This is a genomic window from Cohnella sp. GCM10027633, assembly GCF_042675445.1.
Lineage (GTDB): Bacteria > Bacillota > Bacilli > Paenibacillales > Paenibacillaceae > Cohnella.
In genome coordinates, this window is the sequence record NZ_JBHTGV010000013.1 from 1 (window position 1) to 57,671 (window position 57,671).

General features: G+C 57.4%; 48 protein-coding genes, 2 tRNA genes and 1 pseudogene (1 of these 51 running past the window's edge). 8 read left to right on the top strand and 43 right to left on the bottom strand.

From position 1 onward, the window contains the following. Nucleotides 1–165 precede the first annotated feature (165 nt). The 9 genes from ACFQZG_RS22180 to ACFQZG_RS22220 all read right to left on the bottom strand — a co-directional run bounded on the left by ACFQZG_RS22180 (nucleotide 166) and on the right by ACFQZG_RS22220 (nucleotide 10,874). Entirely contained in the window at nucleotides 166–1,776 is a 1,611-nt protein-coding gene (locus tag ACFQZG_RS22180) for a response regulator transcription factor (protein ID WP_378156533.1), read from the bottom strand. Next, nucleotides 1,776–3,533: a sensor histidine kinase gene (locus ACFQZG_RS22185; RefSeq protein WP_378156535.1), complete on the bottom strand. Its 1,758-nt coding sequence runs from the start codon at nucleotides 3,531–3,533 to the stop codon at nucleotides 1,776–1,778. Before ACFQZG_RS22185 ends, ACFQZG_RS22180 begins: the two co-directional genes overlap by 1 nt. Before the next feature lie 15 nt (nucleotides 3,534–3,548). Beyond that, complete coding sequence (locus ACFQZG_RS22190) at nucleotides 3,549–5,420, bottom strand: heparinase II/III domain-containing protein (protein WP_378156537.1); 1,872 nt, start codon at nucleotides 5,418–5,420, stop codon at nucleotides 3,549–3,551. A gap of 203 nt (nucleotides 5,421–5,623) precedes the next feature. After that, the gene (locus ACFQZG_RS22195; RefSeq protein WP_378156539.1) at nucleotides 5,624–6,493 is read right to left on the bottom strand and encodes a metallophosphoesterase family protein; all 870 of its coding nucleotides are present in this window, start codon (nucleotides 6,491–6,493) and stop codon (nucleotides 5,624–5,626) included. A 30-nt stretch (nucleotides 6,494–6,523) separates the two neighbouring features. Further along, a complete protein-coding gene (locus ACFQZG_RS22200) occupies nucleotides 6,524–6,847 on the bottom strand; it encodes a DMT family transporter (RefSeq protein ID WP_378156540.1) in 324 nt (107 codons plus the stop codon). A gap of 14 nt (nucleotides 6,848–6,861) precedes the next feature. Then, the gene (locus ACFQZG_RS22205; RefSeq protein ID WP_378156542.1) at nucleotides 6,862–7,662 is read right to left on the bottom strand and encodes an HAD family hydrolase; all 801 of its coding nucleotides are present in this window, start codon (nucleotides 7,660–7,662) and stop codon (nucleotides 6,862–6,864) included. Between the two features lie 10 nt (nucleotides 7,663–7,672). After that, nucleotides 7,673–9,052: an ABC transporter substrate-binding protein gene (locus tag ACFQZG_RS22210; protein WP_378156543.1), complete on the bottom strand. Its 1,380-nt coding sequence runs from the start codon at nucleotides 9,050–9,052 to the stop codon at nucleotides 7,673–7,675. 69 nt (nucleotides 9,053–9,121) lie between these two features. Then, the gene (locus ACFQZG_RS22215; RefSeq protein WP_378156545.1) at nucleotides 9,122–9,964 is read right to left on the bottom strand and encodes a carbohydrate ABC transporter permease; all 843 of its coding nucleotides are present in this window, start codon (nucleotides 9,962–9,964) and stop codon (nucleotides 9,122–9,124) included. A gap of 28 nt (nucleotides 9,965–9,992) precedes the next feature. Continuing rightward, on the bottom strand, nucleotides 9,993–10,874 hold the full coding sequence (locus ACFQZG_RS22220; RefSeq protein ID WP_378156547.1) for a carbohydrate ABC transporter permease: 882 nt from the start codon (nucleotides 10,872–10,874) through the stop codon (nucleotides 9,993–9,995). A gap of 186 nt (nucleotides 10,875–11,060) precedes the next feature. Between ACFQZG_RS22220 and ACFQZG_RS22225 the strand changes: the two genes are divergently transcribed. Beyond that, the gene (locus ACFQZG_RS22225; RefSeq protein WP_378156549.1) at nucleotides 11,061–11,642 is read left to right on the top strand and encodes a GbsR/MarR family transcriptional regulator; all 582 of its coding nucleotides are present in this window, start codon (nucleotides 11,061–11,063) and stop codon (nucleotides 11,640–11,642) included. 104 nt (nucleotides 11,643–11,746) lie between these two features. Here ACFQZG_RS22225 and ACFQZG_RS22230 read toward each other — a convergent pair whose 3' ends face one another. The 18 genes from ACFQZG_RS22230 to ACFQZG_RS22315 form a co-directional block, all read right to left on the bottom strand. Continuing rightward, nucleotides 11,747–12,490 (bottom strand): hypothetical protein, encoded by a 744-nt coding sequence (locus tag ACFQZG_RS22230; protein ID WP_378156551.1) that lies wholly within the window; start codon nucleotides 12,488–12,490, stop codon nucleotides 11,747–11,749. A 20-nt stretch (nucleotides 12,491–12,510) separates the two neighbouring features. Next, nucleotides 12,511–13,224, bottom strand: coding sequence for a GDSL-type esterase/lipase family protein (locus ACFQZG_RS22235; protein WP_378156553.1), 714 nt, complete (start codon nucleotides 13,222–13,224; stop codon nucleotides 12,511–12,513). A gap of 33 nt (nucleotides 13,225–13,257) precedes the next feature. Beyond that, complete coding sequence (locus tag ACFQZG_RS22240) at nucleotides 13,258–14,367, bottom strand: glycoside hydrolase family 88 protein (protein WP_378156555.1); 1,110 nt, start codon at nucleotides 14,365–14,367, stop codon at nucleotides 13,258–13,260. Between the two features lie 30 nt (nucleotides 14,368–14,397). Continuing rightward, complete coding sequence (locus ACFQZG_RS22245; RefSeq protein WP_378156557.1) at nucleotides 14,398–16,029, bottom strand: response regulator; 1,632 nt, start codon at nucleotides 16,027–16,029, stop codon at nucleotides 14,398–14,400. Nucleotides 16,030–16,036: 7 nt separating this feature from the next. Continuing rightward, nucleotides 16,037–17,764, bottom strand: coding sequence for a sensor histidine kinase (locus ACFQZG_RS22250; protein ID WP_378156558.1), 1,728 nt, complete (start codon nucleotides 17,762–17,764; stop codon nucleotides 16,037–16,039). A 49-nt stretch (nucleotides 17,765–17,813) separates the two neighbouring features. Continuing rightward, nucleotides 17,814–18,692 (bottom strand): carbohydrate ABC transporter permease, encoded by an 879-nt coding sequence (locus ACFQZG_RS22255; protein ID WP_378156560.1) that lies wholly within the window; start codon nucleotides 18,690–18,692, stop codon nucleotides 17,814–17,816. 14 nt (nucleotides 18,693–18,706) lie between these two features. Further along, nucleotides 18,707–19,606: an ABC transporter permease gene (locus ACFQZG_RS22260; protein ID WP_378156562.1), complete on the bottom strand. Its 900-nt coding sequence runs from the start codon at nucleotides 19,604–19,606 to the stop codon at nucleotides 18,707–18,709. A gap of 96 nt (nucleotides 19,607–19,702) precedes the next feature. Continuing rightward, nucleotides 19,703–21,439 carry an extracellular solute-binding protein gene (locus tag ACFQZG_RS22265; RefSeq protein ID WP_378156564.1) on the bottom strand — a complete coding sequence of 579 codons (1,737 nt, stop codon included), beginning with the start codon at nucleotides 21,437–21,439 and terminating at the stop codon, nucleotides 19,703–19,705. Between the two features lie 473 nt (nucleotides 21,440–21,912). After that, nucleotides 21,913–22,104: a hypothetical protein gene (locus ACFQZG_RS22270; protein ID WP_378156566.1), complete on the bottom strand. Its 192-nt coding sequence runs from the start codon at nucleotides 22,102–22,104 to the stop codon at nucleotides 21,913–21,915. 250 nt (nucleotides 22,105–22,354) lie between these two features. Next, a complete protein-coding gene (locus tag ACFQZG_RS22275; protein ID WP_378156568.1) occupies nucleotides 22,355–24,298 on the bottom strand; it encodes an ATP-dependent DNA helicase in 1,944 nt (647 codons plus the stop codon). A 76-nt stretch (nucleotides 24,299–24,374) separates the two neighbouring features. Then, nucleotides 24,375–24,461: transfer RNA gene (locus ACFQZG_RS22280), tRNA-Leu, on the bottom strand. 149 nt (nucleotides 24,462–24,610) lie between these two features. Continuing rightward, the gene (gene dgoD / locus ACFQZG_RS22285) at nucleotides 24,611–25,759 is read right to left on the bottom strand and encodes a galactonate dehydratase (protein ID WP_378156570.1); all 1,149 of its coding nucleotides are present in this window, start codon (nucleotides 25,757–25,759) and stop codon (nucleotides 24,611–24,613) included. Continuing rightward, nucleotides 25,756–26,436, bottom strand: coding sequence for a FadR/GntR family transcriptional regulator (locus ACFQZG_RS22290; protein ID WP_378156572.1), 681 nt, complete (start codon nucleotides 26,434–26,436; stop codon nucleotides 25,756–25,758). Before ACFQZG_RS22290 ends, dgoD begins: the two co-directional genes overlap by 4 nt. A gap of 142 nt (nucleotides 26,437–26,578) precedes the next feature. Beyond that, a tRNA-Leu gene (locus ACFQZG_RS22295) sits at nucleotides 26,579–26,665 on the bottom strand. Nucleotides 26,666–26,812: 147 nt separating this feature from the next. Then, entirely contained in the window at nucleotides 26,813–27,304 is a 492-nt protein-coding gene (locus ACFQZG_RS22300; protein WP_378156574.1) for a carboxymuconolactone decarboxylase family protein, read from the bottom strand. Nucleotides 27,305–27,374: 70 nt separating this feature from the next. Continuing rightward, nucleotides 27,375–27,584 carry a hypothetical protein gene (locus tag ACFQZG_RS22305; RefSeq protein WP_378156576.1) on the bottom strand — a complete coding sequence of 70 codons (210 nt, stop codon included), beginning with the start codon at nucleotides 27,582–27,584 and terminating at the stop codon, nucleotides 27,375–27,377. A gap of 87 nt (nucleotides 27,585–27,671) precedes the next feature. Then, complete coding sequence (locus ACFQZG_RS22310; RefSeq protein WP_378156578.1) at nucleotides 27,672–27,998, bottom strand: hypothetical protein; 327 nt, start codon at nucleotides 27,996–27,998, stop codon at nucleotides 27,672–27,674. Between the two features lie 90 nt (nucleotides 27,999–28,088). Then, on the bottom strand, nucleotides 28,089–28,661 hold the full coding sequence (locus tag ACFQZG_RS22315) for a xanthine phosphoribosyltransferase (protein ID WP_378156579.1): 573 nt from the start codon (nucleotides 28,659–28,661) through the stop codon (nucleotides 28,089–28,091). A 267-nt stretch (nucleotides 28,662–28,928) separates the two neighbouring features. Here ACFQZG_RS22315 and ACFQZG_RS22320 point away from each other — a divergent pair, with 267 nt between their 5' ends. Then, on the top strand, nucleotides 28,929–29,627 hold the full coding sequence (locus tag ACFQZG_RS22320; protein WP_378156581.1) for a hypothetical protein: 699 nt from the start codon (nucleotides 28,929–28,931) through the stop codon (nucleotides 29,625–29,627). 396 nt (nucleotides 29,628–30,023) lie between these two features. Here ACFQZG_RS22320 and ACFQZG_RS22325 read toward each other — a convergent pair whose 3' ends face one another. Together ACFQZG_RS22325 and ACFQZG_RS22330 are read right to left on the bottom strand one after the other, a co-directional pair. Beyond that, complete coding sequence (locus ACFQZG_RS22325) at nucleotides 30,024–32,003, bottom strand: glycoside hydrolase family 15 protein (protein ID WP_378156583.1); 1,980 nt, start codon at nucleotides 32,001–32,003, stop codon at nucleotides 30,024–30,026. Between the two features lie 211 nt (nucleotides 32,004–32,214). Then, nucleotides 32,215–33,513 (bottom strand): ArsB/NhaD family transporter, encoded by a 1,299-nt coding sequence (locus tag ACFQZG_RS22330; protein WP_378156585.1) that lies wholly within the window; start codon nucleotides 33,511–33,513, stop codon nucleotides 32,215–32,217. A gap of 90 nt (nucleotides 33,514–33,603) precedes the next feature. On the opposite strand from ACFQZG_RS22330, the gene ACFQZG_RS22335 reads away from it, so the two are divergent. After that, the gene (locus ACFQZG_RS22335; protein WP_378156587.1) at nucleotides 33,604–34,686 is read left to right on the top strand and encodes a YkvI family membrane protein; all 1,083 of its coding nucleotides are present in this window, start codon (nucleotides 33,604–33,606) and stop codon (nucleotides 34,684–34,686) included. Here the strand turns inward: ACFQZG_RS22335 and ACFQZG_RS22340 are convergent. Genes ACFQZG_RS22340 through ACFQZG_RS22350 form a run of 3 tightly spaced genes read right to left on the bottom strand, consistent with a single transcriptional unit; the run spans nucleotide 34,655 to nucleotide 40,391 of the window. Next, nucleotides 34,655–37,945, bottom strand: coding sequence for an AAA family ATPase (locus ACFQZG_RS22340; protein ID WP_378156589.1), 3,291 nt, complete (start codon nucleotides 37,943–37,945; stop codon nucleotides 34,655–34,657). The two genes, ACFQZG_RS22335 and ACFQZG_RS22340, sit on opposite strands and share 32 nt — an antisense overlap. 4 nt (nucleotides 37,946–37,949) lie before the next feature. Continuing rightward, nucleotides 37,950–39,233 (bottom strand): metallophosphoesterase family protein, encoded by a 1,284-nt coding sequence (locus ACFQZG_RS22345; protein ID WP_378156591.1) that lies wholly within the window; start codon nucleotides 39,231–39,233, stop codon nucleotides 37,950–37,952. Between the two features lie 21 nt (nucleotides 39,234–39,254). After that, entirely contained in the window at nucleotides 39,255–40,391 is a 1,137-nt protein-coding gene (locus ACFQZG_RS22350; protein WP_378156593.1) for a glycosyltransferase family 4 protein, read from the bottom strand. A 134-nt stretch (nucleotides 40,392–40,525) separates the two neighbouring features. Here ACFQZG_RS22350 and ACFQZG_RS22355 point away from each other — a divergent pair, with 134 nt between their 5' ends. Together ACFQZG_RS22355 and ACFQZG_RS22360 are read left to right on the top strand one after the other, a co-directional pair. Beyond that, nucleotides 40,526–41,692: a GGDEF domain-containing protein gene (locus ACFQZG_RS22355; RefSeq protein WP_378156595.1), complete on the top strand. Its 1,167-nt coding sequence runs from the start codon at nucleotides 40,526–40,528 to the stop codon at nucleotides 41,690–41,692. Between the two features lie 162 nt (nucleotides 41,693–41,854). Further along, nucleotides 41,855–41,947, top strand: a complete 93-nt coding sequence (locus tag ACFQZG_RS22360; RefSeq protein WP_136368515.1) for a sporulation protein YjcZ — start codon at nucleotides 41,855–41,857, stop codon at nucleotides 41,945–41,947. 103 nt (nucleotides 41,948–42,050) lie between these two features. Here the strand turns inward: ACFQZG_RS22360 and ACFQZG_RS22365 are convergent, their stop codons facing one another. Together ACFQZG_RS22365 and ACFQZG_RS22370 are read right to left on the bottom strand one after the other, a co-directional pair. After that, nucleotides 42,051–42,845, bottom strand: a complete 795-nt coding sequence (locus ACFQZG_RS22365; RefSeq protein ID WP_378156598.1) for a Cof-type HAD-IIB family hydrolase — start codon at nucleotides 42,843–42,845, stop codon at nucleotides 42,051–42,053. Nucleotides 42,846–42,847: 2 nt separating this feature from the next. Next, on the bottom strand, nucleotides 42,848–43,705 hold the full coding sequence (locus ACFQZG_RS22370; protein WP_378156600.1) for a pseudouridine synthase: 858 nt from the start codon (nucleotides 43,703–43,705) through the stop codon (nucleotides 42,848–42,850). Nucleotides 43,706–43,897: 192 nt separating this feature from the next. Here ACFQZG_RS22370 and ACFQZG_RS22375 point away from each other — a divergent pair, with 192 nt between their 5' ends. Next, on the top strand, nucleotides 43,898–44,401 hold the full coding sequence (locus ACFQZG_RS22375; protein ID WP_378156602.1) for a thioredoxin family protein: 504 nt from the start codon (nucleotides 43,898–43,900) through the stop codon (nucleotides 44,399–44,401). A 23-nt stretch (nucleotides 44,402–44,424) separates the two neighbouring features. After that, entirely contained in the window at nucleotides 44,425–44,895 is a 471-nt protein-coding gene (locus tag ACFQZG_RS22380; RefSeq protein ID WP_378156603.1) for a PCYCGC motif-containing (lipo)protein, read from the top strand. A gap of 60 nt (nucleotides 44,896–44,955) precedes the next feature. Here ACFQZG_RS22380 and ACFQZG_RS22385 read toward each other — a convergent pair whose 3' ends face one another. From ACFQZG_RS22385 to ACFQZG_RS22395, 3 genes are read right to left on the bottom strand one after another with little or no spacing between them, the layout of a single operon-like run. After that, nucleotides 44,956–45,393: a DUF309 domain-containing protein gene (locus ACFQZG_RS22385; RefSeq protein WP_378156605.1), complete on the bottom strand. Its 438-nt coding sequence runs from the start codon at nucleotides 45,391–45,393 to the stop codon at nucleotides 44,956–44,958. Between the two features lie 29 nt (nucleotides 45,394–45,422). After that, nucleotides 45,423–46,226 carry a GTP diphosphokinase gene (yjbM, locus tag ACFQZG_RS22390; protein WP_378156806.1) on the bottom strand — a complete coding sequence of 268 codons (804 nt, stop codon included), beginning with the start codon at nucleotides 46,224–46,226 and terminating at the stop codon, nucleotides 45,423–45,425. Between the two features lie 41 nt (nucleotides 46,227–46,267). Further along, entirely contained in the window at nucleotides 46,268–47,362 is a 1,095-nt protein-coding gene (locus ACFQZG_RS22395; RefSeq protein WP_378156607.1) for a quinone-dependent dihydroorotate dehydrogenase, read from the bottom strand. Nucleotides 47,363–47,612: 250 nt separating this feature from the next. On the opposite strand from ACFQZG_RS22395, the gene ACFQZG_RS22400 reads away from it, so the two are divergent. Then, a complete protein-coding gene (locus ACFQZG_RS22400; protein WP_378156609.1) occupies nucleotides 47,613–47,756 on the top strand; it encodes a hypothetical protein in 144 nt (47 codons plus the stop codon). A gap of 23 nt (nucleotides 47,757–47,779) precedes the next feature. On the opposite strand, the gene ACFQZG_RS22405 is transcribed toward ACFQZG_RS22400, so the two are convergent. The 6 genes and pseudogenes from ACFQZG_RS22405 to ACFQZG_RS22430 all read right to left on the bottom strand — a co-directional run. Beyond that, the gene (locus tag ACFQZG_RS22405; protein ID WP_378156611.1) at nucleotides 47,780–49,258 is read right to left on the bottom strand and encodes a L,D-transpeptidase; all 1,479 of its coding nucleotides are present in this window, start codon (nucleotides 49,256–49,258) and stop codon (nucleotides 47,780–47,782) included. Nucleotides 49,259–49,371: 113 nt separating this feature from the next. After that, nucleotides 49,372–52,512, bottom strand: a complete 3,141-nt coding sequence (locus ACFQZG_RS22410; protein WP_378156613.1) for a cadherin-like beta sandwich domain-containing protein — start codon at nucleotides 52,510–52,512, stop codon at nucleotides 49,372–49,374. An 85-nt stretch (nucleotides 52,513–52,597) separates the two neighbouring features. Next, nucleotides 52,598–54,181 carry a stalk domain-containing protein gene (locus ACFQZG_RS22415; RefSeq protein ID WP_378156615.1) on the bottom strand — a complete coding sequence of 528 codons (1,584 nt, stop codon included), beginning with the start codon at nucleotides 54,179–54,181 and terminating at the stop codon, nucleotides 52,598–52,600. A gap of 41 nt (nucleotides 54,182–54,222) precedes the next feature. Further along, nucleotides 54,223–56,655: a hypothetical protein gene (locus ACFQZG_RS22420; RefSeq protein ID WP_378156816.1), complete on the bottom strand. Its 2,433-nt coding sequence runs from the start codon at nucleotides 56,653–56,655 to the stop codon at nucleotides 54,223–54,225. A gap of 45 nt (nucleotides 56,656–56,700) precedes the next feature. Further along, a pseudogene (locus tag ACFQZG_RS22425) lies at nucleotides 56,701–57,150 on the bottom strand (FecR family protein); the annotation flags it as partial. 18 nt (nucleotides 57,151–57,168) lie between these two features. Further along, nucleotides 57,169–57,671: the 3' portion of a CHASE2 domain-containing protein gene (locus ACFQZG_RS22430; protein ID WP_378156617.1), read on the bottom strand. The gene runs 1,324 nt beyond the window's last position; 503 of the gene's 1,827 nt are visible here — the last part of the coding sequence; the start codon falls outside the window, past its right edge; its stop codon occupies nucleotides 57,169–57,171.

Sequence of the window (57,671 nt, forward strand, 5' to 3'; positions counted from 1 at the left end):
ACAAATTCTCCTCCAGTTATCCGTATTTTATCCAGAACGAATTGGCCAATATCTGCCGTAAGAGCTTCGTTCTCCCCCTCGGGGGAGGTTCCCATAAGAGAGTTTACACAAAATTATTGACAGACCCTTGGCTTCTGATCTTTTATCGAATCGCGCTTCCAGCGCTTAACCAATATCCACTTGCTGATACCGCTTCCTGTACTCCTGCGGCGACACCCCTACCTTCGCCTTGAACGCCTGCCCGAAATGCGAGTAATTCTCGTACCCGATCTCCTCGCAGATGTCGAGCAGCTTCGTGTTCGTCGCCGTCAATCGGCTCTTCGCGCGCTCCATCTTCGCGTTAATGATATAGTCGATGATCGATTGCCCGGTCTCGCGCTTGAACAGGCGGGACAGATAGGCGGAATTCAGATGGATATGTCCGGCGACGCTCTCCCGGGTCACTTCCCTCAGGCTGGTCATAATGTATTGCTTCGCCCGCTCGATGATGACGGAGCTCTCGTTCCGCTGCGCGTCCAAGTAACGCGAAGACGTATCGATCAGCCACTCCGCCCAGCTCTTGAACTGCGCGATCGTCCGGATCGACGCCGCCTCGACGTGACGCTCCTTCAGCCCTTGCCAACCCATGACGGATATGCCGTTCCGGTGCGCGACGTAATAGATCATATGCGAGAGCGCATGATAGAGCGCGCTGGCGGTCTCCCGGTCGACCCGTTCTTCTGGAAAAGCTTCCAGCAGCCCGTCGAGACGCTTCAAGAGCTCCTTCTTGTTGCCGGTCTCGAACAGCACGACCCAATCCGGCCACGGGATCGCGATCGGCGGCTTCTTCCGCGCTTGCGCCGGCGCCGTAGACTCCCCTAACAGCTGTACGGACAGGGACGCGTACACGTTCGCCTGCTCCAGCTCCAATAGCCGGTGGCACGTCTCGGTTAACTCGTAGATCGTCGTCTCGTTGCCGATATAGCACGACACCTTGCAATAGAAGTATCGCTCGCAGGCTTCAGCGAACGTTCGGCAGGCGGCGACGAGCTCTTCGGGACGAAGCGCGACGCCGGGCTTCCCGTAGATGAGCACGAGCAGAATGCCGCTCGTATCCTTGATGATATTGCCCTCGTGCGCTCCGATGATCAGCTCGGTCGCCGCGTTGCGAAGCGCGTATTCCATGATCTCCTCGTCGCGGGAGCCGAAGTCTTGCTGCCATTGCTCGATGCTGATCTGGATCGGCAGCAGCGCCGAAGACGTCTGCAGCGGCAGGTTGATCGCCTTCAAGCCGTCGCCCGTCACCGCCACGCGGCCGGCCAGCACGTTCTGCCAATAACGCTCGATGACGACTGTCTTCTGGCTCTCCCACATGCTCTGGTACTTCTTGTTCTCCTCCACGATCCGGGCGCTGTCGCGCTCTCCTTGCACTTTGGCTGCCGCCCTCTTCAAGGTGGCGACGAGCTGATCCGGCTTGACCGGCTTCAGCAAGTATTCGAAGCTCGCGAGCTCCACCGCCTTCTGGGCGTAGGAGAATTCCGCGTGCGCGGTCAGGAAGATCGTCTCCGTATCCGGATAATGCTCGTTCACCCATTCCGTCAACGCGAGTCCGCTGACGTCCGGCATCTCGATGTCGCACACGATCAGATCGATCGGATGCTTGCCGAGAATATCCTTGGCGACGGTCGCCCCGGAAGCCTGGTACACTTCCTCGATGCCGAGCGCCGCGAAGTCGATGGCTTTCATCAATGCCTTCACCGCGAACAGCTCGTCGTCGACGATCATCAATCGAAGCATTAGGCAACGCCTCCCTGGTTGTCTGTCTCGCTCGCTTGCTCGGGTATACGAAGAACGACGATCGCGCCCTTGGGCGAATGGCTGCCGAACGCGAGCTCGAACCGATCGCCGAACACGACTTGAAGCCGCCGGTGCACGTTCCATACGCCGAGGTTGGACCCTCCCGTGCCGTCGCCGAATTGCAGTTGGTTGAACGCCGACAGCGTATGCTGCGCGAACCCTCTGCCGTTATCCCGTATCGCGACCTCGATGCGTCCCGAGCCGTCCACCGCGTAATCGATCGCGATCTCGATATGGAACGGATCCAACTCCTCCATACCGTGAATGATCGCGTTCTCGATGAAAGGCTGAATCATGAGCGGGAAGATGACGCGCTCGCGGAGCGGCTCCGGCACCCGGATCGAATAGGTCAGCTTATCGGGAAAACGCAGCTTCTGGATCTCCAAGTAATTGCGAATGTGCGCGAGCTCCTCGTCGATCGTCACCGTATCCCGGTGCGAACGGGTGATGAAGCGGAAGTAGTCCACGAGCAGCTCCGTCATTTTCCGAATGAGCGCGTTCTCTTCCAGAATAGACAGGCTGTAGATGATATTGAGAGAGTTCAAGTAGAAGTGCGGGTTGATCTGCGCCTGCAGATGCTTGAATTCCGCCTGCTGCGCCTTCAGCATCTCTTCGTACACGTTGATTTTGAGGTGCTTCATCTGCGACACCATGCGGTTAAACGTCTGAATCAGGAAGTAGATCTCTTCCGTCTTCGCTTCCTTCACCTGGATTTCCATCTCCCCGTCCATCACCTTGCGCATCGCCTTGATCAAGCCGTGCAACGGACTGAGCAGCACCCGTTTCATGAAGAGCGAGTAGAAGTAGAAGATGAACACCAGCACGATCGGAATGAGGAAAATCACGAATTGGAAGAACGGCAGCTGCTGCAGCAACTCCTTCTCCGGCGTAATCGCGGCCAAGCTGAGCGGCGCTTGCCGGAACGGCATGCTGACGAGCAAATACTTCTTGTCGTCGGTCGGATTCTTGAACACCTGATAGGCGAGCGGGTTCGTCAGCAGCTTCCGGTTGATCGCGAGCATCGTCTCCTGCGGCATCGCCGAATTCGTCAGCGTCTGCCCCTCGCGATCGAGCAATATGGCGTCCCATTGCTCGCCGTTGTCGAGCTTATGCAACGAGGTCAGCAGGTCGTTCAACCGGATGATCGCCCCGATGTATACCGCCGCTCCGCTCGGCGCGCGATCGGCGCGGACAAGGTAATTCTCTCGATCGTCGCGGATCACTTGCCACGTATTGGCCGCGAACGTATCGCTGCCGATCCATTCGCCTAATAACGCGCGGAGATTCTCGGTTTGCTCGTAGGAGGTTTGGGAGAAGACGAAATCGTTCTTGCTCGCGGCGTACGCGAAGATCGAGTGGATATTGTCGAAGCCGCTGTTGCCTTCCACGATCGCCGACTGGATGCGGACCTTCGCGTAGATATACTCGCCGTGCTCCTTCGGGTAAGCGTCCAGCGCGATCAGATCGTTGTTCGACCCGTTGCTCAGCAGCTGCCGCAGCAAGTACTTGGACACGTCCTCGAGCGTCTGATCGATTTGCGCGCTTTGAATCGACAGCACCCGGCTCGTCGACTGGGACACTTCCTCGCGCACGACCTTCATCGCGTAATAGTTCTCATAGAACAAGAACGCGGCCATACTGACCATGATGACCAGGAAACCGCGTATGAGCTGAATTCGCAACGTCGATCTTTTCATCCGGTATCTCCTTGCTTATACGAGATCGAACGCTACCGTAACCGTCATATTGGGCTTCAAGCTTCGCGGCCTCAGGTCGACGCTATAGGCGTCTTGGGCCTTCGCTTGATGATTCATGAATGTATGGCTCTCTACCTTGCAATCAAGTTGCTCCGGGTCGAAGCGAATCAGCAATGCGCCGCGTTCGCCCTGAAGTAGCACTTGCCCCGGTTCGACGATTCGCGGCCGGCAGAACGTGACGAACCGTTCCACGACTTCGGACGGCTTCCGCGAGAACGCGTACGCATCCGTCAAAGCGAGACCGAGCTTCCCCTGCTTGCGGAAGACGAGCTTGCGAGCCAAGCGGATCAAGCCGTCGTGCGCGTAAGCGCCGGCCAGATCCAGCTCGAACGTATCTTCCTCATCCGTCGAGGAAGCGATCGTATCGTTGTCGCTGTACGACTTGCCCGCTCCTTGATGCGTCCCGTCGATGATCGGCACCGAATGGCCTTGGGAGCCGTTGACGAAGAAGTCGTACCGCTCCGGACCGAAATATTGCTTCGTATATTCCCCCAATCCGGGGTCGGTCAAGAACGTCTCGCCGTTCGCGTGGAAGAGGAACGAGCCGACGTCGTTATGGTTATGGGGCTCGCCGTTGTGGCCGCCTTTGGCGGAGAAGCACGCTTGGTTGCCGCCGTCGCTCGCCCTGGAGATGATCCACCGGGCGTCCTTCAAGTAATACGTCGACGGCTTGAATTCGCTCGTCTCCAGCCGCGGATCGCTCCAAGCGAAGTTGCGGACAGCGTGCGCCCAGCGATGGGCGTGATCGTCGTCGATCCGGGTGCGGTAACGGAAGTCCGGCGCCTCCACTTCCTCGAACCGGGATTTCAGGTAGTGCGTCAATCCCGGCTGGAAGTTCGCCGCGAGCGACGCGTCGGAATAGCTGACGATGGCGTTCCCGGTCAAGTAGCACTTCTGCTGGAACAGCGCGATCTGCTTCAGCTTCTCGCCTTGGAGCAGGTCGATGCTCCCGTTCGTCCGCTCTCTTAACAGTTCCGCGAAGTAGACGAAGAAGCCGAACCCGTAATTCCAATAGCCGAGTCCCTCCGTGCAGGCGCCGTCTTCGGCATACCCGCTCAGGAAGCACTCCATCGTGTCGATGACCCGGCGCACGATCGGCGCGAGCACGTCGGCGTCCTCGATCAGATAGAGCGCGGCCGAACCGGTCGTGCCCGCGCATACCGCGGCCCAGTTAATGCTTGTCGTCTCCCACCAGAACATGCGGTTCAGCTCGCCGTAGGAGGCGAGCACCCTATCCTTAATGAGCTTCCTCGCCCGATGAACGACGAGCGGCGCGAGCCGCTCCTCGAGCAGCTCGCATATTTCCGCTAGAGCGAATGCCGTCTCTCCCGCGAACAGATCGACCGTCGTCTCCTGCTCCCGCATCATATAGGCGTTGGCGTTCTCGTGTCTCCCGAAGACGTCCTGCTTGGCGATGATCGACAAGCTCTCGCCTTCCATATGCGAAGGCAGGCTCCACGTATATTCGTCGCAGATTGCCCATATCGTGTCTTCCAATTGCGCTAGATATATCGGATCTTCATCTACCAATGATAGCAACGCGAACGTCTTGAGCCTTCCCCGGTGATCGAGATATTCCCGTTCGTACGGCTTGCGCTCGCCCGTCGTATCGAACCCCTTATAGTCGGAGAAGCGCAACGAGCGAATCGGCGTCTCCATGTACTGCTCGCCGGATTGCCGAAGCTCCTCCAGCATGCCGCGGTAGAATGGCTGCTCTCGGATTTCCTTCCACTTATCCGGGTTGCGAGCCTCGGCGAACAGCTTCTTCCTGCCGCCGCCCGACCGCTCCCCGTCTCTTAATGCCTCTAGCACGCGCAGCACGTTCATGATCGATCCTCCATGCGATGTTAGCGATCGCCATCGGACAATTTACGTTTCAACCCTAGTATAGCTTCGGGGGTACATTTAATCTATTGGGCAGCGTGACTTGAATATTGTTTTTGTGAGGTTAGGATGGCACGCGTGCCGCTCCGGGTTCATTGAAAAAAAGTCAGCCTGCGCAGCGCAGACTGACTTTCGACTCGACCCGTTCAAGCTTCGCTGACGGAAGCGCGCGACGATAGAGACACTTCGTACCGCGCCGATTCCAACCACGCTCCCGCGGCGAAATCCCTACCCTTCACCAGCACTCGATCTTCGTAAACTTCGACGTAGTAGCCTTGGCTGCCTTCCCTGCGGATGTCCTCGTCCGTCCACAGGTAGGCAACGGATGCCGCGTTGAACATGGCCGGAAGCTTCCCTTCGCCGTCGTAAGCATTGCGCGCGGCTTCCATCTCCCAATGCCCATGGCCGGTGAAGAGAATGGCGCGGGGATGCTTCGCCAAGACCGCTTTCAACTCGACGTCCTGCGTCACCCCGTACCACTTCTGTCCTTCCATCGATCCGGCCGTCGTGTTCTTCAGTGGTTGATGGAGAAAGACGAACGCCGGCTTGCCGGCCGATGCCGCCTCTTCCAATCGAGCATCCAGCCAGCCGAGCTGCTCCTCGGACAGATGACAGAAGAGCTCCAATCCTTGCTCGGTCCCAAGGAAGAGAAAAGAATACCCTTCGATCCGATGCTCGTGGTAGGCAGCCGACATTCCCGTCGCCATTAGGAAACTCCCGATGCGCGATTCCCAGATGCCCAGCCCTACGTCGTGATTGCCGGTCGCCGCGTAGATCGGGGGCAGCTTCTCCGCATGGAGCGCCCCGATTCGCCGAAACTCTTCGTATTCTCCGGGAAAGCCATGATCGGTTACGTCTCCGGCGTGCATGATGCCGACGCTGTCCGGCGCGTTAGCCGCGATGTCTCTTAACGCTTGCTCGAAATTCCGGTTATAGAGATGGTCCGGATCGGCCGTCACGTGCGTATCGGTAATGACTTGGAACGAGAGACGAGGTTTGGCTCCTTCTTGCCTCATGAAGTCCCCTCCCTTATGCCGAATGAATGTTCAATGCCCGTTCTTGCTTATATTCAAGCCGATGACGCCGACGATGATGATTCCGATCCATAGCATCGAGCCGAGCGGCAATCGTTCTTGGAAGATCAAGTAACCCGCGATCGTAATCAATACGATGCCGACGCCCGACCAAATCGCGTAGACGGCGGCAACCTCCATATACCCCAACGCGAAGTTCAAGCACGTAAAGCTGATCCCGTAGAACAGGAACATCAGGAGCGAAGGAACAAGCCGGGTAAAGCTCTCCGACAGCTTCATCGAGATCGTCCCGGAGAGCTCGAAGACGATAGCCAAACTCAGCAAGAGCCATCCCATGGATGTCGCCCCCTTCATGTCGGACTCTCTTCCTTCGCGATATTCAGCTCCCGTAAGGTTGCGACGACCGCATCCGCATGGCTAGAACCGGAGATAGCGTACGATGCGGCGGTTGCGTTGGATGCGGAGATCAGAATAGACGCGGCGGCTCCGGCTTCCTTGCCCATGCTCATATCGCCCTCTGTATCTCCGATGACCGCGAATCGTCCGTCGCGCAAGCCCAGTCGTTCGCAAGCGAGCACGGCCATATCGGGATAAGGCTTCCCTCGTTCCACTTGGTCCGTTCCGATAATCGCGGCGAACCGCTCGCGGATGCCGAGCCATTCCAGGTGCTTGACGGCCGCTTCGGTCTCGTCGGCGGTCACGACGGCGAGCCGCAGCCCGACGAGGCGGCACGCCTCGAGGAAATCCAGCACGCCCGGAAGCAAGCGAACCGAACGGGTCGCATCCAGTTGCTCGTCCGCCCATCGCTTGGCATCCGCCGCGAGCGTCTTCGCCTCCGCCCAGGACAAGCCGGCCCGATAGCCTTGCCAAGCGAGAATGATCAGCATGTCGTTCACGGTTCCCATGGCTAACGGTCCCCTCCGATCGTAATCGGCGACGAAGCCGTCTTCCGCGCGGAGAGCGCCCCACAACGCGTCCAGATCGACGCCGACGGGCGGAAGTCCTCTCTCCAGAAGCAAAGCGGAGAACTTGGCGAGCAAGCGCTCGCTCCAGTTCCCCCACGTATGAATGAAATCCAGCAGCGTCCCGTCCTTATCGAATAGCACGCCGTCTATCCGATAGGACGCGCCCGCCGCATGCAGAATCGGCATGCTCTTCCTCCTACTTGTTCAGGCGATCCAGCTCTCGCTGCGCGGTTTCCTTCGCCGCCTTCAAAGCTTGCGCGGCCGGCATATTCTTGATTTGGACGTTGTCCGCGGCCACCTTCAGCGCGTCGGCGATCTTGCCTCCGGTCGGATCCATGAACGGCGAAGAGCCATGCGCCGCTTGCTTCAGCGGGATCGTGATTTGCGGATTCGTCTTGCTGTATTCCACGAACGCCGGATCCTGCTGCGCGGACTGGCGCACCGCGATATAGCCGGTGTTCATCGACCAGGACGCCGTATTCTCCGAGCTCATGAAGTACTGGAACCACTTGAATGCCGCTTCTTGCTGCTCCTTGCCAGCCTTCGCCGGAATACCCGCCATGATCGCCTGCGCTACCGGCTTACCCGCGCCGACGCCTTCCCAACCCGGCTGCTCCATCGCGCCGACGATCGAGAAGTCCAGATCGCCCTGGTCGCCGCTCGAGCCGATGTAACCGGCCGCTTGGCCTTTCATGACGTCGTCGATCGTCTTGTACCAATACTCCCAGCCTTGTCCGCCGGAATGAATGCGCATGATTCGGTCGTCATGAATCCACTTGCGGAACAGCTCCCACGTGTCCACCCATTCCGGTGAGTCGACGAGCACCGTCTTGCCGTCGTCGCTCAGCACTTTGCCGCCTTTGCCGAGCACCGCGTCCATCATGTTCTCGTAGCCCCACATCGGCTCCCAGCCATAGAACGTCGTCTTGCCGCCTTCCTTGGCGGCCATCTTCTCGGCTGCCTTCGCCAACGCTTCCCAGGTCGTCAGGTCCTCCGGCTTCAGGCCCGCTTTCTCCAGCGCGTCCTTGCGGTAATACATCACTTGCGTCGTGCCGTACATCGGCAGGAAGTACTGCTTGCCGTCCACCTTGCCCTGTTCGAGGAAAGTCGGAATCAAGTCGTCCGATTTGAAATCGGCGGATGCCGCAATCAGCTCGTCCAAGGAAGCGTAGTAACCTTTGCGAGCCCAATCCACGTTCGACGACAGGACGGCTGCCGGCACGGTGCCGGATGCGATCGCCGCTTGAAGCTTCTTCTCCGTCTCCGAATAGTCCCCTTGCACGACCGGTTTCACGACGACTTCCTTTTGCGATGCGTTGAACTTGTCGATGAGCGTCTGCATGTTCTCGCCTAGCTTGCCGCCGAGTCCGTACCAGAACTCGATCGTAACCGGCTCTTTCGGCGCTTCCGGCGTTGCGGATGCCGTCTCGGATGCCGAAGCGGGCGCTTCCGAGGAAGCCGTGTCGGAAGGCGATGCCGCCGAGCCCTCGCCCTCGTTATTCGAACCGCAAGCCGTTAAAGCCATGATGGCGGCAAGCGCAAGGCCCGCCGTCGTTTTCTTCATGTTCATCGTCATTCGTTGTCTCCACCTTTTCATGGGTATGGGTTCCTATCCGTTTCGGTATCCATCTCTCTATCGATTGCGTTACCCTTTGCTAGCGCCGGCCGACAGGTTCACGCTCTGCATAATCGTTTTCTGCGTCAGCAGGAACAGAACCAGCAGCGGCAGGATCGTGAATGCGCTGGCGGCCATGATCAGCGGCCATTTGAGCCCGTATGCACCCCCTTGCACGAAGAAGCTTCTCAGCCCGGCCGATACGAGCTGCAAGTCCGGATTCTTGGTGATGAGCATCGGCCAGAAGTAGTTGTTGTACTGCTCGATGAAAGTGATGAGCGCCAGCACCGCGAAGGAGGAACGGGCCAACGGGAATACGAGCGTCCAGAGAATGCGCAGATGAGAAGCGCCGTCGATCTGCCCTGCCTCCACCAGCTCGTGCGAGACTTGAAGGAACGCTTGGCGGATCAGGAAGATCGAGAAAATGCTGACGCTGTTCGAGAGAATGATGCCGGCATACGAATCCAGAAGACCCAAGTTGCTGAGCACGACGTAACCGGGCAAGTAGACCGCGGTGACCGGCACCATGTAGCCGACGAGAATCAGCGCGGTGAACGCGTTCTTCAACCGGAAAGGCATATGCGTCATGGCATAGGCCATCATCCCGGAGTTGATGATCTGGATGACGACGATGACCGAGGCGACCAGAATGCTGTTCCCGATATAGCGGGCGAACGGCGCGGCTTCCCAGGCGTCCGCTATATTGCTCCATAGCGGAGAATGTGGCCATAGCGTCGGAGGGAACTGCCAGATCTCGTCGTTCGTCTTGAGCGCGCTCGTCGCCATCCAATAGAAAGGAAATGCCATCGACAATGCGGTTGCGGCGAGCAGCACGTGCGCGAGCATGCGGCGAACGCCGCTGCGTTGGGGCATGCGTTATCCCTGCCTTTCGATTCGCGAATTAGGAGTAATGGACGGTGCGGCGGCCGATCCAGAACGACAGCACCGACAGCGCGACGCATCCGACAATCAGCAGAATGGCGACGGCGGAAGCTTCCCCGATCCGGAAGGCGTCGAAAGCCGACAAGTAATAGAAGTAAAGCATCGTGCGGGTCGAACCGGCCGGTCCGCCCTGCGTCAATACGTTAATCTGGTCGTACGCCTGCAGCGACGAGATCGTCAGGACGACGAACAGGAAGAACGTCGTCGGCGAGATGAGCGGCAGCGTGACGTGGCGGAATTTGTTCCAGCCGTTGGCTCCGTCGAGCTCGGCCGCTTCCGTATAATCCGGAGGGACGTTGCCGATCGCCACCAGATAGAAGATCATGCTCCAGCCCGCGGATTTCCAGACGGTGACGACGAGGACGCTGACGAGCGCCCAATTCGGATCCTCCAGCCAGCGAATGCCGGACGATCCGAAGACGTGCAGCACGTTGTTCGCCAATCCGACGTCCGGCTCGTAAATCCAGGACCAGACGATCGACACGGCAACGGTCGGCGTCACCCACGGCGAGAAGATCAGCGTTCGATAGATCGCGCCCCCCCTTCTCTTGCGGCCTAACAGCAGCGCGAGGCCTAACCCGGCGGCCATGACCGGTATGACGCTTCCGACGCAGAATAGCAACGTGACCCGAAGCGTTTGATAGAATTCCGGATTGTCGAACAGGTACCGATAATTGTCGAACCCGACGAACGTTTTGTCCGGACTCATGAAATCCCATTCCGTGAAGCTGAGGTAAATGACATAGACGAGCGGATAGAACCAGAATAGACTGAGTGGAATCATCGCCGGCAACGTGAACAGCAGCGCTTTCCCCTCCGAGGCGAGCCTTGTCCGTCTCATGAACCGATGGAAAACCTCCTTCAGAATGATTCAAAAATTCCTTAATCTTCGGTATAATAGTCGTAGTTAAAGGCTGAATTACTCGTCTGTTCAAAAAATATTGTACGATAGAACGAATCTTGGATGGTTAAAGCTCGTCTAGGAGACCATTAACTTTCTGTTAAATCGTGCGAAGGAGATTCATTCGTGAAAAAAGCGAGCAGCAGCCTGACGGCACCGTCGGTACCTCGGGAGTCGATTCGCCATCGGGTCATCGACGCGATCGCGGAGACGATGGACTTGTACGGCGCCAATTATACGTTCGGGCAACTCTACGGCATTATGTATTTCGAGGATAAACCGATGACGTTAGAAGACATGCAAAGCTGCATGAACATGAGCAAGAGCAACATGAGCTACGCCGTTCGGTCGCTCTTGGACGCCAAGATGGTAACCAAGCTGAAGGAGAAGGAGGAACGGAAGGACTTGTATGCGGCCGAGAAGGACTTCTTCCAGGCGTTCCGCAACTTCTTCGCCGTCAAGCTTCAGCGAGAAGTCGACGTGATGCGCGGTGCCATCGAAGCCGCCATACCCGAGTTGACCGAGGTGATCCTGGACTCCGGCACGCCGGAAGAGGAACGCAAGCTCTGCCTTCAAGACCTGCACAAGCTGAAGCACGCGGTCGGCTACTACGAATGGCTCCAACGGTTCGTGAACGATCTTCAGGCGGGAGTGTTTTTCGAGCAACAAAAAGGACCGTCTCTCGGATCATCTTCCGATGATCTTTGAGACGGCCCATGCGATTCAACGATCGGCTTCAGGTTCATGCACATGCCTATTTCCACCCAAAAAGAAAACCGCCTCTCATCAAGGCGGTTAATTAATCGATCGATTCATGACCTCCCCGAATAAACTCTCAACGACTGCAGCACGATTTCTTCACTCATGCCGCTATTTCTGCTTATTCGACTGGCCCATTCCTCGATACTAGAGAGTTGAACTTCTTCTACCCTGCCGGTATTATCGCTCGTATAACTTTGGTATTGATCAAACTCCCAATGGGCAACTTGATCTTCCGCGAACAATCGCATTTCAACGAGCGGGGTTCTTAACTTCCGCTGCGTCTTCTCTCCGGCAGCTAACAACGCATCATCGGAAACTGGAGTCAACTTAAACGTCTGCCGACTCCGCTTACCGTTCGGTCTCTTATACGTAACTACGAGATGATCCGATTGGTTGTTCAGTTGAATTGAGCTGCCTGGGAAGAATCCGTCCAGGAACTCTTCCGTGTAGTGTTCATGTTGCCGGTCGATCAAGATCGGTTCGATCCATTGATCGCCCAGATCGCATAAGTACTTGCTTCCTTCTTCATTGATAACGACGACAGCCACATGGAGGTGAGGAGTCAAGATCGCATAGCAATGCAGATGACTCCTCCTGAACTCGTCGATCAGCCATATGGCGAGGTCATAGCAATTTCCCGACAGGCCATATTGGTCTCGATGCATTCTCATTAATTCAACGGTTCTTTGCTTGCGGTCTGAAGCAATCTGATAATACCAAGCCTTCGTTATCGTTTCCATCGGGAAGTCATCGAACTTCCTCCACACTTGAAGAACATCTTGAGTCGCCCTCAATGTCGTCCCTCCTTGTAACTTCAGCCCCCGATAACAATGCCCTTCCCGCTCAACGTCTCTCTTAACGTCTCCGCCATAATATCATATCCGACCACGTGAGGGTGAAGCCCGTCGTCGGCCAGCCCGTCGCGAAGCTTGCTGCCGTCCTCCGTCGTCATCCGCGAATGATAGTCCACGTAGATCGCGCCTTCTTCTTCGGCGATCGTCCGCAACTTCCCATTCAGATCGATAATCCCCAAGTTGCGAGCAGCATCATGGCCCGATTGCGGCATATTCGTCGGAAGCACGGAGCAGACGATCGGCGTAATCCCGTTCTCGTTCGCCTTCTTCGCCATCTCGCGAATATCGTCCGCAATGCCGGGAATGATCTGCGCCGCGGTCTTCCGATCTTGCGCGGTCCAGCCATCCATTGCCCAGAAGTTGTTCACGCCGATCTTGATGACGACGTGCTTCGGCTTCAGTTGAATGACGTCGGCATCGAATCTTCTGAGGACGTGGCTGCTGATGTCGCCGCCGATGCCGCGATTCACGATGAACTGGCCGCCGCGGCCGAAGTAGGCGTTCAGCTCCCACATATGCGTAATCGAATCGCCGATGAACACGAAGTCGACGGGCACGCCGTGCGCGAGCAGAATCTCGTTGCCGATATCGAACTCTCCTCTGCGGCTATCCGCCGCGGCTCCCGTGGCGAAGAACCCGGGTCTTACGATCTCGATTCGTTGCGTCGTCGTCATTGATAAGTTCCCATCCATTCGAGTAATTTTCTATTACCAAGATTTCTTCAATTTTAACAAAGCTTCAACGAAATAATAATCCCCATAGATCAGAGGCGCATCCACATACACGCCAGCGGCGTAATACCCCGTGGCGTGCAGCAGCAACGCTTCCTCCTCCGAATCCCATGCGCCGTAATCGCGGTACAGCGAATAGAGAATCGCTTCGGCCTGCTGCTTATACGCCTCCCCTTCCTCTTCGGGCAACGCGGCTGCCAGATCCAGCAGCCCCGACGCCGCGATCGCCGCCGCGGAGGAATCCCGAGGCGTATGCTCGTCTATGCTCGGCAGCTTGAAGTCCCAATAAGGCACCTTGTCTTCAGGCAAATGGCCCAGGAAGAAACCGGCGACTTTCTTGGAAGCCTGCAAGTACTCGTCCTTCCCCGTATGGGCATAGCTCAACGCGAAGCCGTACAAAGCCCACGCAGCCCCTCTTGCCCAAGCCGAGTCCGCGGCATAGCCTTGCCCCCCGATTGCCTTGATCCGCTCCCCGGTTGCCGGGTCGAAGCTGACGATATGGTGAACGGAACCGTCGTCCTGCACGAACTCCCGAAGCACCGTATTCGCATGACGCTCGGCGATGAGCCGATATCTCGGATCTTCGATCTCCCGGGACGCCCAGTAGAGCAGCGGCAGATTCATCAGGCAATCGATAATCGCCCATCCGCTATGATCTTCCCCGCCCCAGTTCGGCCACGCTCGTATGAATTCGCCCGCCGGATTGAACCTTCCGGCCAGCAAGCTTGCGGCCATGAGCGCGTGCCGCTTCGCTTCCGCGTCTTGCGTCGTCTCGTATTGATTGATGCTGCTTAATTCGAACATGAAGCCGACATCGTGATGCAGTTGCTCGAACTCCCACAGCGTTCGGCTGATCTGCCGTTCGCAGTCGACGGCCAATTCCTTCAGCTGCTCGTTATTCGTCTCCCGGTAGGCCAACCACAGCAACCCGGGCCAGAATCCGACGACCCAATCGTGCGGCGGCGTCTTCTCGTAACGGCCGTGCGCGGAGCCGTTCGGGAACGTCGCCCCGACGGAGAGGCTCGTCCTCTCTATTTTACCGATCGCTTGCCGACATGCTTCTTCTACCCAATGCGCCTGTGCCATCGTCCGATTCCCCCGACATGATCGATTGCGTTACCTCTTCCGATAGTATTCGGGCGTCACGCCGTAATACTTCTTGAAGGTTCTGATGAAATGCTGCGGACTCTGATACCCGACCTTCTCCGTAATCTCGTAGATCTTGGACGACGACTCCACGAGCAGCGTCTTCGCCCGCTCCATCCGCGTCCGCAGGATGTATTCGCTCAGGTTCTCTCCCGTGATCTCCTTGTAGATCTGCGAGACGTAAATTCCGTTCAAATAGACGGAATCTCCGATCGACTGTAGCGTGACGTCCTTCCCGAGATTAAGGTCGATATAGGCATGGATCTTGCCCACGAGTTGCCGATGATTCTCGTCCGCCTGCAGCGGCTCGAAACGGTCCTTGTTGAACAAGGCGTCCAGAATAATATGGCTCCAAGTTCGCAGAAGCTTCGCCGAGTGAATCGCCTTGTTCTCCGCCCGGCCGGTGGACGTTCCGACGATATCCTCCAGGACGATTCCTTTCTTATGCGCCAAGTACGTGAAGCAGCTTAACAAGTGCAAGTAAGCCTCGCGCAAGTGCGCCTGCGAATCCGCGTGCGCGTCTTCCAGCTCGCCGAAGATGTCCGCCAATCGCTCGTGCAGCTTGTCTTCGTTCCCGTTATCCATCAACTGGATGATCATCGGAGATTGATAGAGGGACTTCAGCGGCTTGATCGGCCGCGGCGCGCTCGCCTCGGGCGTCGTCACGACGGCTCCTTGCGGATTCGACTTCATCCAGCTCGCGACGATGGAAGAATAGGCCGCATAGATTCCCGTCGGAAAAATCGCCGGATTCGAGAGGTAGACCGAGATGTTGCCCCGCAAATACTGATCGACGTTCTCGGCGAGCTTGTGCGCGAGCGCAACGAGCAATTTCTCCTGCGCGGACGTCCACTCGGCTACGCGCGTACCGTCCTCGGATGCCGGCAGGAGCAGCATCGCCAGATTGCCTTGTTGGGTCTTGCACGTCCACGTATGGAAGTGCGCCGACAAGAGCTCCTCCGCCATGTTCAAGACGGCGAACTCGAACAGCTTCATGTCTTCCGCGCTATAGGAATCGTAGAACGACGGATCGAGCTTGATCGCCGCGATTCTGACGATATCGCCATCCGCGAACGGGATGCGATACATGCCGAGCTTATCCGCCAGTTCGCTCTTGGACAAGCCGCGCTCTTGCAACAGATCGAGCAACAGATTCTCCTTCAGGAGCGGCAAGTTCCGATGCACGACGGACGTCGTATATTCGAGATGCCGTTCCTGCTGACGTTCGTTGTTGCGCTTCTCCACGATTCGGCCGACCGTCGCCAGAATGACTTCGTCCCGCACCGGCTTAATGAAGTAATCGATGGCGTTCAGCTCGATCGCCTTCTTGGCATACTCGAATTCCGCGTAACCCGTCAGCAGAATGCAGTTGATCCCCAGCCGGTGATCGTTGACGTATTGAATGAGCTCCAGGCCCGACATTCCCGGCATGCGAATATCCGTAATAAGAATATCGATCGGATGGTCGCGCATGATCTCCATCGCGCTATGGCCGTTGTAAGCCTTATGGATCGTCGTGATCCCGAATTGATCCCAAGGCATGGTCGTCGCCAGGGATTCCACTTGATGCTTATGATCGTCGACGATTAACAACGAATACATGGGCCGCTCACTCCTTCTCGACGATTTCCCAATACAGCTCGATTCGCAATCCGCCAAGCGCCGAATGATCGATGCGGACGCCCGAATGGTCGCCGAAGTAATATTTCAGACGATGATTCACGTTCCACACTCCCGTTCGCTTGGAGTGATTGACTTCCTGTCCCGTCGTCATCCTGAGCCGATGCAGAGCGTCCGAGGACAAGCCCGATCCGTTATCCTCGATGACGAGCTTGCAATGGTTCGCTTCCATGATGCCGGTAATCGTAATCAGCCCGTCTTCCTGCCGCTCCTCCAAGCCGTGCACGATCGCGTTCTCGATCATCGGTTGAATGAGCAGTCTCGGGATTTTGAGCTCCAGCATCTCCTCCGGTATCGAGACGTTATATTGCAGCTTCTCCAGTTGCAAGTTCATAATGTCCATGTAACCGATCGCCAGATCCATCTCCATGCGGATCGTGGACACGAGCGATTCGTTGCGCGTCGTGTACTTGTAATAGTCGCCCAGATTATGAGCCATCGCGATGACCATCTGGTTCCGGTTCATCTTCGCCATATTCACGATATACGCCAGACAGTTGTACAGAAAATGCGGGTTGATCTGCGATTGCAACTGTTTCATGACCGCTTCCCTGGACCGGACTTCCTCCGCGTATACCCGCTTCAACAGCTGATCGATCTCGATCGCCATCCCGTTGAACGAATCGAACAGCGACTGGAACTCGTTGCTGCGGCGGCTTCTGATCTGATAGTTGAAGTTCTTGTTCTTGAGCTGCTCGACGCCGCGAATCAACGCGCGAATCGGCACTTGGATGTGCGAATACAGCAACAAGGCCGAAGCGATGCCGAATAGGAAGAGCAGCAGGAGAATGACATAGAACAAGTTGCGGCTCTGCACGACCGGCTGCAGAATTTCGTCCAGCGGCTCGATATCGACCAAGCTCCACTCCATCTTGCTCGAAGCCAGCGTATACAGCAGGTATTTCTTCCCGTCGATCTTGACGATCGTACGATACTTGTCGTTGCCCGTATATTGATCCAGCGGATACTCCTTCATCACCCGTTGGAACAGCTCGATATTCGCCTTGCTGCTATAGACGACTTGATCCGGACCATGGTAGAAGAAGGCGTCGCTATGTCCGGTCAACGTGAACCCGTCCAAGAGGTTCGAGATGTTCTTCGTCAGGAAGTCGACGCGGATGATCATCTCGGAGCGCATGAGATCCTTAGGGTTAGAGGGGTACGGAGTGACGAAGTATCGGGAGAACGCATCCATCCGCACGCCGCTGACGTCCACCTTGTTCAGCTTCCAATTCGGCGCGTATTGCTCGATGAACGTCTCGCGATCCGATATGGCGGTAGACATGGTCGAGATCATCAGATCGCTTCTAGGAAAATACACCGATATGATGTTCATCACTTGATTCGTAACGCTGAACAAGTCGAGCTTGCCTTGAATCGATTGGATGACGTTCTGCCGGTCGTAGCCGGACTCGGGCAAATTCCCGAAGCCGACTTTCCGAATCTCGGGATCCTTCGTCGCCAGCGCGGCGTACATGATGTTCTGGTCCAACGTATCTTCGAGCTGGTTGAGGAAGTACGACAGCTTCTCTTCGTTCCTCGTGTTGATCTGCTCTTCGATAACGTTGACGCTCTGATGGTTGGTGTAGGCGTACAGGCCGATGATCGGCGTTAAAATTAACACGATGAGAAGGATGACTTTCGTAATGACGTTCAAGGATGCGTCCTCCTTCTCTCTTTTCCTCCTATTCTAGCATAAGGATCGCTTATTCTTTGACGGAACCTAGCGTCATTCCCTTGACGAAATATTTCTGCAAGAACGGATAGACGACCAGGATCGGCAGCGTGCCGACGAAGATGAGCGCGGCCTTAAGCGAGCGTTCAGATAGATTCTCCAGATCCGCCGGATTGAGACCGATCTGCGTATAGTCGAATCCGGTAATGAGCGCCTGAAGGAACGTCGCGAGCGGAATCTTGTCGGCCTGGTTCATATAGATCATGCCGTCGAACCAAGCGTTCCAATGAAACACCATCGTGAACAGGGACAGCGTCGCGATGGACGGCAACGAGATCGGAACGAAGATCTTGAATAAGACGCGGAAGTGTCCCGCCCCGTCGATCGCCGCCGCCTCTTCCAATTCCTTCGGAATGCCTCTGAAGAAGTTCATCATGAGCACCACGTTGAACACGTTGACCGCAACGGGGATGATCAGCGCCAGCAGCGTATTCGTCAGTCCCGTCTTCTGTACGACCAAGTAAGTCGGGATGAGCCCGCCATGGAACAGCATCGTGAATACGAAGAACCACGCGTATACCGTTCTCCCCCGGAACTTATGGTTGTCCTTGGACATGGAATAGGCGGCCATGAGCGTCAGCACCATCGAGACGAGCGTTCCCAGTACCGTTCTTAATACGCTGACCCGAAAAGCGACCAGGAAGTTGTTGCTGTTCAGCGCCTTCTCGTAAGCGTCGAGGTTGAACCCCATCGGCCACAGCTTGACGAGGAACGACGTGGTCGAATAGTTATCGCTTAACGATACGGCCAGAACGTGGACCATCGGCAGGATGCACAGAATCGCTACGGCTGATAGGAAGAGGTTGTTCGTATATTGGAACAGTCGACTAGAGAATGTAAGTTTATGCATCTCGTTATATCCTCTCAGAATATCCTGTAGTTCGCGTATTTGGATGCCAACCGATACGTCGTGGCGATCAAGATGAAGCCGATGACCGACTTGAAGAAGCCGACCGCGGTCGCCAGGCTGAACGAGCCTTGCAGCAGACCTACGCGGTACACGTAAGTATCGATAATATCGCCTTGTTCGTAGACGAGCGGATTGTACATATTGTAGACTTGGTCGAAGCCGGCGTTCAGGACGTTGCCCAAGGACAAGGTCGTAATGACGATCGCGATCGGAATGACCGACGGAATCGTAACGTGGATGGCCTTCTTGAAGTTGTTCGCGCCGTCGATGTCGGCGGCTTCATACAGACTTTGATTGATACCCGTCATGGCTGCCAAGTAGATGATCGTTCCGAATCCGAATTCCTTCCATACGTCGCTGGTGACCAGCGTGAACCGGAACCATTCCCCGCTTCCCAGGAAGAAGACGCGATTGAAGCCCAATGCTTCCAACGTCTGGTTAATCAGACCGTTCGTCGCCAATAGATCCGTCAAGATGCCTCCGAGAATGACCCAATTCAGAAAATGCGGCAAGTAGATCAGCGATTGAATCGTCCGCTTGAACAAGATGCCTCTGACTTCGTTCAGGAACAGAGCGAAGACGAAGGGCACGATCGCCCCGACGATAATCTTGAATCCGGCGATGATCAACGTATTCCAGATGACCTGGATCGCGTTCGGATCGTTGAACATGAACTTGAAGTGCTTCAGCCCGACGAACGGAGAATGCGCGATGCCCAGCCAAGGCTTGAAGTCTTGGAAGCCGATCAGGAACCCCGCCATCGGAATATAGTTATAGACGATCAACAGCAAGACGGACGGCAGCAGGAATAGATGCAAGGGCCACGTCTTCGAGAGATATTGCTTCGTTATCATGCCGGTATGCTCCTATCGGTGCGAGGTAGCGAAAAATCGTAAATGCGGAGCGACAGGAACATCATGGCACTCCGCATTTACTCGTTCCTATGGTCTTTACTTCATGCTCGCGACGGATTCGTTAACTTCCTTCGTCACTTGCGCGCCGCCTTGATCGTTCCATTGCTTCACGAACGTATCGAAGTACTCCGGCGGTTGCTTGCCGTAGATGATCTGCAGGAAGGTTTGCTCTTCCAAGGTGGACAGCTGATCCCACTTCTCCTTCATCGTCGCCGTATTGGCGCCGCTGAAGCCGTTCGGTACGTCTTGCGGCAGCTGTTCGTTCGCGACCGCGAAGCCGTCGATCGTCAACTTGCCGTTGCTTGCCGCCAGCTTCTGTTCGAACACCGAGTTCGTCTGACCAGCCGCGACGCGCTGATAGATGCTCGGTCCTTCCATGACGTTCACCGGAGCCGTTCCGGAGGAAGGCGACATCAGCAAGTAAGCGTTAAGGCTCACGACGCCTTCCGGCACGTTCGTCCAATCCGGCTTGCCGTCCTTCATGACGTAGTCGTAGCCTTCGCCGTAGCCTTTGTCGAACGGACATGCGGGATCTTCGATCGCGCAGCCGTACATCGTATCCCAGTATTTGAAGATCGCTTCCATGTTGTCGAAGCCTTCGCGGAACACGTAGATGCCGTAGGAGAGCTGGGAAGCTTGACGTCCGACTTCGCCGTTCACGCCCGATGGGAGCGGATAAGGCTTAATGTTGATCGCTTGGTTGTTCTTCTCGGCTTCGGCAACCGCCGTTCCGATCGGCCAACCGCCCGTCCAACCCGGTCCGAAGGCGATTCCGGCTTTGCCGGCCGTGAAGTCCGCCATCGCTTTGGCCGCGTCCTGCGTTCCGAAGTCCGGGCTCAGGTAGTCTTTCTTGTACCAATCCTGCAATTTCGCGAGTCCGTCCTTCACGCCCGGAAGCGTGGAGCCGTATTGCAAGTTGCCGTTCGCGTCCTTGATCCAGAGGTAAGGCTGGCTTTGTCCGAAGATGAACGAAGTATCCGCCATGTAGTTGCTCGTCGGGTGGTAGTAGCCGGTGTTGCCGCCGATCGCCAGACCGTACGTGTCTTTCTTGTTGTTGCCGTCCGGGTCTTGGTTCGTGAACGCGTCCAGCACCGTCTCGAACTCTTCGATCGTGGTCGGAGCTTTCAGGTTCAGCTTGTCGAGCCAGTCTTGGCGGATCCACATGACCGTCGCGCCGACGATGCCGTTGGAGATGCCGGACAGGCCGTAGAGCTTGCCGTCGCGTTTGACCAGGTTCCAGATCTCGGGGTTTTTGACGTACGATTCTTTGACCCTAGCGGTCGCGTACTTCTCGAACGCCTCGTCGATCGATTGGATCTTGCCGGAATCGACCAGATCCTCGAACAGCGTCCCCGACGTGTACAGAACGTCCGGCAATTCTTCGCCGCTCGTCATTGCGAGCCGCACCTTCGTCTCCAGGGAGTCCGTTACGACCCATTTGTACTTGGTGACGATGCCCAGATTGTCCTTGAACCAGCGGGACACCGGGTTATCCTCCGGCGTGTCGCCGTTGCGCAGCTTATCCGAAGGCTTTAGGGCGAGAGCCGCGGTAATCTCGACCGGCGGTTCGAATTTCGTGCGATCGTTCGGCTGCGGCTCCGCTTGGGCGGAAGGCGCCTCCGCGCTAGCGCTCGCGCCGGCACTCTCCGACGGTCGAACGGAAGACTCGCCGGACGCTTGTCCGTTGTTGTTGCCATTCGAACAGGCGGTAACGATACTGAGGCACAAGATGACGCTCATTAGGACTGCATAAGACTTGCGATAGCCTTTCATGGTAATCCCCCTCGTGTATGATCCTTACATGCTTCATTATTCCATGGGCCGGCGGCTATGGATATGATCGTATCTCAAGATCATGAACGTACGTTAGTCATGTTCGGCGGAAGATATACGAAGAAGCCTTGGCGGATTCGCCAAGGCTTCTTCGTTCCATCAATATCGTTATTCCGCTCATTGTCTTTCAATTTTGAAAACCATTTTCCACATTTTTATCTCTTCATCATAATCAATTGTTCTAAAACCTCTATCTTCATAGAGAATATGTCCTAATTCCGAATTGCAATCTAAGTAAATAAAGTTGCAACCCGTGTTCTCGATCAATTCATATGCGATCGTAAAAAGATCATCCAGCATTTCTGCTGCAAAACCTTGCCTTTTATATTTAGTATCCACGCCTAGATACATAAGAAAGTACTGACTTGGTCTGTAAATCGGGATGATATATATTCATAATATAGAGGCATGTTCTACCGTTTACCCCTTGGCGTAGGAGTTCGATTTTTAAGTCGTTGTTTCGTTGATTCGGTCATTGGGTTTTTCGACTTGGCTACATCGATAAAGTTCTCCAGCTGTTCTTTAGTCTTTAAATTCACTGCCGGTTTTCTGATCAACTCGGTTGCCGCCATCTTCTTCTCCTCCTTACTCTCGGGGTCGCTCATAGAATTCCTCCTACTAAAGTATTCCTCTAGTAAAATCTATGAACGTTATTAGAATACAGAACTATATAAAGAAGTTTTCAATTCCGGAAGCATGGGTTTCACTCGCTATTCCAACGCGAATCTCCCATGCATTCCTACCAATTGACACATTATAACTATATCACGTCACATCCGCACATGCCACATTTTAACAATTTCAACGACGAAATCTTTGCTATGTGTAACTTCCTTTATTCATGAGTCTATGCCTTTACGCCTGCAACCGTACGCCCTCCGGCAATACGTCATCGACGGCCTGCCGCAGCTTCGCGTCCCGATGCAATTCCTCACTCAAGATGGCGACGATGCCGCGATCTTCGCGGGAGCGAATCAACCGCCCGATGCCCTGCTGAAGCCGAAGCAACATATAGGGAAGATCGACTTCTTCGTACGGCGAGGACGACGCTTCCCGCTTGGCCAGAATGACCGGATCTTCCGGAGGGAAAGGCAGCGACCAGAGGATGACGTTCGACAGGGACGGACCGGGAATATCGAGTCCCTCCCACAGGCTGACGGCGCACAGCACGCTATGCTCGTCCTGTTGGAAAGCGGAGATCAGATGGCTGATTTCCGCGTCTCCTTCATAGAAGAAGCGCATGTCCGAGCAACTCGGGAAGGAAGAGATCGATCGCTTGAAGCGCTGCAGCTCTTCTTTGCCGTTGAATAAGATCAAAGCCCTGCCGTCCGTGCGGTTCAATAGTCCGGCGGCGGCTTTCGTCTTCTCCTCGAACGACCCGCCTTGCGGCCATTCCGGAGCCAGCAATTCCATTTGATTCTTATAATCGTAAGGGGAGCTGACGCTGAAGGAGAGGTAGCGCTCGATCCCCAAGCTGTCCGCGATGTAATCGAACGAACCTTTCACGGATAACGTCGCGGACGAGAAGATAACCGGTATTTTCAGATTGAATACCCGTTCCCGAAGCACTTCCTTCACGGCTCTCGGCATAATGACCAACGTCATGCCGTCATCGCCGTCCGTCGCCCAGCTGATCGGCGAATCGGAGCGCTGGAACAAGCCGAGCGCGATCTGAATCGTCTCCAGATGCTCCTCGACGATGCGCAGCTGGTAATCGTTCAACGTGTACAGCTCGCTCTCGAAGACGAGCTCTTCCTCGATCGCTTCGATTACTTCGCGGAACAGGCGCACTTCCTCAAGCAACCGCTCGTTCATGAGGATCCGTTTACGATCGGTGCCGGCAATATCCTCGCTCTGATGAGATAGCGTATAGAACAGCGAGTCGCTCCGATCGATCGATTCGTCGATGCGCAAGGCGAGCGATTCGCGAATCTCGTTCTGCAGCAATCGGCTGATCAATTCCACGAACACCGAATGCTTCAAGCGGTACGTCAAAGCCTTCTGGGCGGCGGATTCCAGCAGATGTCCCTCGTCGAAAACGACGGCGCAATGTTCAGGCAGCAGCGGAAGCTGACCTTCCCGCTTGCGGGCTTCGTACGTCCATACGTGCTCCATGTAGAAATCGTGCGAACAGATGATCAGATCGCCCGATTTGCGGTAATGCTCCCGGGATAACGTCTGTCCGCAGCGGTGCCTCAGCTCGCAAGAGAAGCAATCCTGGAACGAATCCCAGCCGATCTTATCCCACTGATGATCGTTCAAGTTCGGATATTGCTTGCGGTCGCCGTAAGCATGGAACGTCTGCAACGCTTCGTATTGATACACGAACCGTGGCAATTCATCGCGCACCGCCTTGAACGCGTCCGCGTGCTCGGCATCGGCTTGCGCTTGATCCAGCTTGACCAAGCACAGGTATCGATCCATGGACTTCGCCAATCTGGCGTCGATCGCCAGGCTTAGATGCCGGGTCAGCTTGGCCAGGTCCCCTTCGGGCTTCGCCAGCTGTTCGATGAGCGATTCGTCCGCGCACGCGATTACCGCCGGCTTGCGCGTATAGCGAGCGTAGCAGATCGCGTACAGCAAGTAGACGAGCGTCTTGCCCGTCCCTACGCCCGCTTCCGCGAAGAGCGTCTGCTTGTCCGCGAACGCCCTCTCCATCTGGTAAGCCATGTAGATCTGCTCGTCGCGCACCTCGAAGCCCGCTTCGGGCAAGATGTCGTAGAACACGTCCGCGACCCATTCGCCGACTTGCTGAAGGAAGGGTCTGGCGTGGTCGTATTCGAAAGGATATCGGTTCAAAGTCGCTTATGCCTCCGTATCAGTCGTTTCATAAAAAGAAGCCCCGGTTTCCCGGAGCTTCTGGCGATTGTATAGGTGGTGCGGTCAAGAGGACTCGAACCTCCACGTCATTGCTGACACTAGAACCTGAATCTAGCGCGTCTGCCAATTCCGCCATGACCGCATGTAGACAATGCGTAATTAAGATTATATCCCGAAATGGGCGGATATGCAAGCGTTTATTGTGGGGAACTCGGCTGCCGACAGGAATCGGCAACCGAGTATTCGTTGACGGCTACTCGCGGCTGGAGACTTGTCCGACGATCATTCCCGTTACCACTCCGCTACGCTGCCGTCTTGATGGCGCCAGATCGGATTTTTCCAATCGTGTCCGATAGCCGCCATCTTCCGCACGTGCGCCTCGTCGATCTCGATGCCGAGTCCCGGACCGCCGGGGATCGTGACGTAGCCGTCCACGTACTTGAAGACGGAGGGATCGACGACATAGTCAAGCAAGTCGTTCCCTTGGTTGTAGTGAATCCCCAGGCTTTGCTCTTGAATAAACGCATTATGGCAAGTCGCGTCCACTTGCAAGCAAGCGGCGAGCGCGATCGGTCCGAGCGGACAATGCAAGGCGAGCGCTACGTCGTAAGCTTCCGCCATGCTTGCGATCTTCTTGCACTCGGTGATGCCTCCGGCATGCGACACGTCCGGTTGAATGATGTCGGCATAGCCGTCCGCGAGCAGCTTCTTGAAGTCCCACCTGGAGAACATCCGCTCGCCCGTCGCGATCGGGATATTCGTAACGGCCGCGATGTCCCGAAGCGCCTCGTTGTTCTCCGGGAGCACGGGCTCTTCGAGGAACATCGGACGGAAGGCTTCCAATTCCTTGGCTAGAATCTTCGCCATCGGCTTATGGACGCGGCCGTGGAAGTCAATGCCGATTCCCATATGCGGGCCGACCGTACCCCGGACCGCGGCCACTCTCTTGATCACTTCATCGATCTTGGCGTAAGAGTCGATATATTGCAGTTCCTCCGTCGCGTTCATCTTGACGGCGGTAAAGCCCTCGTTCTGCGCGCGCAATGCGGCTTGTCCGACATCGGAAGGGCGATCCCCGCCGATCCATGAATACACCTTGATCTTCTGACGGCAGGCTCCGCCCATCAGTTGATAGATCGGGGCTTGGTGGAATTTCCCTTTGATGTCCCATAGAGCTTGATCGATTCCCGCTATGGCGCTCATCATCACGGGCCCGCCGCGATAGAATCCGCCCCTGTACATCGCTTGCCAATGATCTTCGATCGCGAGCGGATCTTTGCCGATCAGATAGCCGCTCAATTCCTCGACCGCGGCGCGCACCGTGTGAGCCCTGCCTTCTACGATCGGCTCTCCCCAACCCGTTATTCCTTCGTCCGTATCGATTTTCAGGAACAACCATCTCGGCGGTACGATGAATAATTCCATTCCCGTGATCTTCATATTCCGCTCCCCTTCGAATGAATGGCATTGATCATATCTTGAATATGGGCTTTCATGAGCGATCTCGCTTGATCCGCCTCGCGCTCCTGTATCGCGATAGCGATCAATCGATGATAGCCCGCGGCCTTCTCCCGCATGAACGGAAGTTTATCCGTCTCTCGCCTTCCTTGCGCCGACAAATCCGCCACGACGGACAGCATTCGGGCAAGCAGCGGATTACCGGCTCCTTCGGCGATCTCCTGGTGATACTGGACGTCCGTCTGGAAGTGATCCTCGCCGCGCTGCATCTGCGCTTCCATCAGGTCCGCCAATTCGCGTATGGACTTGGCTTGGGCCGCGGACGAACGAATGGCGCAATAAGCCGCCAGCTCGGGTTCGATCGCGAGGCGCGCTTCAAGCAATTCAAGCAGCGAACGCGTCTCCATTCCTTTGATCGGAGCCATCGGGTCTTCAAGCAGACCCGGATCGTTGCGGACGAATATGCCTCTGCCATGCTCGATGCTGACGATATTCCGGCTCTCGAGCAGGCGCAGCGCTTCCCGAACCGCGGTCAGGCTGAGTCCGTACCTCGACGCCAATTCCTGCATCGTCGGCAGGCGTTCCCCGGGCTTCCACTCGCCGGAGCGGATTTGTTCCTGCAATTGCTCTAGAATTTCTTCGTGAGCCAGCTTCTTCATCCATGCACCCGCTCTTTGATTCAACTTTATATTGATATGATCTTATAATATATAAGAAATGATCTTTAATATTGGTTTGTCAACATACAAAAAAGCTCCCGGATCGTCGCAAGGACGATCCAAGAGCTGTTCGTTCATAAGGTGGTGCGGTCAAGAGGACTCGAACCTCCACGTCATTGCTGACACTAGAACCTGAATCTAGCGCGTCTGCCAATTCCGCCATGACCGCATGCTATAAAGTGTTCCCGAGCAGATTCTTCATCGCGTTGCAGCGTTACCGACGAACCCTGTCTCGATCACGAAACTTATAATAGCACGCGGCCGGAAGCGAAGTCAAGCGCGGCGAGGAAGTTCAAATTTTCAGTTAATACGGCGCTTAGTAAGACGGCGACAAGGCCGTTCCGCCCGGAATCTCCATGCCGTCCCAGTCGGAGTAACCGCTCTCCTCGGCGAATTCCGTGTCCTGCAAGTAGTCCTGCATGCGGCTATGCAGCAAGTCCGGTTCGACCGCGCTCACGAGCGAGCCGCTGCCCCTGAGCAATTCGAGCGCTTCCTCAACCTGCACCGCGCCGTGCGACAGCGCATGTCCGCCCGCGGCGGCCGCGACGACGGACGCCGCTTCGATGATCTGTCGCTCGCTCGCGCCTTGCGAGATCGCTTCCTGCGCGTGATAATTCATCGACATCTCGTTGCCCGCGAAGATCGACACGCCGAGCGCGATCAGTTGCTTCGTCTTCGCGTCCAGCTCTCCGGCGGCGAAGCATTGGTTCGCGAACTGCTCGTAAGCGTCCGCGACGTTCGGCAGCCAAGACGACAGCACGTCCGCTTCTTCCTCCTGCAGCCCGTCCATTCGTTCCATCGACGACATCAGTATACCTCCCGGCATGGGCCGCTAAGAATCTACATCTGTCGTCTACTGTGCCACAATTCCCGACAATTCATTCCATCCATTGGCGCGGCTCAGAAGCGGGCTGCATCGGATAGTGCCGTTTCACTTTAATAACGCGGCGATTGGGCCTGCGGATCAGCACGTACTCGTCGTCCCACGCGACCACGATGCCTACGACGTCGTTCAGCTCGAGCGCGTCCCTTACGATTCTAACCTTCGTAGCGTCTACCCGGTATTGATCCAGTTGCTCATCGTTCATCGTCTATTGCTCCTTCTATTGGGCATGTAAAAACCCGCAGGGACCGTAATCCGCGCGGGTTCTTGTTCGGAATCGCCGCCGCTTCGATCAGCCGACGTGCTCTCTCGTATCGTTCGTTTCATACCAGCAATCCAACACCTTGCTCGACATGACCCGGTTGTTGACGTATTCGGCTTGGCGTTCGGTGAAACGCTCCGTCCAAGCGATGTCGAGTTCTTCGGACAGCTTAACGATCGTCAGCAGCTCCGACCATGCGACGTACCTCTTATACCAGAAAAACTGCGGATGCTCGATCATATACGGATACAGGTCGTCGAATTCCGTATGTTTGCAGTCGAGCGCTCGCTCGAAGTGGATTTTGGCCGCTTCTAACTTCTCCAGAAAATACTCACCAGACAGATCAAGTTTCCCCATTGCTGCTCGCCTCCCCCTGCAAGTTACTCCTATTATACGTTAAAGTAATTCAATTGGGAAAGAAGGTAAATGCACCAGTTCGGCCGTCGGCTATTCGCCGAACGTAATCTTGCCCGCCTCTAGCGACTGGATCTTCACGAGCGTCTCCACCTTGAAGCCGAGCTCGCGCAACGCGCGGCCGCCGGCTTGGAACGACTTCTCCAGGACGATGCCGATGCCGGCCAAGTTCGCTCCGGATTGCTCGATGATCTTGATCAAGCCTCTCGCCGCGTCGCCGTTGGCGATGATGTCGTCGATGAACAGCACCGAATCGTCCGGGCTGAGCAAGTGACGGGATACGATCAGATCGGTAACGATCCCCTTCGTGAACGAAGGGACGCGTTCGCAGTAGGCGTCGGATTCTCCCAGCAGCGTCTTCTTCCTGCGCGCGAACACGAGCGGCACGCCGAGCTGCAGCGCCGTCGCGAAGGCGACCGGAATGCCGGAGGATTCGACCGTGATTACTTTCGTGATCGGCGTCTCGGCGAACCTTCTCGCGAATTCTTTGCCCATCTCCATCGTCAACTGAGGATCGACGCCGTGATTGAGCAAGGAGTCGAGCTTCAGTACATCGGAATTAACGACGCTCGCTTCCTTCAAGATTCTTTCCTTCAGAATGTCCATCGTTCTCCCCACCGCCCGTTATCTTTTCCGTCTAACGTACCACATCCGATTCGCTCGCGCAACCGGTAAACAAGCCGCGAACAATGCCGCTCCAACGGCGATTTTCCGGACTTGTCGAACGTTTCGACGGCAGTCGATAGGCCTGAATCCATGCACCAGAATGCGACAAAAGAACTGTTTTTCCAACTTTTTCTTCCCATGCGCAACTTTTCGCCGAAAAGATGTGTCATACTACATATAGACAAGACGGAATGGAGTTGAATGGACATGTTGAGGTACGGAACCCGGTTGATCGCGATCGTAACGGTCGTCGCCGTCTGCGGCGCGTTAACCGCATGCAACGCAGGCAACCAGACGCCTATAGCCGCCGAACCAAGCGTTCTCGTCCCGCATGCTACCAACTTAACCTCGCCGTCGCCCGAAGCTTCGCCGCATGTCGAACCGATCTCTTCTCCGGCGGACGTACCCGAGCCAAGCGACGACGTCGTCTCGAACGGCGATGGAGTCGGCGCCGCCGGCGCGCAGCAGCCTGTCGATTCGACTAAAGGCTCTGATAAGGCTGCGACCGAAGACAAGCCGTTCGACCCGGGCGTTCCGGCCTTGCTTGGCATCGAGCTGCACGACAGCGATACGTCCGTCGCCGAACGATTCGGCGCCGCAACCGCGCAATACGCGCTTCCCGGCGAAGGCGAGACGATCGACATGTGGGAATACGCCGGCTTCGCCATAGGGTTCGATGAACGCGGGCAAGTCGTCTATATCGAGATCTCGTCCGGCGAAGTGCCGACGGGCATCGCCGGTCTTCGGACGGGCATCCCCGGCGCGGAAGCGGCCGACGTGCTCGAGATCGCCGATCATCCCGACTCTCACGTGCTGACGATGGATGTGGCCGAGGGCTGGCTGAAGCTCGACCTCGATCCCGATACTCACGAGGTGCTGTCGATCAAGCTGATCGGAATCGCGTAATTCTAACGATGCGTACGACTCCCTACCTATAGAAATCCCCTTCGCTCAGGTTGTCCCCCCTTCCTGGAGCGAAGGGGATTTCCTCGTTTCCGGGGGCGAGCTGCATTCCGGGTCCTCGCCGCTGCAACGTTACCACGTAACGCTGCACGCGAAACTTCCGGCTCCCCGCCGCTGCAACGTTACCAAGTAACGCTACACGCGAAACTTCCGGCGCCCCGCCGCTGCAACGTTACCACGTAACGCTGCACGCGAAACTTCCGGCGCCCCGCCGCTATAACGTTACCACGTAACGCTACACGCGAAACTTCCGGCTCTCCGCCACTGCAACGTTACCTCATAACGCTAGAAGCCACTCCCCGGCAGAAAATTCCGCCATGGAGTGGCTTCTCGGTTATTTTACAGCTCGCCCTTCTCCGCGAGGAGATGAACGGCCAGCACGAACATCGCGTGCGACCACGTGAGCGGAACGACCCATGCCGTCTCGCCCGTCTCGCGGTCGACTTGCTCCGGAAGCAATCCGGACGCGGTAACGTGCTTCACCGCGTAGTCGAGCAGCGAGCGCGCGTCTTCGTAACGTCCCTGCAGCGTCCGGTAATGGCTAAGCCACAGCGTCGTCAGAATCCACGGGTTGCCGCCGATATAGTTATCGTTCTCGTACCGCTTAATGCCGCCGACCTTCGGCGAAGTGAGCAACGCCTCGATCGTATCTGCGGTTTGCGTCATTCTCGGCGAATCGATCGGCACCGCGCCGAAAGGAACGCTAAGACCGAGCAGGCTGATGTCCACGATCGGGTCGAACTCAAGGACGTGCTTCCAGTAGCCCTTATCGCGCTGGAATACGTGTCCCGCTTCGCCCCGTCCGATCGCCGCCTCGTACTCTTCCTTGGAGACGGTAATCTTCAAGCCTCGATAGTACGAGGAACGCTCCTCGTTCCAGCAATGCGCCTCGATCGCCTCGGCGATCGCGCGCGCCGCTTGTTCCCAGCTCTCGGCAAGGTCGTCGCGACCGACGCGGCGGGCGAACGATGCGGCGGCCTTCAGCCCGCCGAATACGGCAGCGGCCGAATACGTATGCTCCGCTTCCCGTTCTTCCCACAAATCCCGGCTCGGACGGGGCAATCCCGTCTCCGGGTCGATGTACGAGACGAGGAACGCCGCGCCTTTCTCCACCGCCGGCCAGACGCGATCGAGGAACGACTGTTTCTCTCCCGCATAGATGTAGTAATCCCACATCCCCCACAGGAGCGAGGAGCCTTCGTCGATCTGCAGTCCCCAGTGAGGGGCCAGCCGGCCATCGTGGTAGTGGCGCTGCTGCCAAGAACCGTCCGGTTCCTGCGCGGTAAGCGCCCACTCGTAGAACTTCTCGGACAGCGAACCGAGGCCCGCCTTGTTGAACGCGGTCGTAATGAACGCCGCGTCGCGTCCCCAGCTGTACGCGTAACCGCCGCAACGGCTGAAGTGCTCGTCGAACTCCGGAGCCGCGACGATCGTGCCCGTCTTCTCGTCCGCCATCAGCTTCATCGCGAGCAACGAACGCTCGTACAACGCCGCGATAGCCGGATCGCTCGTCGGGCAAGGCGTAGCTGCCGCCAAGTAGTTCGCCCAATAGGCGACCATGTCGCCGTACCATTCGCCTTGCGAACGGCTCTTCGCGGTTTCGAGCGCGGACAGCGCTTCGAGACGGCCATGGCCCGCCGCGATATAGATCGTCAGCTCGACCGATTGTCCCGGCGCCACGTCGGAGAACGTCCATGTCATCGCGCCGTCCGGCTGCATGTCGATCTCGTTCCCGTTCAATCGGTCTTCTGCCGCGGCTTGCCACGCGCCTCCGCCCGCTTGATACCCGTCGCACTCTCTCGAGCTGCCGACGGCGAAGGCGTACTCGTGACGATGATGCAGCAACGCGTCGTGTTCCCCCCGGAACTCGGTCGTCGCATACAGCTCGTTCTCCGCGATACGGAACGATCCGTAGTAATGGAATTTCAGCTCGCGCGCTTCGTCGCCGTCATTCGTCAGACGGTACGCCCGCGCGAATATCGGCTGCCCCGGCACCGCGTAATCGGTCTGCTCGACCGATACCGGATAGTCCGCACGCGTTGCCCGAACGCGATACGCGTTCGTATGCGGCACGTAACCTGCTTCGTGCGTCCATCCGCCGTCCGCCGCGTCGAACCAGGTAACGCCCCCCGGCGTACCGACCGACGACAATCCGGTGCGGATTTCATCCACGTGCTGCGGGAAATCGATGTGCGGCCACCAGAGACGGAATAGTCTTCCGGTGCCGCCGAGCGACGCCAACATGGCGGAGTTGCCCGCGATGGCATCGACCAGGTAAGGCTTCTTGCGCAAATGTTCTTGCAGTCTTGCTTGATTCATCCTGAAGCAGCTCCTTAGAAGCCCGGAACCATGGACGACTCTCCCGGGCCGGGTAGTTGTGATCTGCCCGAAGCGACCTCCCCAGCTAGAGCACCTAGCCGTCTCCGGTCGCTTCCCCCTCGGGTCCGCGAATCGTCCACATTCTATTGTACAATAACTTTCCGTTCGAGCAACCGTCTAATGCGCGTATTCGACGACGGTAACCGCTTCCTCACGAAAAAAATCGGATTTGCAGCCATAACGCCGCCAACGTCGCGAGCAAGACGGGCACCGTGAGCAACAAGCCGTACTTCATATAACGAATGAGGCCGAGTTCCACGCCGTCGCGGCGCAACAACTGCAGCCACAGCAGCGTGGCTAGCGATCCGATCGGCGTAAGCTTCGCACCGACCGACATGCCGACCAAGCTGGCGAACGGCAATACGGCATGACCGCCGTCAAGCTCGGATATCGTCAGCGAGGATACGAGCACCGCCGGCAAGTTATTGATGACGGCCGCGAGCAGCGAGAACAACGCCCCCGACCCGAATACGATGCCCGCTAATCCGGCCTCGTCCAATCGCAGCATGAGCGACGAGAACCATCCCGTCCCGCCGTGAAGATGCAGGCTGTAGACGATCAGATACATCGACAGCGCGAACACGACGATCAGCCACGGCGTACGCCGGAGCAGGCGAGCCGAATCGACGCTGCGAGAGGCGATCGCCGCGATCCACAATACCGCCGCCGCTCCGCATGCGATGAGCGATACCGGCCAACCGAGCATTTCCGAGTAGAAGTACAATGCCAGGATGAGCGCGAGCACGATCCAAGACAACGCGAACACGCGCTTGTCGCGGATAACCGATGACGGCTCCGGGAACGCGGGAGCGTCCGCCCCGGCTTGCTCGTCCCTGCGAATCGTTCGGCCGAACAGGAGCAGCAGCATGCCGATGGACGCCGCGGAAGCGACGATGCCGGGAAAAGCCATATGCCGCGCGAAGTCCCCGAACGAGATGCCGAAGTAATCCGCGGTCAGGATGTTCGTCAGATTGCTGACCATTAGCGTCGCGCTCGCCGTATCGGCCATGAAGCCGACCGCGAGCAGGAAGGCGATGCGCGCCTTGAAGCCCATGCCGAGCAGCGCGGTCGCCTCGAGCACGATCGGCGTCATGATCAGAATCGTGCCGTCGTTGTTGAAGAACGTCGTGATGAGCGCCGCGAACGCCGACAGGCCGACCAGCATCGCCAGCCTTCGGCGGTGGAACCTGCGGACGATTTGAAGCGCCGCCCACTTGAAGAAGCCGTTGTCGTCCATGACGCCCGTCAGCACCATGATGCCGATGAGCGACAACGTCGCGTTCCAGACGACCTCCCATATGTATGCCGCGTCCGACCAGGCGAGCGTGCCGAGACAGAGCAGCAGCAAGGCGGCCGGCGCCGCGTAAGCCGCTTCGTTCCAACCCTTGGGCCGCCGGATGATAAGAACTAACGTGACGGCGAATACGACGATCGATATCGGTAAAGCCATGTTGGACAACTCCTGGAGTCATGCCCGTCCGATTCGCCACATAGGCTGATAGGAAGGGAGGACAAGTTGAGGTGTGGGGGTTCCGTCTTTATGAGACAATGGGCGTTAAGCATTCAAGTCGCGTTCACCTTCATCGGAACCGTCGTCGGCGCCGGATTCGCTTCCGGCCGCGAGGTGATGCAATTTTTCACGCGGTTCGGCTGGTGGGGCCCGTACTTGATTATCGTCTCGACGATGTTCTTCGTCTGGATCGGCGCGAAGGTCATGCTTCTGTCCGCCGAGCTGAAGGCGAAGTCGTACGAGGATTTGAACATGCATTTATTCGGCAACAAGGCGGGCAGATGGGTCAGCCATCTGATGCTCGTCGTGCTGCTCGGCGTCAACGCCGTCATGCTGGCGGGCGCCGGATCGATCTTCTCGGAGCATTTGAACCTTAGCTACCAGACCGGCTTGCTCGTAACGATGTTCGCTTGCATCTTGCTGCTGCGCAAAGGGATGAGCGCGATATTGACGATCAACACGTTCGTCGTCCCGGTCATGATGGGCTTCACGCTGTTCCTCATGTTCGAGACGCTGCGCCAACCGACTTCCAGTCATTGGCTTCATGCGTCCAGCGAACTGTCGCCTTGGGCGGCATGGCTGTCTCCGTTCCTGTACGCCGCGTTCAACCTATCGATGTCTCAGGCCGTGCTCGTACCGTTAGGCTCGGCGATCGGAGACGCCAAGGTGCTGCGCCGGGGCGCTTGGATCGGCGGCATCGGCATCGGCACGCTGCTCATCGCCGGACACTTGGCGATGTCCGCGCGCATGCCCGACATTCTGCAATTCGAGATTCCGATGGGATACATCGCCCGCGAGCTCGGCGCATGGCTGCATTGGATCTACGTGTTCCTGATCTTCATGGAAATCTTCTCGACGCTCGTCGCCGATATCTACGGCATAACGCTGCAGCTGCACAACCGATTGAACGTCTCGCAAAGCTTGCTTACGTTCGGGTTGCTGCTCATCTGCTTCCTCGCGGGCCAATTCGGCTTCGGACCGTTGCTGTCGACGCTGTATCCGATGTTCGGCTTGCTCAGCCTAGGCTGGCTGTTCCTCATTACCCGCGACCGGTCGCGGCCGCCTGGCGGTCCGCCTCCCGCTAATGAAGAGATAGCGCTGTGGCGCCATTGATCCCTTCCGCGAGCATGTCCGCAACGTGACGATGGCACGTGAACAGAATGAGCTGACGGCCTTCCGCCATCGTCTCGAGGACGGGAAGCGTATTCCGCAGACGCTTCTCGTCGAAGTGCACGAACAGGTCGTCCAGCAGCAGCGGCAACGGATTATCCCGGGAAGCTGCATCGCATAGCGCGAACCGCATGGCGAGGTACAGCTGCTCCTGCGTACCGCGACTTAGGAAAGCGCTGTCGAGCAATTGCCGGTTCGCCGTCTCAGCGAGCAGCGCGGAACGATCGTCCGGCGCGACGATGCGCTCGTAGGCGCCTCCGGTCATTTGACGCAAGTACGCGGAAGCATGGCGCAGCACCTCCGGCTGGCGCTCCTCCTCGAACACCGCCTTGGCGCGCGACATGAGCTTCTCTCCCAGCGCGAGCACCGCGTAACGCTCCAGCAGCGCTTCCAACCTACTTTCCCGCTCGGCGAGCGTCTGCCGCGAATCCGCGAGCTCCGCGTCCGTGCGCAGCCGCTCCAGCTCCTGCATCAGCCGTCCGCGACGGTCAAGCAGACCGGTTCTATCCTGTTCCGCTGCCGCCAAGCTCGCATCCCGTTCCGCGACCTTGGCCGCCAGCGACGCTTCGTCGTACGCCTGCAGCAACGCGTGCAGCTTCTCCTTCGCGGCTTCGTCCCTACCGGACTCCAGCCGAAGCTGCGCGTCTCGCGCTTCGCGGCGAAGCTCCCGGCTCCGTTCGTCGATCCGCAGCCGCAGCTCGAGCGCCCGTTCGTCCGTCGCCTTCGCCTCCTCGAGGAACGCCGCGACCTCCGCCTCGAGCTCGTCCGATTGCGCCCGCAGTCTGCGGACGTTCGATCGGGACGTCTCCAATTGACGATCGATGCGACCGGACTCAAGAGAGGCTTGAAGCTGCTTCGCAGCTTCGGCATAGAGCCAGCGAACGGCGAGCACGAGATCCGAAGACACCGACGGCGGCAGCTCGAACGAGGCCGCCAGCGGGGCAGCCGCTTGCTCGAATTGCCCGATCGCCCGCTTCATGCCTTGCAGACGTTCGGTCACGCGCTCGCGCTGTCGCAGCGCGGCGCTCGCTTGCTCCGCCATGTGGAACAGCTCGGCCGAGCCGTCGACGTCCAGCGACGAGGGCAAGCGATAACGCCGAAGCCATTCCGCCCACTGCGTTTGCAGCTCGCCGATTCGTTCGTTCGCGCTCGTTGCATCGCGCCCCAGCATCTCCCGCTCCGTCCGCAGCTCCTTCATTCGTCGCTGCACCATCTCGCGATTCGCCGCATCTCGGCCCGCATGCTCCAACTCGTCCAGCCGCGCGTACACCGCTTCGCGGAGTCGTCGCCACGCCTCGTCCGCCGACGCCATAGGTCGCGCCGTTGCATCCCCGGAAACCGCCGCCGCCGTGAACAAGCCAACCGCCGCTTCCGGATCGCGAACGAGCTGGCTCAGCCGATTCGCCGCTTGCGCTTGAAGCAGGCGCACATTCGCTTCGGCTTCCTTGCTCCGCGCGGCGGATCCGCGCATTGACTGCGGCTCCCCCGACACGGCAGGCCTCGAGCGGTATGCCATCGCTCCGAGCGCGCCCGATATGAGCAGCATCATTGCGGAAAACGCGACGACGGCCGGAGATACGTTGCCTCCGCTGCTTACGACGAACGGCAACGCGACCGATGCCAGGCCGAGCAGCGCCGCGGCGCCGCCAAGCAGCACGGCCGTCATGCCGGACGATCGGCCGCCGCCAGCGCGTCTCGACCGTTGGCTTCGGCCGGTTGCGGCGATCGGCGACGCTTCGGCCTCGTGCTCGCCATCATACGCGGAGTCGTACGCCTGCCGAGCTCGTTCGTACGCGCGCATCGCGTCCTCCAAGTCATGCCACGCCCGCAGCAGATTCGTCCGATCGGACGGCACGAACGCATACGGCCGCGCTTCCGCTCTTTCTAGCCTGCTCTGCGCCGGCATGGATCCGGCTGCCGCGACTTCCTCGACTTGCGCCTCCGCCCGCAAAGCTTCCTGCATGCGAGCGTTCCGCTCCAGCTCGCCTTGGATAGGCTGAAGCGAGCGCTCTGCTTCTTCGACGTCCCTCGCCAGCCTGCGAATACGCTCTCGCTCGGACATCGCGGCTCCGAACGCGCGAAGCTCCTGCTCGCCCCACTCCGGAGACAGCCTCGCGAGCAAGCCGGCCAATGTCTCGTCCAGCATGCGCCGCTCCGCTTCCAGCTCCGCCGCTTCCTCCCGACGCGCCGCGATTCCTTCGCGCAGCGACTCCAGCCGTTCCAGCTCCGGCATCGCGGCCAATAACGCTTCCGACCAGCGGTAGGTTGCCCGCTCGCGTACGAGCTCCTCTTCCGCCTCGCCCGCTTGCGCAAGCTTCTCTACCAACAAACCGCGCCGGGATTTCAGCTCGGACCATCGCAACGCCGCGCTCTCCGGCAGAGGCGCGGAATTCGGATCCGGCAAAGCTCCGCGCGCTTCTTCGTCCGCCAGCCGAAGCGACTGCGTCTTCAGCCACCATTCCCGCAGCTCGTAAGCGCCCTTCGCTTCCGTAGCCAGCTCCCGCAACCGCGGCAGGCGAGCATCGGCTTCCGCAAGCTGCCGGTTCGTCTCCTCCAGCTCCGACGTCCATTCATTGAAGAATTGAATGTGATCCTTGCTCTGCCGGATCGCCGCCTCGGTTTCCTTGATCGCCGCCATCGCCTTGTTGATGTCCTGGTTCGCGCCCTTCGGGCGGTACAACCGGTCCATCTCCGCGCCGATCCGGCGCCGGGCTTCGGTTAAAGCCGCCCCGCCGGCCAAGCCGGCGTGGTACAAGTAATTGCCGACTTCTTCACCTTGCAGCGCGCGCAACTGGTGCAGCTCGTCCAGCGATACGGCGAACAGCTGCCGGAACAGCTTCTCCGTAATGCCGCCGAGCGCCAGCCGCTCCCATTCCGTTTGCGACAGCTGTCTCTCCGGCCCGCCGGACTCGCGCACGACGAGTCCCGATCCGCGTTCCGCGTATCGCTCGACGAGCCATTCCCGGCCGTCTCGCCCGCGCAGCAGCATACGGCCCCCGTGCCGTCCTCCCCGGACCGGCTCCCCTCTCTCGACCATATCCTTGCGGGAAGGGAACCCGTACAGCATGCTTCGCATGAACCTAAGCAACGTGCTCTTGCCCGCTTCGTTCGGACCGTACAGCACGGTTACGGGGGCGTCCAGCGTCAATTCGACGCCTTGCAGCGCGCCGTAACCGTCGACCTTAAGCTCGCGTATGTACATGCCGTTACCTCTCTTCCTCGCGCAGCAATTCCGCGGACAGCTCCATCGCCTGACGGATCCACTCGGCGCGTTCATCATGGCTGCGCGTCTCCAGCCAGCGACGAATCGCCGGTTGCTTGCGAAGCGAATCCATCGCCTCCAGGAACAGCTCCGAGGAGCGCTCCTCGTCCGAGCACGCCTCCAGCCCGATCCGCAGCAGCTCGCCGACGAAGCCGTCTTCTTCCGCGACCGTCTCCAGACGCAGCTCGCCGCCCGTCCGCACGCGAATCGCTTCCGGCCACGCCCATTCGCCGGGCGCGCCTTCCGGCGCGCCTATCCATTCCCTCAGCTCCGTCAGCCATTCTTCCGCGACGGCCGGGTCGAGCAGCTTCTCGTGCAGCGGCCCTCGCCCTTCGATCCGCAGCCGCAATACGACCGGACGGCCTCGCGCCGCCAATCGCTTCTCCTCGACCGCGGTCAGCATCCGGTGCTTCAACTGCTGCTCCCGCTCGATGCCTTCGATGGACACCGCCGCCTCCTGCCAGAGCACGTCCGCGACGTCCAGGAACTTCATGTCAACCTCTCCCGACGCGGATACGCGAACGACATAGGCGCCTTTGCCTTCCGTCTCGCGCACGCTGCGGCCTTGCAGGTTGCCCGGATACACGACGTGCGGGTACTCGTGCAGCACCCGGCGATGGTGCACGTGTCCGAGCGCCCAATAATCGAAGCCGGCAGAGACGAGCTCGTCCAGCCGGCACGGCGCGTAGTTGTCGTGCGCGGGATCGCCGTCCACGTTGGCATGCAGTACCGCGATATGATAGTCCGCGCCGTCCTTCTTGACGAAACGGCGGGCCAGATTATCGGTCACGGCGGCCGTCGCGTAAGATATCCCGTACACATGCGCTACGACTTCTCCGCTCCGCTTCCGCGCCGGCAAGCAGCGCACTTCGTCCGACCCGAACACGTAAAAACCCGGGGGCGGCTCCAGCATCGCCTGGCGTCCGCTCTCCGGGTCGTGATTGCCGTGTACGGCGAATACTTCGATGCCGTGCTCCGTCAACTCCGCCAGGGCGCGCTGCAGCCGCAGCTGCGCCCGAAGCGAGCGGTCGGCGGCATCGTACAGGTCGCCCGACAGAACGACGAAGTCGGCTTTCTCGCGCTTCGCGGCGTCCACCAATCGGCGCAACGCCGCGAAAGTCGCGTCTTGCAGGCGGCTTCGCACCGCGTCGGGCGCCTTCGCCAAGCTCTTGAAGGGGCTGTCCAGATGCAAATCCGCCGCGTGTATGAACGTAAACGGTACTCCCACGCCAACGTCGCCCCTCTCCCGTTATGCCTTCTCCGTCTGGAACGAAGTGTAGATGCGCTTCAATTGCCCGATCACGCGGTTAAGCGAATACGTCTTCACCGCTTTGTTCCAGCCGGCTCTCGCCATCTCGTAGCGGAAATGCGGATCGTTGATAACGGTCTCGAGCGCGTCCGCGAGCTTGACCGGATCTTCCGGCGGAACGAGCATGCCGTTGACGCCGTCCTGGATTTGCTCGGCGATGCCTCCGACGTTCGTTCCGACGAGCGCGAGCAAACAGAGCGCCGCTTCGGCGAACACGGAGCCGAACGATTCCGCGCGGGACGGCAGCACGAACACGTCGAAGAACGGAATCATCTCTTCCGGATGAAGCATGTAGCCGTAGAAAATCGTATCGTCGTAGATGCCGAGGCTCTGCGACAGCTGCTCGAGCTCTTCGCGGGCCGGGCCGTCCCCGATAATGTGGAGGACGAACGGGCAGTTCCGCTTCCGCAGTTCCGCGCACGCCTTCAGCAGCACGTCGAGCCCTTTGGCGGGAACGAGACGGCATACCGAGACGAGCTGCGTCACCGCGTTATCATGAGGAATCGGCTTGAAGCGCCGTTCGTCGTAGCCGTTCGGGATGACTTCGATTCGCTCCGGCTGCTTCATATAGCCGCCCATGTACTCCGCGAACGACTTGGATACGGTGAGCATACGGTCCATCCGGTGCTCCAGCTCCCCGTAGACGGACGTCAGGAACCGGTGCTCCGGGCCGCCCTCGGGAATGCGTCCGTTCAGAATCAATTCCTTCTCGAAGCTCGAGTGGACCGTCATCATGACCGGCGTATCCGTGAAATAATGCTTCATCGCCAGCGCGGCGATCGGGTGGTGCGCGTGGATCAAGTCGAAGCGTTGCTTGGACAGCCGAAGCTTCACCCACCAGATGTAATCCTTGTACGTCTGAATATATTTGTCTACGATCGCATTGCCGGCATATTGACGCCAGTCGAACGTCTCGAATTCGATCTCCTCTTGTCCTTTGTTGCGGATTCGCTTCGGCAGCGAGAAGAGCTCCATCTCCCAGCCGAGCTTGCGGAACCGCTCCCTGATATGGGGCACCATGGACGAGACGCCTCCCGGTTGTTCCGGGGGGAAAAACAGCGCCTGCAAGATGTTCAAGGGCGATTCCTCCTTGTTTCCTATGACTATAAGACTATCGACATCTCATTTAGAACAACTCAAAATTATGATATTATAGAAACACATGTTCTGCAACCAATTACGTAAAATGGCCGTACGCAAAGGAGCCGCCGATGGACCAGCCTATTCACGTTTTCGACATCTCGGGCCAATTGTTCACATCCGCGATGACCGTCGTCATCGTCGGCCTGATGCTGTTCATGTCCTATCGGCTTCAAGGCAGCAACCGTCGCCAAGCCTTCCGTTCCTTGCTCGTCTCTCTCGCCATCATTCTCGTCTACAACCTGCTCCAGCTCGCGATCGTCCTCGACGCGGCGCAGCCGAGCGCCTGGATCGTGTTCGGCGGGAAGCTACTACAAGTATATGCGTTCATCGTGATCAATTTCGCGGTATTTGAACTCTATCATCGCAGACGCCCCCGCACGCGCTTATGGCTGCTGGGCTTAATCTTCGTCGCGCTGCTCATCGCCGCGGCGGACTTCGTCCCCGAGACGCCTACGGAATTCGCGGACGCGGCCGCGCTTCTCCGCGCCACGCCGGCGCTGGACGGGTTCATGCTGCTGCTCGGACCGTTGTTCGCGCTCATGTTCGCGCCGCACATCGGTCAACCGCGCAAGTATCTCGCGTCGCTCTTCGTCGCGTTCGGGTCCCAGCTGATGGTCATCGTCGGCGCTTACGGCTTCTCCGAACCGCGCGACTTCGGCACGTTCACCGGGCTGCTGACGCTCGTCTACTATTGCTTGCTCTTCGTGCTGCTGTTCGAACGCGTCGTCGAGCTGCTGCAGTCCGTCTACCGTTCGTCGATTACCGACGGGCTGACGAACTTGTACAACCGACGCTACTTCATGGGCAAGCTCGAGCAGCTCGTCCGGTCCGGACGGCCGCACGGGGTCATCTTCTGCGACATCGACAACTTCAAGCGGCTGAACGACACGCAAGGCCACCATAAGGCGGACCTCGTGCTGAAGCAGGTCGCCGCGATCTTGACCGAAGAGACCGAGGGCGTCGGTCTTGCCGGACGTTACGGCGGCGAGGAGCTCGTCGCGATCGTCGCGGGTCCCGCGAACGCGCTATTGCAGACGGCCGAAGCGATTCGCGCCCGTACGGAGAAGGAGAGCATCGTCACGATCAGCGTAGGCGTTCGCGCTTACGAATCCGGCGAATCCGCGGAAGCGCTCATGAAGAACGCCGACCAAGCGATGTACCACAGCAAGACGAACGGCAAGAACCGCGTCACCGATTTCGCCAAGCTGAAGACCCCGGACGCTCGGCACGCTTGATCCGCGAGACATTGGCCCAAAATCGAATGCCATAGGGTAAATGTCCAATCGGTGAACGGCCTTCTTCATACTATAAGTGTAGACCGAGACGCGGGACATCCCGAAGAGGGCAACCTGCACTCGGCTTTCCAAACACATTATATTCATGAAGGAGGAATTTGCATGTCCGGTGTAGTCGGCGGGTACTATGCATCGGCAGCCTTCGTGCTGGTCCTGTTCATTCTGCTTGTCATCATCCTGAAAGCAGGCTACTGAGTTCGTAACGTAACCAACGTTTCGGACCAGTCTTGCTTAAAGCAAGTCCGGCGTGCGCTGGCTTGCTTTTTTTTCGCGTCGGGCGGACAAGCCTTCGACTAGGTTAACCTAGCACGTGCTTCTCCAACGCGAGCGCGACGCCGTCCTCATTGTTGGACGCCGTCGTCTCGTCCGCCGCCGCCTTCACTTCCTCCGGCGAATTGTCCATTGCCACGCCTAATCCCGCGAAAGCGATCATCCCCAGATCGTTATAATAATTGCCGATGGCGAGCACTTGCTCGCGCGGTACGCCTCTCATGGCGGCAAGCTGACGCAGCGCCGTCCCTTTCGAAGCTTGTTGGTGCTGCACGTCGATGAAGTAATCGCCGCTTCTGACCGTCTGCAGCTCGTGCTCCCATTCGCCCCACGCCGTCTCCAGCTCGTCCAACGTTTCCTTGGGCGCGAACAGCGACAGCTTGACCAGACCTTCCGGAAGCGATTCCTCTCCCGTTCTTACGATCGGGCGCGCGAACATGCTCTCGTACATGCCGGAGATTTCGTCCGTCATCATCCCGTCTACATACAGTTCGAACGCCGTGTTCATATCGTAATGGACGCCGCGCTCCCGCGCAAAATGCAAATACCGGTACGCCGGCTCGAACGGGATCGCCGTCTCCGCGATCACCTTGCGCGTCTTGCTGTCGACGATCGACGCGCCGTTGTGGGTGATCATCGTCCCTTCCAGGCCGAGCTCCGCGAGCACCGGCAACGCGCTCGTCGAGCCGCGGCCGGTGCACAAGACGATCTCCGCGCCTTGCTCCGCCGCGGCGCGCACGGCGGCCCGCACGCGGGGCGTCACCTCGTGATGATCGTTAATAAGCGTTCCGTCTACGTCGAGAGCGATGATTGCGTAACCCATACTCAACCTTCCTTCCGGTAATTGCGCAGGCTGTCCACTTCTTCTTCCGACAGCTCCCGCCATTGCCCAGGGGCCAACGCCGGATCGAGCGCCAGCGGTCCCATCGAGACTCGGCGAAGGTAGAGCACCTTCTTACCGACCGCTTCGAACATGCGCTTCACTTGATGAAATTTGCCTTCATGTATCGTTAGCTCGATCCAACTGAGCGGAGACGACGTATAATCAGTAGCGATCGCTTGACGGGCGATGCTCGCCGCTTCCTTCAGCTCCGCCCGGTACGGCTCATCTGCCGCGTCTTCGCCGCCGAACGCTTCGCCCGGGTCGCCTGCCGCGGCCAGCACCCGAAGCTGCGCCGGCATCGTGACGTAGTCGTCGTCCAGCGTCACGCCACGCTCGAAGGCCGCGGCATCCTCCTCGCCGACGGCGCCGCCCGCCACGAGCGCGCGGTACGTCTTCGGCACGTGCTTGCGCGGCGACAGCAGCTCGTGCGACAGCTTGCCGTCGTTCGTCAAGAGCAACAAGCCTTCGGTATCCTTATCGAGCCGGCCGACCGGAAAAGGCGACAGCACCGTCACGTCGTCGTCCTCGATCAAGTCGAGCACCGTCCTGTCGCGGTTATCCTCCGTCGCCGATACGACGCCCGCCGGTTTATGGAGCATGACGTATACCGTATCGCGGTACCGAACCGTCTCGCCGTCGATGACGACGACGTCGCTTCGCGGATCGATCTGCATGCCCGGGTCTTTGGCGCGCTGCCCGTTGACGGCGATCGCGCCCTGCCGGACGAGCAATTTGATGCCGCTCCGCGTGCCGTAGCCGAGGTTGCCGAGCATTTTATCGAGTCTTATCGTTGTTTTCATGTTCGTAGTCCACCTTTGTCGTCGCCCGCCCGTCGCAGTCGCGCGTATTTCCTATCGGAGTTGGGGCATTTTGATGGCAATGCTACCTTTTCCGTTTTGCAGGCGTATCTAATCAAGTATAATGGAAGTGTGTTGATGGGACTAGTGCGCGCTTCGTCCCGACTCTAATCGGAATATTGGGGGTATTAGGTAATGAAAGGGAAAAACTTAGGCATCTTCTTCGGCATCCTGGCCGTACTCATCGTCGCGCTCGTCGTGCTTAGCAATCTGAAGGAAGATACGGTGTACGGCATGCCGGAGGACGACCTGTATCCGGACACGCGTGCGCTCTTGGACGATCCGAACTACGACAACATTCTGTTGCCGGACAAGCTCGATCAGATGATCGCCGACAAGAAGAGCTTCTTCGTCTACTACTTCGCGGCGAACTGCCCGCATTGCAAATTCACGACGCCTCAGCTGAAGCCGGTCGCTGACGAGCTCGGGATCAACTTCCATCAGTTCAACCTTTTGGAGTTCCGCAATTACTTTGATAAAATGGGTATCGAATCCACGCCGACGCTCGTCTACTACAAAGACGGCGTGCAGTCCGACGTCATGGTCGGCGGTCTGAAGGAAGCGGAGAACACGGTCGGATATTCGCTGGACGACTTCCGCGCGTTCTTCAACAAGCATAAACCCGAAGGCAACGATTAATTAAGGTTCGGGAGGTAGCGATCATGAAAGCCAAATGGTTACTCGCCCTGCCCGCGGCCGTCCTATCCGGCGGCATTCTGCTCGTCGCTTGCGGCGGGGGCGGCGGAGGCGGTCACGAATCCCACGCCGAACGTCACGGCAACGAGAATTGGGAGCACGAAGCGTCGCTGGCCGATATGCCGTCGTTCCTGGAGGACTTCTCGGAGCGCACGAATCACTTGTACTCGATCGTCGGGAAGTACGAAGACCTGATGAAGACGATCAATTGCTACTGCGGCTGCATGGAATACGAGGACGATCCTCACGCGGGGCTGTTCCGCTGCTACGTGGCGAGCAAGGACGAGAACGGCGTCGTATGGACCGACCATAGCGGACTGTGCGGCATCTGCACCGAGGAGCTCGTCGAGATCGAGAAGTGGAGCAAGCAAGGCAAGTCCGACGACGAGATTCGTCAACTGATCGAGCAGAACTTCAACCCGAACTACAACGCGTAAAATCAAATCGGAACGAGAGGCTCGCGCTTCTCGCTCCGATTTTTTTGTTGGTGCCAGCATCTATTCCGCAACGTGCCCCCGCGTCCGCTCCCACTCCTCGACCGCGCGAATCAACTGCTCGTCCCGCACGACGAGCTCGAACGCCGCGAACGGAGCGTCCGCGGGGCGCTCGGCGAGCGAGCCTAGCGCTGTCGACAGATCGCCGCGAAGCCGCGCAAGATCCAGCCCTAACACGACGTCGGCATAGGCCGACAGCTTCGCGAGACCGGCCTCCATCAGCTTCACCGCACCCGTGAAGTTATCGTTATGCCAATGATGCAAGCCGACGGCCGCTTGCAGGAGCCCCTGCAGGAGCGGATGCCGCCCCTCCTCGAGCCACATCTCTTCCATCACTTCGTGGCATTCGAAATAATCCCGGTCCGTATTGAAATAGGAGATGAACGCGAAGTAGCGCTCATCTCCCATTACGTTGGCCAGTCCGCGCGCTTCCTTATTCATGCCGGTACCCGCCTCTCGCCAAGCTTAGTCTAGCTATGTCCGCTCTTGCCCGCGCGGTCGAGCGCCGCTTGAATTTCCCCGGACAGCTCCTTGAGACCCCACACGTCGTCCTGCTCCCACAGCTCGTTGAACCGCAGTTGGAACTGCGCGGCTTCCCGCACCCTCCGGAAGAAGTACAACTCCTGAATCTCGTTCAGCACCTTGTGGACGATAATCGAGCTTTCCTCGAAGTCCTGCTGCGCCTCGACGATCTCCTGCCGAATGCTGGACATCTCCATATCGAGCTGCGTCGCGGCTTCCGCCGCTTTGCGCAGCCGCTCCCGCACGTGCTCGGGCAGCTGGTCTTTATATTTGTAGTTGAGCGAATGCTCGATCGTCGCCCAGAAGTTCATGCCGAGCGTCCGGATCTGAATCTCGGCGAGCACGGGCTTGGAGCCGAGCGACGTCTGCACCGGGTACTCAACGATGAGATGGTAGCTGCGATAGCCGCTATCCTTGAAGTTCGTAATATAGTCCTTCTCGTAGACGAGCACGAGATCTTTGCGTTGCCGGATCAGCTCCGCGACGCGATAGATATCGTCCACGAACTGACACATGATCCGGATGCCCGCGATGTCCTCAATGCCCATCTCGATGCGATCGAGCGGCACGGACAGCCTGCGCGCTTTTTCAAGGATGCTCGAGATTCGCTTCACGCGACCCGTGACGAACTCGATCGGCGCGTACTCGTCCCTGGCCTTCAGCTCGGAACGAAGCGACTTCAGCTTGACTTTCAGCTCTTCGACCGCCTGCTGGTAAGGCAGCAAGAACTTCCCCCAGTCCCTTCCGTCCATCATCGGCATACCTCCTCTTGCCTTACTCTGATATCCCTTGCTTAGCGATGATCCGCGCCTACGGCTTGCGAGATGCGGGTGAAGCCGTCTTGCTTCAACCGCTTCAGCAACCCGGCGTGGATCGACTTCAGCAGCCCCGGCCCTCTGTAGATGAGCGCCGTATACACTTCGACCAGGCTCGCGCCCGCCCGAATCTTGTCATAGGCGTCGTCCGCCGTGAAGATTCCGCCGGATCCGATGATCGGCAGCTTTCCTTGCGTCAACGCGTACACGGTCCGGATGACTTCCGTGGAACGCTGCGTCAACGGACGCCCGCTCATGCCGCCTGTCTCGTCCTTGTTCGCGTGCGTCAACCCGTCGCGGCTGATCGTCGTATTCGTCGCGATGATGCCGGACATGCCGCTCAATTGGATCGCTTCCGCCATATACGCGAGCTGTTCCTCCGTGTTGTCCGGCGCGATCTTGACGAGAATCGGCTTCGGCAGGCCACCCTGCCGTTCCGCCTGCTTGCCCATTTCGTCCTTGACCGCGTCCAGCAGCGATCGGAGCTCGTCTCCGTGCTGCAGCGCGCGTAAGTCCGGCGTATTCGGCGAGCTGATGTTGACGACGAAGAAGTCTCCGTAAGCATACAGCTTCCGAACGCATTCGCGGTAATCGTCCGCCGCGTTCTCGTTCGGCGTCAGCTTGTTCTTGCCGATGTTGACCGCCAGCGGAATGCGGCGCTTCGGCAGCTTGGCAAGCCGCTCCGCCATGACGTCCGCGCCCTCGTTATTGAACCCCATCCGGTTGATGAGCGCCTCGTCCGGCGGCAACCGGAACAAGCGCGGCGTCTCGTTGCCCGCTTGGCCCTTCGGCGTTACCGTGCCGACTTCCATGAATGACAATCCGACTCTGGACAAGCCGGTTACCGCCTTCGCGTTCTTATCCAACCCTGCCGCGAGGCCCACGGGATGCGCGAAGTGGAGTCCGAACAAGTCTACCGCCAGCTCCGGCGCCGCGCTCGTTCCCCACACGGCCGACAACAGGGCGGGAACGCCGGGAATACGCGCGGCGGACCCCATGCCGTCCACGATCAGATGGTGGGCGGACTCGGGGTCCATACGGAACAAGAACGGTTTGGCCATTTTATACAACAACGAATTCAACTTCCCTTCCGATAATAAGTGCCGCGAATGATACGGATCCGCTAGCGCGATGAACAAAACCTTTCGGGTATCAGTTTAGCCTTTTCGCAGGCAAAAGAAAAGGGCGCATTGCCCAATCGGAGCATCTTGATGCAAACTTTGAAATTCGCGGGAACGCTCGCAGGTTGTCTGGCATTTTAACGAGAAAACGATTACAATGAAGGGGTAGCAGTTGAATCATTCGATGAGAGGTTGATGAACGATGAGCGCAACCAAGAAAAGAGCCCCCGTTAATCCACGTGCCAAGCAAAAAGAACAAGTGAACAAGAAAGCTCTCATCTGGATCGGCGTTGCGTTCGTGGTGGTCGTTGCGGTCATGGCGGTACTATTGATCGTGAACCCGTAACCTCGATCGATTCGCGGAAGCACTCAATCTAACCAGTCATATACCTTGCGGGGGTTTGTCTCGTCCTTCGCGTTGCTGAGCTTGAACCGTTCAGCCGGCGCGCGAAGTTCGGAGGGCAAACCTCCTTTTGATATGGTCACCTTCGTTCCAAGCGGCACGAGATCGAACAGCTCCTCGACGTCCGCCTTCTCCATTCTGACGCAGCCGAGCGATTCGTCCTTCCCCAAGCTTCCCGGCTTATCCGTGCCGTGAATGCCGTAATCGGTATCCGACAGCGTCATGCCCCTGCTGCCGAACTTCCCTTGATCCGTTCCGTTCGGGTTGCGAACCTTCTCGCTGATGACGAACGTTCTCTCCGGCGTACGGTCTCCGCCGAGTCCCACTTCGTAATTACGTATGATAATGTCCCCGCTTACGACGGCTAGCCGATGGCTAGTCTTGTCGACGATGATCTCGAGCGGTTGTTCGGCAAGCGGCGCGAACGCGCCGGCAGGCATCCCGCGGCCGGCATCGGGACCCGATTGAGCCGGCCAGCCGACCTTCGTCGGAAGCTTGCCGTCCTTCTTATCGGTCAGCTCCGCGATCACGTCGTCGAACCAAGGCGTCATCGCCTCGCTCCAGCCTGCGATCGTGTTGGCCGGATAGTCGCCGTTAAGCGCATCCGGATTCGCCGGCCATGCGCCCGTCCGCGCCCGGTATTGGACGATCGCGGACCGTAGGGCGAGTTTGTACTCCTGCAGCGGCTTCCACTGCTGAACTCGCACGCGCGAAGGCTCCGCATCATGCGGCTTGCAATTGCACCATTTCGGATCGAGCCAATCGACGCCCGACGCGCCGACCGAACCGTCCGCGACGACGGACGCGAGCGGCTTGCCGCTTCTCAGCCAATCGTTCCACTCGCCTAGCGGAACCGCCTGCACCATGAGATGATGTCGCGGAGCATCCTCGGGCACTAGCATCGCTCCGAGCACGGCACGACCGTCCGACTTCGGATCAAGCGCCGCCGAGACTACGCCGAGCGGCGCGTCCGTCTTCACTTGCGTAATCGCGGGGACCGTTGGATCCGTTTGTACGACGTTGCCAGTCGGCTCCGCAGCTCCGCTCGGTTGCTTGGTTTCTTGCGTAACCGGCGTCGCTTCTTTCTCCTGCTGTTGCGTAATCGCGTAGACGCCGAGACCGATCGCTCCGATGAGCACGACGAATACGCTTGTCCAGATCCAGAACGCTTTGCGGTTGCTCCCGCCCTCGTCGTCCTGCGGATCTGGCAACGCCGGCGCCGGCTTCCCTTCGAAAGCCGTATAGATGTCGCCGGCTTGTCCGAAGCAGTAGGTTGCCTTCGCCGTGTCGCCTTTCGCCTCGTATTGCTTGCCGAGCAAGTACCACGCCATGCGGCTATCTTCGTGTTTCAATAAGTATTCCTTCAGCGGAAAAGCGTCGTCCACGTTCGGCACGTGATCGTAAAAGTGCTGTATCTGCGCCTCGATCCGTTTCTCTTTGCTCACGCGGCTTGCACGCTCCTTGCGGTGGTTGTCTCTCTTCTATATCGGTCTGCAGGCTTGAGGAATGAAGAAACCCCGCCTTTCCGCGTTAGCGGAGGGCGGGGTTGGGGGATGGATTAGACGGAAGGGAAAGACAAATTCATTTCTAATTCATAATTTGCGATTTCCACGCCGTCTTCGTCCAAAATGATTAACTCGTAATATTGGGTTACAGGAATCTCCGGATCGACATTCTCGGGATCCACTGTCCCCTCAAGCGTCGCTACGCCTTCTTCATCAGGCAGGAATGTATCCTCGCCGCCTCTTCGAATCGCGTAGGAATAGGATCCCGGAAGCTCCAATGCAAATTGCGTGCTCCATTCATAGGTAACCGGATTGTATGCAAGCAGAATGATCCATCCATCATGATTCTCATACGGATAGATATAGTTCCAGTCACCTTCCGTAATCGTAGGATTTCCTTGGTAGACGTACACGGGATAATAGTGCGGATACCCTACCCAATCTCTAACGATTAACGCATACTTAGCGAACCCATGAGGAGCAGCCCCCACCGATGCTCCAGTAGCTTGCGACAGTTCGGTACCGTCTATTATCCAAGCTATTGAGTCCGACTCATCCTCAACCGTAGCCGAGAAATCTAAAACGCCATCTTCAGTAGAATATGCATTTTCCGGGAGCGTTAGGTAGTAAGCACCGTCTAAAAACTTCGCATGGATGACGTTCGTAAATTCGACTTCCCAGAAGCTTGCCGTCACTTCTGAAGGCCTATGCTCATCGAAGAGAACATCTTCGGATAACAGGTAGAAATCGATAGGAACATTGGATTCGCCGCCGTCGTTCGTCGTGATTAACCTGAAGTGCGTGTAACCCGATTCGTCCCAAGAGTCCACCGTGTAAGAAAGAGGCGCTTCGGTATATGTTCCACCGTCAATCTTACCCATTCGTCCTTCCAAGAACGAAGCTTCGAAAGTTACCGATTCAGCGCCGATCGGCAGCACCGCGTAATAACGATTCGGTCCTTCACCTGAAGAATCAATCCAATAAAGAGGAATCTGTCCGATTTCCGTATCCGCTACTGTCGACCAGTTAGCAATGCCTGCTGGTTTGCTAGCAAGGTACAACCTGAGCGTGTATACAAGCGGCGGTCGGTCGCCAGCATCTACCGTGATTTCAACGTTGTTTACGCCAAGCGACGCGAAGTAGTTATTTCCAATGCCGCTCGATACAGGAACTCCGTTCACGCTTACCTCGTAACCGGAATCGAAATCAGCCGTAATCGTATACTCCGAGGATTCGATCTCGCGTTCATATACGTACACGTCTTCCGATAGAACGATCGGTTCACCGTTAATTCGGATACCGAAAGTCTGAGGGAATACGACTGTGAAAGTGTACGTCGTGCTTCCTCCGATTTCAGTTACAACGATTACCTCGAGAACATTCACTCCGCCAATGTAATTCGGTCTATATACCGGACCATCATATGGTGAAATTCCCGATCCATTAAGCTTAACGGTGACCGAGGATCCTTCTTCCGGCTCCACCATTAAATATGGAGATTCGACTTCGCCTACATATTCAAAGATTTCTGGATCGAATGTGGTGGTCAGATGAAGTCCGCTAATGCCTAATAGCCTTCCATCTCCTTGTACCTGTCCCTGTCTGTGAATCGTAATCGTATAAGTTTGCTTCATTAAGCCGTTTGGAGCGGTAACTTTAATCGATATCGTGTTATTACCATACGCTAGAGGAACCCACGTGCTCTGCCCGCTTAACGGTTGCTCATTAATCGTAACCGTTGCCCCTGTAACATTAACTACCGGTTTGATATTCGCGTATGTGACTTCTGACCCGACCGAGCCCAAATAGGATAGAGTCGAAGCTGCGAACGATGGAGACAATTCGATCTGTTGCGAGCTTGGGGACGGCTCGGCTGATGGAATCGACAAATCCGTATACTTAAACAATTTTAAGCTCGCAAGCGACGCATCCTGCGACAACGGCGGTGTTGTGCTCGTAGAAGTGCTCGAAGAACCCGGTCCCGGCGACGCTTCCTGCTCCTTCGCCCGAGCTTCCGCATCCTTCTTGAATCGCTCTTTCTCTGTTCCTTGCAACAGTTTCTCATAAGCTTCTTTCGCTTGTTGCTGCGCCTTCAGCAACGCTTCTTTCCGCTGTTGCTCCAAAAGCTGCTTCTGCCGTTCGAGCTCCTTAAGCTTGTCCTTCAGGGCAATCTCCCGATCTTGCTGTTCCTTCTTCATCTTCTCTTCGGCCTGCTTCTTCAACTGCTCCGCAAGCTTGCGTTGCTCTTCTTGTATGAGACGCTCCTCGTCGGACGACTTGATCGTCTTCTTCGTCAGATCGATCTTCTGTCCGGTCGATTGCAGAACTTCTTCGAGAAGCTTATTGATCTGCTCTTGCGTGACGAGCGATTGACTAAGCGCCTGCTCAACGTAAGCTCCGATGAAACTTTCAATATTGTCTTGGAACCGCTCAAGATCCTCCGGAGTCAACTGAGACATTTGGCGGCGATAGTCCTGCATGAGTCTATCGTTCTCCTCCTGAATCTCTCCGATCGACGTTAGAAAAGCTTGGATAATCGACGGATTGCTCTGACCGATCAAATCATTCAGATCAATTGTCGTTTTCAAACCGTCCGCTGGATCTTCTCCCTCGGGCGCGAGCACGATCTGCTGCGACGGATAGACGTCAACCGATGGCTGCCCGCTACTCTTGCTCAACGTGCGAACGACGCCGGCCGCAACCGTCAGGCGAGTCAATTGCGTCAGCGGGTCGATCGTCACGAATAGATGCGTGCCGCGAACGCCCATGACCGCCGTCGGCGTCTCCAGCGTGAATTCGTCCGAGCTGCTGGCGATCGACTTGACGTCGACCCAAGCTTTGCCGCTCCACATGCTGACTTTGGTCGTCGTACCTTTCTTGTCCGACAGCTTCGAGAAGGACAGCTTCGAATTGGAAGACACGGTCATGCGGTCGTCTTCTGACATACCGTTGGCGAACTGCAGTACTGCCGAGCCGTTATCGCCGACGGACAGCACGTCCCCTTCGTTCAGGCTCATTTTCGCGAATGCGGTAAATTCCTTGGATCCGCCCGATTTCTTCACCTTGACGGTACCCTTCAATTCCTTGATTACGGCGACGCGGGAGGACGCCGCATGCGCGCGATCCGCGAATGCACCGTTAAGCGGCACCGCGATAATGAGAAGAGCCAATAAAGCGAGTACGATTCTACGCATGATTCCACTCCGTTCTTTACGTCTTGGCGTAAAAACGAGCTAACGCCACGTCGGCGGCATTAGCTCGATTCTCGCGTATATTGGATTAATTGAATTGTTTGTTACGGATAACGACGATCTGCTTCTCTTGATCCCATTGAATGTCGAGGCCGTTCTCTTCCGCGAAGAAGCGAACCGGAATGAACAATCTGTCTCCCGTGTTAACCGTCGCGCCGTTCAGCGTCAGCTGCTCTTGCTTGCCGGCTACCGCCTTCGTCACCGACTTCGAATTGTTCGCGATCGTATAGACGATATCCCCTTTGGTCAGAATCGCGACGTGAGCTTTGTCGTCGTACTTCACTTCGTAGCCAAGGGCCGTACCGACACTGCGAAGAGGCAGCAACGTCGCGCCTGACTTCAAGAACGCTGGAGCTTCGGTAGGCACAAGCGCGCCGTCGTAAAGTACTTTAACTGTCTTGTCCGCCGGAAGCGACGCCGGGGCCGCATACTTCTGCAACACGCGGATTTTGTTGCCTGATTCGTCGACAATGACGAGACGACCATCGGCCAAGATCGTAACATCCGTCGGATGGTTGAATTGCGCGGAAGCGGACACGCCGTCCGACTTGCCGAATTCGGTCGCGATACCGGCCAGCGTGCCTACTTGTCCGTCCTTCAGCGTACGGATCGCATGGTTTAAGCTATCCGCGATGATCAGCGTGCCGTCCGAAGCGATCGTCAAGCCTTCAGGTGCACTGAAGCGCGCTTGAGCGGCGGCTCCGTCGATATAATCGCCTTCTACGTATGGTTTTTGCGTTTCGCGAGTTCCGCCGCCCGCTACCGTGCTGACCGTACCCGCCGCGAAGTCGATGTAGCGAATGCGTTGGTTGCCGCGGTCGCTGACGAACAGGTTGCCTTTATCATCGATCGCAAGACCGCTAGGCTCGTTGAACTTCGCGGAAGCGATCGTTCCATCCAGGAAGTCACCCGTATACTCTACCGCGCCCGGGAAATATTCGATCGGCTGCTCGGAGGCTGCCGTCAATGTCGTTACCTTGCCGTCGGACGTGATTTTGCGGATCGAATGGTTCAAAGTATCTGCGACGTATACGTTGCCGCTCTTGTCGACGGCGACGTCCGAAGGATGATCGAAGCTTGCCGCTTCGCCAACGCCGTCGTCCGAGCCCAGATTGCCGCTTCCCGCAAGCGTCGTAACGGCGCCGTCCTTGGAAATGCGGCGAATCGCGTTGTTCTCGCTATCGGCAACGTAGATGTTGCCTTTCGCATCGATGGCGAGTCCTGTCGGACGCTCGAACGCGGATAACAGCAGCGTATCGTTGTTGTAGCCGCCGATTGGCGTATTCGTTGCGTCCTCGCCGAGGTTCAACCCTGCATAGATGGACGTTCCGCTAGCAGAAACTGCCCTTAACAGATGATTCTCCGTATCGGATACGAGCAGACGACCGTCCGGCAACGCGATCGCGGAACGCGGATGGAAGAACGTAGCGGCGTTTAGCGCTCCGTCGGCATGACCGAGCTCCGATTTACCTGTCCACGTGCGAACTTCAAAGAGCTTAGACGATTTCGTCCAGCTAGTATCCGCCGCCGCGGAGGCGAGTGCTGGAACGGATAGGGCTAGCGTAAGGCCGAGCGTAGCGGCGATGCTTTTCTTGAATCGGGATTTATGCATGGTTAAGGGCTCCTTTGGTATCTATCGATTGATTGAATGGATTAAACAGAGAACAGCATCAGAAGCGTTGGCATATAAATTCCCGTGAGTTCATCCTTGACGACAATGTAACAGTATGGATACTGTTCTACGCTTAGTCGATACAAGCCGTCTGAACCAGGTAAAATTCGATTGCCAAGATGATCGAATATACCAATGAGAATCTTATCTTCACTCAATAAGTTCTCATCGCTTGGATCGATCGTCGCCTCCGGTTGACGCGCAAGTAATGGTACAACCTGATCGTAGAATAGACCCTCAATAGCGAAATCGCTCGATTCTATCTGGAGGCCATTATAAATGATCATCTTGTAAGGAGAATACATCACGTTCGGTTGATTCGTATTGCTAACGGATATATTCAACAAGTTCAAACTATCCGAAGCGAGGTACGTAGCCTTCGTCACGCTGGATTCCTCTAGCTCTTCTTCAACAAGCTGAATTCCGTTCTCACCGCTGCCGGACATCGATAACCAGCTATTTTCCGGTATGAAGGTGATCTCGTTTTCGGATATCGGAGCGTACAATACCCAAGTGTTATCTCCGGCATACCTGAGATCCAGTTCTCCGTTATTAGAACCATAAATATACTCGAACAGCAACGGCGGATCGTTTAGATGAATGGTCAGCGGATAAGCATGGGTATAAAGGTTATCCTGATCCTGGACGTATAAAGTAAAATGATTATCTCCGGGTTCGAACTGATCGCAATAATCTGATTCGTAGCAACCCGTTCTCCAACCTCCATTCACCCATGTCCAATTCCGTTCATCCCAGACGCCGCCGAGCATAGGATATGTTCCATCTTCATTCTCGTCGCGGGAAGACATGTACAGTTGCTCTTCGTCATATCCAACTTCTGCATAATATTCGCCGTTATGCTCGCTGAACTGAATGTACGGACCGTATCTATCGTCTAACTGAAACTCGATCTCATTCAGGAAGAGTTGCTCCCAGTCTGGTTCAGGCACATCGTTAACTAACATGTACGTTAAATAGCCAAAGCCAGGAACTTCCACATCAAATATATAGACGTTGCCTTCCGAAAGCCCGCTAATCGTCAGCCCATCTCTCACGGTGCCTTCACAGTTCTCATAACTAATACAAGTTAACGTCGCCGTGGAAATCGGTGTTCCACCATTGAACATCGCGAAGGTCAACGACTCGACGGCTTCGGCGGTATCCGCTCTAAAGGAGTAAGTGCCATCGGACACCCAATCGAGCGGAATACCAGGAGTCGTTGATGTCGTAAACGTCAACCCAGCCGGAATCGATGGCCTGGACACGTGGATCGTAAACCGCTTCGTATTGCCAGCGGTTGCGAGTTCTCCGTGCGGTTTCACGTCGATCGTGATGACATTGTTATCGCGTTCAAGATATACTGTCGCATGATCGATTACATCTTGTTCATCATAGGATTCACCGAAATAGACGGTTACCGGCTCTCCATTGACTTGAACCTTCAGATCGTCTCCGTCAAATTCTTCGGAATTCAGTCTCTCAATCTCTAAGCTGATCATGCCGACGGGTCTATCTATCGAATGACTATATTCACTAGCTGTCAACGGGATTTCGATCTCGATCGAAGGAACTGGTGAGCATGAGTAACATGACTCCAATGGCTCCGTTGGCACCCCTGCATACTCAATCTTCAAAGACTTCAAAGGACTCACATACGGCTGGCCGCTCGACTGCGACGCCGGCGTGTTCGGCGATGCCGTGCCCGACTCCGCGTCTCGTGCCGACTTATCCTTCTTCAGACGCTCTTTCTCCAGCTGGCTCAGCTGCGCTTCATATTCGTCGAACGCCTTTTTCTTCTTCTTCCCTAGCTTCTCGTCGTTCGCTTTCTTCTTCTCGCTCTTCTTCTGCTTGAGCTTCTCTTCGAGCTCCTTGTTCCGCTTCTCCAGCTCGAGTTGCTTCTGCTTCTCGGCCAGCTCCTTCGCTGATTGCTCCAATTTGAGCTGAGCTTCTTGCAGCTTCCGCTCTTCCTCGGTCAGCTTGAGCTCGCCCTTGGACAGATCGATCTTCTGATCCAACTTCTTGTTCGCTTCTTCCAGGAACCGATCAAGCGTCGCTTGGTCGATCTTGCCGGTTTGGCGCGCTTGGTTCGCGATCGTCGCGACGATGTTCTCAATGTTTTGTTGAATTCGCTCTAGCTCCGTCTGGAATGGCTTCATACCGCCCAAGTACACCTGCATGAGCTGCAGATTTTCCTGCTGTATCTCGGCCATCGACCTCAGGAAAGCTTGGACGACTTCTTGACCCGCGAACGAGAGCAATTCGCTCGGAACGATGGGAGCGATTATATTGCCCGGGCTATTCCCCTCCGGCTGCGGCGCCACGAAAATATTCTGCGTCGGGTAGATAAACTGCGGTTGCGTCGTTCCGCCGCCGGGCTTGCCGGCCGCCGGCAGCACCGACACGATGCCGGCCATGACCGTCGTCCGCGTAGCTCCCGTCAACGGATCGACGAGCGTGAACAAGTGCGTCCCGCGAACGCCCATGACCGCCGTAGGCGTCTCGAGCGTGAAGTTGTCGTCCTTGGTCTTGATCGACTTGACGTCCGTCCACGCCGAGCCGCTCCACAAGCTGACCTTCGTCGTCGTCCCGTTCTTGTCGGACAGCTTAGAGAACGTCAGCTTCGAGTTGGCCGACACCGTCATCCGGTCGTCCTCGGACGTTCCGTTGGCGAACTGCAGCACCGCGGAGCCGTTCGCTCCTACGGACAAGACGTCTCCCTCGTTCAAGCTCATCTTGGCGAACGCCGTGAACTCCTTGGCGCCGCCGGCCTTATTAACCTTGACGGTACCCTTCAATTCCTTAATGACCGCGACGCGGGACGTTGCAGCCGAAGCGTCGTTCGTCCATGCGCCCAATAACGGCACGATAACCAATAACAACGCCATCGCTTGAATCAGAACCTTGCGCATTATACCCTTCTCCTCTCGTTACTCTTTCGGACCTAGCACTTCATATACTTTAATCGGTTGGGATTTGCCTTTGAACATGCGATCTTCGCCTTCGTCGAAGCGGAAGTGCTCCTTCGTCTTCTCGTACACTTGCTCGGAGACGTGAACTTGTCCCTTCTTCGTCTGCGATTCGATCCGCGCCGCGATGTTGACGTTGTCGCCGATCGCCGTATAGTCGACGCGCAGGTACGAGCCGATATTTCCGACGACGACGTTGCCCGTATGGATGCCGATGCCGACGTTCACTTCGCAGCCGTACTTCTCCAGAATCTCGTCGCGAATCTTATTCATGCCCTGCTGAATCTCGTATGCGGTCTTCACGGCCATACGCTCGTGCTCCGCCACGTGCAGCGGCGCGTTGAACAAGATCATGGCCGCGTCCCCGATGAACTTGTCGATCGTGCCTTCGTTCTTCAGCGTCGTCTCGGTGATCATGTTGAACATCGTATTGAGAGTGTCTACGAGTTCCGGCGGCGTCAGCT

What these genes read in the sequence shown, in the direction of transcription:
- ACFQZG_RS22195 (WP_378156539.1), bottom strand. Translation starts at nt 6,493, where the DNA reads ATGAGGCAAGAAGGAGCCAAACCTCGTCTCTCGTTCCAAGTCATTACC.
- ACFQZG_RS22255 (WP_378156560.1), bottom strand. Translation starts at nt 18,692, where the DNA reads ATGCATAAACTTACATTCTCTAGTCGACTGTTCCAATATACGAACAAC.
- ACFQZG_RS22305 (WP_378156576.1), bottom strand. Translation starts at nt 27,584, where the DNA reads ATGAACGATGAGCAACTGGATCAATACCGGGTAGACGCTACGAAGGTT.
- ACFQZG_RS22365 (WP_378156598.1), bottom strand. Translation starts at nt 42,845, where the DNA reads ATGGGTTACGCAATCATCGCTCTCGACGTAGACGGAACGCTTATTAAC.
- ACFQZG_RS22385 (WP_378156605.1), bottom strand. Translation starts at nt 45,393, where the DNA reads ATGAATAAGGAAGCGCGCGGACTGGCCAACGTAATGGGAGATGAGCGC.
- ACFQZG_RS22330 (WP_378156585.1), bottom strand. Translation starts at nt 33,513, where the DNA reads ATGGCTTTACCGATATCGATCGTCGTATTCGCCGTCACGTTAGTTCTT.
- ACFQZG_RS22340 (WP_378156589.1), bottom strand. Translation starts at nt 37,945, where the DNA reads ATGTACATACGCGAGCTTAAGGTCGACGGTTACGGCGCGCTGCAAGGC.
- ACFQZG_RS22265 (WP_378156564.1), bottom strand. Translation starts at nt 21,439, where the DNA reads ATGAAAGGCTATCGCAAGTCTTATGCAGTCCTAATGAGCGTCATCTTG.
- ACFQZG_RS22245 (WP_378156557.1), bottom strand. Translation starts at nt 16,029, where the DNA reads ATGTATTCGTTGTTAATCGTCGACGATCATAAGCATCAAGTGGAATCC.
- ACFQZG_RS22310 (WP_378156578.1), bottom strand. Translation starts at nt 27,998, where the DNA reads ATGGGGAAACTTGATCTGTCTGGTGAGTATTTTCTGGAGAAGTTAGAA.
- dgoD (WP_378156570.1), bottom strand. Translation starts at nt 25,759, where the DNA reads ATGAAGATCACGGGAATGGAATTATTCATCGTACCGCCGAGATGGTTG.
- ACFQZG_RS22205 (WP_378156542.1), bottom strand. Translation starts at nt 7,662, where the DNA reads ATGCCGATTCTGCATGCGGCGGGCGCGTCCTATCGGATAGACGGCGTG.
- ACFQZG_RS22375 (WP_378156602.1), top strand. Translation starts at nt 43,898, where the DNA reads ATGAAAGGGAAAAACTTAGGCATCTTCTTCGGCATCCTGGCCGTACTC.
- ACFQZG_RS22415 (WP_378156615.1), bottom strand. Translation starts at nt 54,181, where the DNA reads ATGCATAAATCCCGATTCAAGAAAAGCATCGCCGCTACGCTCGGCCTT.
- ACFQZG_RS22325 (WP_378156583.1), bottom strand. Translation starts at nt 32,003, where the DNA reads ATGAATCAAGCAAGACTGCAAGAACATTTGCGCAAGAAGCCTTACCTG.
- ACFQZG_RS22380 (WP_378156603.1), top strand. Translation starts at nt 44,425, where the DNA reads ATGAAAGCCAAATGGTTACTCGCCCTGCCCGCGGCCGTCCTATCCGGC.
- ACFQZG_RS22315 (WP_378156579.1), bottom strand. Translation starts at nt 28,661, where the DNA reads ATGGACATTCTGAAGGAAAGAATCTTGAAGGAAGCGAGCGTCGTTAAT.
- yjbM (WP_378156806.1), bottom strand. Translation starts at nt 46,226, where the DNA reads ATGGACGGAAGGGACTGGGGGAAGTTCTTGCTGCCTTACCAGCAGGCG.
- ACFQZG_RS22185 (WP_378156535.1), bottom strand. Translation starts at nt 3,533, where the DNA reads ATGAAAAGATCGACGTTGCGAATTCAGCTCATACGCGGTTTCCTGGTC.
- ACFQZG_RS22300 (WP_378156574.1), bottom strand. Translation starts at nt 27,304, where the DNA reads ATGTCGTCGATGGAACGAATGGACGGGCTGCAGGAGGAAGAAGCGGAC.
- ACFQZG_RS22320 (WP_378156581.1), top strand. Translation starts at nt 28,929, where the DNA reads ATGTTGAGGTACGGAACCCGGTTGATCGCGATCGTAACGGTCGTCGCC.
- ACFQZG_RS22355 (WP_378156595.1), top strand. Translation starts at nt 40,526, where the DNA reads ATGGACCAGCCTATTCACGTTTTCGACATCTCGGGCCAATTGTTCACA.
- ACFQZG_RS22200 (WP_378156540.1), bottom strand. Translation starts at nt 6,847, where the DNA reads ATGGGATGGCTCTTGCTGAGTTTGGCTATCGTCTTCGAGCTCTCCGGG.
- ACFQZG_RS22260 (WP_378156562.1), bottom strand. Translation starts at nt 19,606, where the DNA reads ATGATAACGAAGCAATATCTCTCGAAGACGTGGCCCTTGCATCTATTC.
- ACFQZG_RS22410 (WP_378156613.1), bottom strand. Translation starts at nt 52,512, where the DNA reads ATGCGTAGAATCGTACTCGCTTTATTGGCTCTTCTCATTATCGCGGTG.
- ACFQZG_RS22235 (WP_378156553.1), bottom strand. Translation starts at nt 13,224, where the DNA reads ATGACGACGACGCAACGAATCGAGATCGTAAGACCCGGGTTCTTCGCC.
- ACFQZG_RS22420 (WP_378156816.1), bottom strand. Translation starts at nt 56,655, where the DNA reads ATGGCCGGCATCGTGTCGGTGCTGCCGGCGGCCGGCAAGCCCGGCGGC.
- ACFQZG_RS22360 (WP_136368515.1), top strand. Translation starts at nt 41,855, where the DNA reads ATGTCCGGTGTAGTCGGCGGGTACTATGCATCGGCAGCCTTCGTGCTG.
- ACFQZG_RS22190 (WP_378156537.1), bottom strand. Translation starts at nt 5,420, where the DNA reads ATGAACGTGCTGCGCGTGCTAGAGGCATTAAGAGACGGGGAGCGGTCG.
- ACFQZG_RS22215 (WP_378156545.1), bottom strand. Translation starts at nt 9,964, where the DNA reads ATGCCCCAACGCAGCGGCGTTCGCCGCATGCTCGCGCACGTGCTGCTC.
- ACFQZG_RS22240 (WP_378156555.1), bottom strand. Translation starts at nt 14,367, where the DNA reads ATGGCACAGGCGCATTGGGTAGAAGAAGCATGTCGGCAAGCGATCGGT.
- ACFQZG_RS22370 (WP_378156600.1), bottom strand. Translation starts at nt 43,705, where the DNA reads ATGAAAACAACGATAAGACTCGATAAAATGCTCGGCAACCTCGGCTAC.
- ACFQZG_RS22335 (WP_378156587.1), top strand. Translation starts at nt 33,604, where the DNA reads ATGAGACAATGGGCGTTAAGCATTCAAGTCGCGTTCACCTTCATCGGA.
- ACFQZG_RS22270 (WP_378156566.1), bottom strand. Translation starts at nt 22,104, where the DNA reads ATGAGCGACCCCGAGAGTAAGGAGGAGAAGAAGATGGCGGCAACCGAG.
- ACFQZG_RS22290 (WP_378156572.1), bottom strand. Translation starts at nt 26,436, where the DNA reads ATGAAGAAGCTGGCTCACGAAGAAATTCTAGAGCAATTGCAGGAACAA.
- ACFQZG_RS22400 (WP_378156609.1), top strand. Translation starts at nt 47,613, where the DNA reads ATGAGCGCAACCAAGAAAAGAGCCCCCGTTAATCCACGTGCCAAGCAA.
- ACFQZG_RS22180 (WP_378156533.1), bottom strand. Translation starts at nt 1,776, where the DNA reads ATGCTTCGATTGATGATCGTCGACGACGAGCTGTTCGCGGTGAAGGCA.
- ACFQZG_RS22210 (WP_378156543.1), bottom strand. Translation starts at nt 9,052, where the DNA reads ATGACGATGAACATGAAGAAAACGACGGCGGGCCTTGCGCTTGCCGCC.
- ACFQZG_RS22220 (WP_378156547.1), bottom strand. Translation starts at nt 10,874, where the DNA reads ATGAGACGGACAAGGCTCGCCTCGGAGGGGAAAGCGCTGCTGTTCACG.